Origin of the sequence: Mycobacterium sp. MS1601, from assembly GCF_001984215.1 — a bacterium.
Taxonomy (GTDB): Bacteria; Actinomycetota; Actinomycetes; order Mycobacteriales; family Mycobacteriaceae; genus Mycobacterium.
In genome coordinates, this window is the sequence record NZ_CP019420.1 from 2,384,374 (window position 1) to 2,442,044 (window position 57,671).

The 57,671-nt window shown below is 64.6% G+C and carries 47 protein-coding genes, 1 tRNA gene and 6 pseudogenes (2 of these 54 only partly in view); 35 read left to right on the forward strand and 19 right to left on the reverse strand.

The genetic code is table 11. The annotated features are described in order from the left end of the window. Positions 1–957, reverse strand: partial view of an NADPH:quinone oxidoreductase family protein gene (locus tag BVC93_RS11665; RefSeq protein WP_083737333.1) — the 5' portion only. 12 nt of this gene lie to the left of the window's left edge; 957 of the gene's 969 nt are visible here — the first part of the coding sequence; its start codon is at positions 955–957; its stop codon lies beyond the left edge, outside the window. 95 nt (positions 958–1,052) lie between these two features. On the opposite strand from BVC93_RS11665, the gene BVC93_RS11670 reads away from it, so the two are divergent. Together BVC93_RS11670 and BVC93_RS11675 are read left to right on the forward strand one after the other, a co-directional pair. Continuing rightward, on the forward strand, positions 1,053–1,805 hold the full coding sequence (locus BVC93_RS11670; protein ID WP_083737335.1) for a TetR/AcrR family transcriptional regulator: 753 nt from the start codon (positions 1,053–1,055) through the stop codon (positions 1,803–1,805). 102 nt (positions 1,806–1,907) lie between these two features. Further along, positions 1,908–2,654, forward strand: a complete 747-nt coding sequence (locus BVC93_RS11675) for an SDR family oxidoreductase (RefSeq protein WP_083737337.1) — start codon at positions 1,908–1,910, stop codon at positions 2,652–2,654. Positions 2,655–2,658: 4 nt separating this feature from the next. Here BVC93_RS11675 and BVC93_RS11680 read toward each other — a convergent pair whose 3' ends face one another. The 4 genes from BVC93_RS11680 to BVC93_RS11695 are packed head-to-tail and all read right to left on the reverse strand — an operon-like array spanning position 2,659 to position 6,081. Beyond that, positions 2,659–3,264 carry an IMPACT family protein gene (locus BVC93_RS11680; RefSeq protein ID WP_083737339.1) on the reverse strand — a complete coding sequence of 202 codons (606 nt, stop codon included), beginning with the start codon at positions 3,262–3,264 and terminating at the stop codon, positions 2,659–2,661. A 27-nt stretch (positions 3,265–3,291) separates the two neighbouring features. Next, positions 3,292–4,104, reverse strand: a complete 813-nt coding sequence (locus tag BVC93_RS11685) for an ABC transporter ATP-binding protein (RefSeq protein ID WP_083737341.1) — start codon at positions 4,102–4,104, stop codon at positions 3,292–3,294. Positions 4,105–4,118: 14 nt separating this feature from the next. After that, on the reverse strand, positions 4,119–5,171 hold the full coding sequence (locus tag BVC93_RS11690) for an ABC transporter substrate-binding protein (RefSeq protein ID WP_083737343.1): 1,053 nt from the start codon (positions 5,169–5,171) through the stop codon (positions 4,119–4,121). A 37-nt stretch (positions 5,172–5,208) separates the two neighbouring features. Beyond that, positions 5,209–6,081, reverse strand: coding sequence for an ABC transporter permease (locus BVC93_RS11695; protein WP_083737345.1), 873 nt, complete (start codon positions 6,079–6,081; stop codon positions 5,209–5,211). 192 nt (positions 6,082–6,273) lie between these two features. On the opposite strand from BVC93_RS11695, the gene BVC93_RS11700 reads away from it, so the two are divergent. From BVC93_RS11700 to BVC93_RS11720, 5 genes are all read left to right on the forward strand, one after another. Further along, positions 6,274–7,311: a LacI family DNA-binding transcriptional regulator gene (locus tag BVC93_RS11700; RefSeq protein ID WP_083737347.1), complete on the forward strand. Its 1,038-nt coding sequence runs from the start codon at positions 6,274–6,276 to the stop codon at positions 7,309–7,311. Between the two features lie 60 nt (positions 7,312–7,371). Next, on the forward strand, positions 7,372–8,520 hold the full coding sequence (locus BVC93_RS11705; protein ID WP_192860269.1) for a Gfo/Idh/MocA family protein: 1,149 nt from the start codon (positions 7,372–7,374) through the stop codon (positions 8,518–8,520). Continuing rightward, complete coding sequence (locus BVC93_RS11710; protein ID WP_083737349.1) at positions 8,517–9,692, forward strand: dihydrodipicolinate synthase family protein; 1,176 nt, start codon at positions 8,517–8,519, stop codon at positions 9,690–9,692. Before BVC93_RS11705 ends, BVC93_RS11710 begins: the two co-directional genes overlap by 4 nt. Continuing rightward, a complete protein-coding gene (locus tag BVC93_RS11715) occupies positions 9,662–10,597 on the forward strand; it encodes a sugar phosphate isomerase/epimerase family protein (protein WP_236950329.1) in 936 nt (311 codons plus the stop codon). The genes BVC93_RS11710 and BVC93_RS11715 overlap by 31 nt, the downstream gene beginning before the upstream one ends. 151 nt (positions 10,598–10,748) lie before the next feature. Next, the gene (locus BVC93_RS11720) at positions 10,749–11,861 is read left to right on the forward strand and encodes a GGDEF domain-containing protein (protein ID WP_083737353.1); all 1,113 of its coding nucleotides are present in this window, start codon (positions 10,749–10,751) and stop codon (positions 11,859–11,861) included. A 45-nt stretch (positions 11,862–11,906) separates the two neighbouring features. Here BVC93_RS11720 and BVC93_RS11725 read toward each other — a convergent pair whose 3' ends face one another. Continuing rightward, entirely contained in the window at positions 11,907–12,992 is a 1,086-nt protein-coding gene (locus BVC93_RS11725; protein WP_083737355.1) for a GGDEF domain-containing protein, read from the reverse strand. Positions 12,993–14,300: 1,308 nt separating this feature from the next. Between BVC93_RS11725 and BVC93_RS11730 the strand changes: the two genes are divergently transcribed. The 3 genes from BVC93_RS11730 (at position 14,301) to BVC93_RS11740 (ending at position 17,108) form a co-directional block, all read left to right on the forward strand. After that, positions 14,301–14,708: a MarR family winged helix-turn-helix transcriptional regulator gene (locus BVC93_RS11730; protein WP_236950330.1), complete on the forward strand. Its 408-nt coding sequence runs from the start codon at positions 14,301–14,303 to the stop codon at positions 14,706–14,708. Positions 14,709–15,069: 361 nt separating this feature from the next. Next, the gene (locus BVC93_RS33060) at positions 15,070–16,461 is read left to right on the forward strand and encodes a hypothetical protein (protein WP_157516871.1); all 1,392 of its coding nucleotides are present in this window, start codon (positions 15,070–15,072) and stop codon (positions 16,459–16,461) included. A 290-nt stretch (positions 16,462–16,751) separates the two neighbouring features. Further along, positions 16,752–17,108: a hypothetical protein gene (locus BVC93_RS11740; RefSeq protein WP_157516872.1), complete on the forward strand. Its 357-nt coding sequence runs from the start codon at positions 16,752–16,754 to the stop codon at positions 17,106–17,108. Between the two features lie 550 nt (positions 17,109–17,658). Here the strand turns inward: BVC93_RS11740 and BVC93_RS11745 are convergent. Beyond that, positions 17,659–18,294 (reverse strand): TetR/AcrR family transcriptional regulator, encoded by a 636-nt coding sequence (locus tag BVC93_RS11745; RefSeq protein ID WP_083737361.1) that lies wholly within the window; start codon positions 18,292–18,294, stop codon positions 17,659–17,661. 76 nt (positions 18,295–18,370) lie between these two features. Between BVC93_RS11745 and BVC93_RS11750 the strand changes: the two genes are divergently transcribed. Further along, entirely contained in the window at positions 18,371–19,597 is a 1,227-nt protein-coding gene (locus BVC93_RS11750; RefSeq protein WP_083737363.1) for an FAD-dependent monooxygenase, read from the forward strand. A gap of 276 nt (positions 19,598–19,873) precedes the next feature. After that, positions 19,874–20,398 (forward strand): glyoxalase superfamily protein, encoded by a 525-nt coding sequence (locus tag BVC93_RS11755; protein WP_083737365.1) that lies wholly within the window; start codon positions 19,874–19,876, stop codon positions 20,396–20,398. Positions 20,399–20,460: 62 nt separating this feature from the next. Here the strand turns inward: BVC93_RS11755 and BVC93_RS11760 are convergent, their stop codons facing one another. Next, entirely contained in the window at positions 20,461–20,952 is a 492-nt protein-coding gene (locus BVC93_RS11760; RefSeq protein ID WP_192860270.1) for a Clp protease N-terminal domain-containing protein, read from the reverse strand. A gap of 183 nt (positions 20,953–21,135) precedes the next feature. Beyond that, entirely contained in the window at positions 21,136–21,795 is a 660-nt protein-coding gene (locus BVC93_RS11765) for a TetR/AcrR family transcriptional regulator (protein ID WP_236950331.1), read from the reverse strand. A gap of 179 nt (positions 21,796–21,974) precedes the next feature. Between BVC93_RS11765 and BVC93_RS11770 the strand changes: the two genes are divergently transcribed. Further along, positions 21,975–23,066, forward strand: coding sequence for an IS110 family transposase (locus BVC93_RS11770; RefSeq protein WP_083737369.1), 1,092 nt, complete (start codon positions 21,975–21,977; stop codon positions 23,064–23,066). Between the two features lie 299 nt (positions 23,067–23,365). Here BVC93_RS11770 and BVC93_RS11775 read toward each other — a convergent pair whose 3' ends face one another. Next, positions 23,366–24,340, reverse strand: a complete 975-nt coding sequence (locus BVC93_RS11775) for an IS481 family transposase (protein ID WP_083737371.1) — start codon at positions 24,338–24,340, stop codon at positions 23,366–23,368. 411 nt (positions 24,341–24,751) lie between these two features. Beyond that, positions 24,752–25,600: pseudogene (locus BVC93_RS11780) on the reverse strand (IS110 family transposase); the annotation flags it as partial. Between the two features lie 72 nt (positions 25,601–25,672). Between BVC93_RS11780 and istA (BVC93_RS11785) the strand changes: the two are divergent. The 5 genes and pseudogenes from istA (BVC93_RS11785) to BVC93_RS11805 all read left to right on the forward strand — a co-directional run bounded on the left by istA (BVC93_RS11785) (position 25,673) and on the right by BVC93_RS11805 (position 29,486). Continuing rightward, the gene (istA, locus tag BVC93_RS11785; protein WP_192860271.1) at positions 25,673–26,938 is read left to right on the forward strand and encodes an IS21 family transposase; all 1,266 of its coding nucleotides are present in this window, start codon (positions 25,673–25,675) and stop codon (positions 26,936–26,938) included. A 47-nt stretch (positions 26,939–26,985) separates the two neighbouring features. Next, positions 26,986–27,782, forward strand: a pseudogene (istB, locus tag BVC93_RS11790) (IS21-like element helper ATPase IstB). 51 nt (positions 27,783–27,833) lie between these two features. Further along, entirely contained in the window at positions 27,834–28,592 is a 759-nt protein-coding gene (locus BVC93_RS11795; protein ID WP_192860272.1) for a class I SAM-dependent methyltransferase, read from the forward strand. Between the two features lie 28 nt (positions 28,593–28,620). Further along, complete coding sequence (locus tag BVC93_RS11800) at positions 28,621–28,914, forward strand: transposase (protein WP_192860273.1); 294 nt, start codon at positions 28,621–28,623, stop codon at positions 28,912–28,914. Positions 28,915–28,952: 38 nt separating this feature from the next. Continuing rightward, positions 28,953–29,486 carry a hypothetical protein gene (locus BVC93_RS11805; protein ID WP_157516876.1) on the forward strand — a complete coding sequence of 178 codons (534 nt, stop codon included), beginning with the start codon at positions 28,953–28,955 and terminating at the stop codon, positions 29,484–29,486. 52 nt (positions 29,487–29,538) lie between these two features. Here BVC93_RS11805 and BVC93_RS33950 read toward each other — a convergent pair. Beyond that, positions 29,539–29,790, reverse strand: a pseudogene (locus tag BVC93_RS33950) (hypothetical protein); the annotation flags it as partial. 137 nt (positions 29,791–29,927) lie between these two features. Here BVC93_RS33950 and istA (BVC93_RS11810) point away from each other — a divergent pair. From istA (BVC93_RS11810) to BVC93_RS11825, 3 genes and pseudogenes are all read left to right on the forward strand, one after another. Continuing rightward, a pseudogene (gene istA / locus BVC93_RS11810) lies at positions 29,928–31,447 on the forward strand (IS21 family transposase). Further along, positions 31,444–32,256 (forward strand): IS21-like element helper ATPase IstB, encoded by an 813-nt coding sequence (gene istB / locus BVC93_RS11815; RefSeq protein ID WP_083737378.1) that lies wholly within the window; start codon positions 31,444–31,446, stop codon positions 32,254–32,256. The pseudogene istA (BVC93_RS11810) and the gene istB (BVC93_RS11815) overlap by 4 nt, the downstream one beginning before the upstream one ends. Positions 32,257–33,157: 901 nt before the next feature. Continuing rightward, positions 33,158–33,604 carry a hypothetical protein gene (locus BVC93_RS11825; RefSeq protein ID WP_083737382.1) on the forward strand — a complete coding sequence of 149 codons (447 nt, stop codon included), beginning with the start codon at positions 33,158–33,160 and terminating at the stop codon, positions 33,602–33,604. Between the two features lie 126 nt (positions 33,605–33,730). Here BVC93_RS11825 and BVC93_RS11830 read toward each other — a convergent pair whose 3' ends face one another. After that, entirely contained in the window at positions 33,731–34,684 is a 954-nt protein-coding gene (locus BVC93_RS11830; protein ID WP_236950332.1) for an AraC family transcriptional regulator, read from the reverse strand. Positions 34,685–34,726: 42 nt separating this feature from the next. Further along, the gene (locus tag BVC93_RS11835) at positions 34,727–35,485 is read right to left on the reverse strand and encodes an SDR family oxidoreductase (RefSeq protein WP_083737384.1); all 759 of its coding nucleotides are present in this window, start codon (positions 35,483–35,485) and stop codon (positions 34,727–34,729) included. A gap of 919 nt (positions 35,486–36,404) precedes the next feature. Here BVC93_RS11835 and istA (BVC93_RS11840) point away from each other — a divergent pair. From istA (BVC93_RS11840) to BVC93_RS11865, 6 genes and pseudogenes are all read left to right on the forward strand, one after another. After that, positions 36,405–37,622: an IS21 family transposase gene (gene istA, locus BVC93_RS11840; RefSeq protein ID WP_083740980.1), complete on the forward strand. Its 1,218-nt coding sequence runs from the start codon at positions 36,405–36,407 to the stop codon at positions 37,620–37,622. Next, positions 37,622–38,434 (forward strand): IS21-like element ISMyma9 family helper ATPase IstB, encoded by an 813-nt coding sequence (istB, locus tag BVC93_RS11845; RefSeq protein WP_083737386.1) that lies wholly within the window; start codon positions 37,622–37,624, stop codon positions 38,432–38,434. The genes istA (BVC93_RS11840) and istB (BVC93_RS11845) overlap by 1 nt, the downstream gene beginning before the upstream one ends. A 771-nt stretch (positions 38,435–39,205) precedes the next feature. Next, the gene (locus tag BVC93_RS11850) at positions 39,206–41,344 is read left to right on the forward strand and encodes a NucA/NucB deoxyribonuclease domain-containing protein (protein ID WP_083737388.1); all 2,139 of its coding nucleotides are present in this window, start codon (positions 39,206–39,208) and stop codon (positions 41,342–41,344) included. 55 nt (positions 41,345–41,399) lie between these two features. After that, complete coding sequence (locus tag BVC93_RS11855; RefSeq protein WP_083737390.1) at positions 41,400–41,837, forward strand: hypothetical protein; 438 nt, start codon at positions 41,400–41,402, stop codon at positions 41,835–41,837. Between the two features lie 393 nt (positions 41,838–42,230). Further along, positions 42,231–42,635 (forward strand): ankyrin repeat domain-containing protein, encoded by a 405-nt coding sequence (locus tag BVC93_RS11860; RefSeq protein WP_236950333.1) that lies wholly within the window; start codon positions 42,231–42,233, stop codon positions 42,633–42,635. 32 nt (positions 42,636–42,667) lie between these two features. Continuing rightward, a pseudogene (locus BVC93_RS11865) lies at positions 42,668–42,877 on the forward strand (ATP-binding protein); the annotation flags it as partial. Between the two features lie 333 nt (positions 42,878–43,210). Here the strand turns inward: BVC93_RS11865 and BVC93_RS11870 are convergent. Then, positions 43,211–43,879, reverse strand: coding sequence for a TetR/AcrR family transcriptional regulator (locus BVC93_RS11870; RefSeq protein ID WP_192860274.1), 669 nt, complete (start codon positions 43,877–43,879; stop codon positions 43,211–43,213). Between the two features lie 134 nt (positions 43,880–44,013). Between BVC93_RS11870 and BVC93_RS11875 the strand changes: the two genes are divergently transcribed. Beyond that, positions 44,014–45,348: a flavin monoamine oxidase family protein gene (locus BVC93_RS11875; RefSeq protein ID WP_192860275.1), complete on the forward strand. Its 1,335-nt coding sequence runs from the start codon at positions 44,014–44,016 to the stop codon at positions 45,346–45,348. A 286-nt stretch (positions 45,349–45,634) separates the two neighbouring features. Here BVC93_RS11875 and BVC93_RS11880 read toward each other — a convergent pair. Together BVC93_RS11880 and BVC93_RS11885 are read right to left on the reverse strand one after the other, a co-directional pair. Next, a pseudogene (locus BVC93_RS11880) lies at positions 45,635–46,107 on the reverse strand (transposase); the annotation flags it as partial. Between the two features lie 188 nt (positions 46,108–46,295). After that, positions 46,296–46,378, reverse strand: a tRNA-Leu gene (locus tag BVC93_RS11885). A gap of 220 nt (positions 46,379–46,598) precedes the next feature. Between BVC93_RS11885 and BVC93_RS11890 the strand changes: the two genes are divergently transcribed. From BVC93_RS11890 to pknB, 7 genes are all read left to right on the forward strand, one after another. Beyond that, on the forward strand, positions 46,599–48,032 hold the full coding sequence (locus BVC93_RS11890) for an FhaA domain-containing protein (protein WP_083737400.1): 1,434 nt from the start codon (positions 46,599–46,601) through the stop codon (positions 48,030–48,032). Positions 48,033–48,151: 119 nt separating this feature from the next. Then, the gene (locus BVC93_RS11895; RefSeq protein WP_083737402.1) at positions 48,152–48,619 is read left to right on the forward strand and encodes an FHA domain-containing protein FhaB/FipA; all 468 of its coding nucleotides are present in this window, start codon (positions 48,152–48,154) and stop codon (positions 48,617–48,619) included. Next, entirely contained in the window at positions 48,616–50,196 is a 1,581-nt protein-coding gene (locus BVC93_RS11900; protein WP_083737404.1) for a PP2C family protein-serine/threonine phosphatase, read from the forward strand. The genes BVC93_RS11895 and BVC93_RS11900 overlap by 4 nt, the downstream gene beginning before the upstream one ends. Continuing rightward, positions 50,193–51,599, forward strand: coding sequence for an FtsW/RodA/SpoVE family cell cycle protein (locus BVC93_RS11905; protein ID WP_083737406.1), 1,407 nt, complete (start codon positions 50,193–50,195; stop codon positions 51,597–51,599). Before BVC93_RS11900 ends, BVC93_RS11905 begins: the two co-directional genes overlap by 4 nt. Then, positions 51,596–53,074 (forward strand): D,D-transpeptidase PbpA, encoded by a 1,479-nt coding sequence (pbpA, locus tag BVC93_RS11910; protein WP_083737408.1) that lies wholly within the window; start codon positions 51,596–51,598, stop codon positions 53,072–53,074. Before BVC93_RS11905 ends, pbpA begins: the two co-directional genes overlap by 4 nt. Then, entirely contained in the window at positions 53,075–54,382 is a 1,308-nt protein-coding gene (locus tag BVC93_RS11915) for a protein kinase domain-containing protein (RefSeq protein ID WP_083737410.1), read from the forward strand. Then, positions 54,379–56,262, forward strand: a complete 1,884-nt coding sequence (pknB, locus tag BVC93_RS11920; protein ID WP_083737412.1) for a Stk1 family PASTA domain-containing Ser/Thr kinase — start codon at positions 54,379–54,381, stop codon at positions 56,260–56,262. The genes BVC93_RS11915 and pknB overlap by 4 nt, the downstream gene beginning before the upstream one ends. Here the strand turns inward: pknB and BVC93_RS11925 are convergent. Further along, positions 56,240–56,914 carry an aminodeoxychorismate/anthranilate synthase component II gene (locus BVC93_RS11925; RefSeq protein ID WP_083737414.1) on the reverse strand — a complete coding sequence of 225 codons (675 nt, stop codon included), beginning with the start codon at positions 56,912–56,914 and terminating at the stop codon, positions 56,240–56,242. The genes pknB and BVC93_RS11925 overlap by 23 nt on opposite strands. Before the next feature lie 168 nt (positions 56,915–57,082). Beyond that, on the reverse strand, positions 57,083–57,671 hold the 3' portion of the coding sequence (locus BVC93_RS11930; protein WP_083740981.1) for a DUF881 domain-containing protein. The gene runs 167 nt beyond the window's last position; only the last 589 of its 756 coding nucleotides appear in the window; its start codon lies beyond the right edge, outside the window; it ends in the stop codon at positions 57,083–57,085.

Here is a 57,671-nt window from a genome sequence, read left to right on the forward strand (position 1 = left end):
GACCACCACTTTGCCCTTGGCCGTGCGGTTCTCGAGTGCGGCGATGGCCTGGGCCGCTTGCTCCAGCGGGTACACCTCGGGCTCTGGCGCCGTCAGCGCGCCGGATGCCAGCAGCGGCATCAGCTCGGCCCACTGCTTCTCCAGGTAACCGGGATGGGTCATGGTCCAGGCGCCCCAACCCACACCAACGGCGTCGACATTGTTGAGCAGCAACCGATTTGCCTTGATGGTGGGGATGTCTCCGCCGGTGAAGCCGACGACGAGAAGGCGGCCTCCTGGTGCCAGCGAGCGCAGTGAGTCGGTCACCCGGTCTCCGCCCACCGGGTCCAGCACGATGTCCACACCCCGGCCGCCGGTGAGCTCTTTCACCGCGTCTTTGAACCCGTCGGCCAGCACGACGTCCGTTGCGCCTGCTGCGCGGGCGATCTCGCCTTTGGCCTCGGTGCTGACGACGGCGATGGTGCGCCCGGCGCCCAGCGCGGGTGCCAGACGCACCGTCGAGGTGCCGATACCGCCGGCCGCGCCGTGCACCAGCACGGTCTCACCCTGGGCCAGCCGGCCACGCTCCCGGAGCGCGAAGAGCACCGTCAGATCGTTGAACAACAGCCCGGCGCCGGCCTCGAAGGACACCGAGTCCGGCAGTCTGAAGACCCGTTCCGGGGGCAGCGTGACCACTTCGGCCATCCCGCCGCACAGCATGGTCAGCCCGGCCACCCGGTCCCCCGCGGACACATGTGCGTCTGCCGGGGCACTGCGCACCACCCCGGCGATCTCTCCGCCGGGGATATAGGGCAGCTCGGGCTTGTACTGGTAGAGGCCGCGTGATTGCAGGGCGTCGGGGAAGGCCACCCCCGCGGCGTGAACGTCGACCACCACACCGTCGGCAGAAGGTTCCGCGATCTCGACCACCTCAGCGGCCTCGGGTCCGTCCAGTCGGGCAATCTGAATCGCACGCATGGATCCAGTGAACCAAACCCCTTCGTCTACTCTGCGACCACCGCACTGTTAGCTTTGGTTACGTTGAGACATTATCTGCGATAACGGGAACGGCAATGGTCACGGTTGCACGTACGAGCGAGGCGGATCCACCGGAGCGCATTCTGCGCGCCGCGGCCGCCATTCTGGCCGCCGACGGCCGAGAGGCGGTCTCCACCAGAGCTGTCAGCGCGATGGCGAATGTCCAACCGCCCACCATCTACCGGCACTTCGGCGACATGCGCAGGCTGCTGGATGCAGCGGCCAGCCGGGGACTGGCGGACTACCTCGCCCTCAAACGCAGTCAGCCGTCCACCTCGGATCCCGTGGAGGACCTTCGTCACGGGTGGAACATCCACGTGGAGTTCGGCGTCAGCAATCCACATGTCTATGCCGTGTTGTACGGCGACCCGCGCCCGGACTCCAAGCCGCAGGGCGTGGCCGAAGGCGACGCCATCCTGCGGGGCCTTGTCCATCGCATTGCCGAAGTGGGCCTACTGCGCGTCGGCATCGAGCGGGCCGCCGACATGCTGCACTCCGCTTGCCGAGGCGTCACACTCACTCTCATCGCGACCCCGCCCGAGCAGCGCGATCCTGACCTGTCACCGGCCACGCGGGAGGCCATCCTCACCGCGATCACCACCGGTGCGACGAAGCCGCGCACAGACGCCGGTGTGGCGCCCCGCGCCCTCGCACTCAAATCCGTCCTCGAACCCCGCCCACAGAACCTCAGCGCCGCCGAGACGGCACTGCTGGGCGAGTGGCTGGATCGGCTGAGCACGGCCACCGACCAAGCACCGCGCACGCGCACCTCGAAAAGCTCAGGCTGACAAGAGCTCCCGAGCCGGTCCGGTTTCACATCCTCATATTACCGTTGATACCAGCACCGTGCTATCGTCGATAAAATCGAAGATAGCAGGGAAGTGATAACGATGGAAACAACCCGGTCAACGGCACCTCGGGTGGCAATGGTCCTCGGCGGCTCCGGCGGTATCGGCGCCGCAGTCAGCCGCCGCCTGGCGAACAGCGGCATGTCCGTGGTGGTGCACTATGCCGGCGGAGCCGGTCGCGCCCAGCAGGTAGTTCGCGAACTGCGCGACAACGGCGCAACGGCAACCGCTTTCGGCGGCGACGTAGCCGATCCGGACGACATGGCGGCACTGTTCAAGCACGCCGACGAGGAATTCGGGGGCGTGGACGTGGTGGTCAACACCGCCGGCATCATGACGCTGGGGCCACTGGCCCAGTTCGATCTCGACGAGTTCGACCGCATGGTCCGCGTCAACGTCCGCGGAACATTTGTGGTCACCCAGCAAGCCGTGCGCCACCTGCGCGACGGCGGCTCCCTGATCAACTTCTCCACGTCGATCACGCGCCTGCAGACACCCACCTACGCGGCCTATGCCGCGACCAAAGGTGCCGTCGAGGCGATGACCCTGATCGCTGCCAGGGAGCTTCGCGGACGCAACATCACCGTCAACACCGTGGCACCCGGTCCCACCGCTACCCCGCTGTTCCTGGATGACAAGCCGACCGATCTGATCGAACGGATCTCGGCGCTGTCGCCCATGGAACGGATCGCGCAGCCTGACGACATCGCCGCCGTGGTCGCCGATCTGGCCCGGCCCTATGGATGGGTCAGCGGCCAGACGGTGTTCGTGAACGGGGGTGCGGCCTGAGGACCTACCGCCAGATATGGCCGATATGCACGAGTTCCCCACGGCCCGAAGTCAATTCGGCCACCACAGCCTGCAGCCGCTCGTCACCGACAATGGTCAGGATTGCCCGCTCGGCGTAGGCCACTTCGGCGACTTCGAATCCCCGGCCCCGCAGTTCGGCTTCCACCCACCCCGCCTCGGCGTGTTCAACGGCGAGCTGATATCGCTGCGACCGCACCCGCGGCCGGAGCTCGATACCCTCCAGAGCGGCGGTGACGGCCCCCGCGTATGCCCGCGCCAGTCCACCGGTACCGAGCTTGACGCCGCCGAAGTGGCGTGACACCACCGCGGCGATATTGACCAGATCCTTGGACTTCAGGACGCTCAACATGGGCGCGCCCGCTGTTCCGCCGGGTTCACCGTCATCGCTGTGCCGCTCGATGCGCGACTCACCCTCGACGATGTAGGCGTAACAATGGTGGCCCGCTCCTCGCTCTGCCGCCCGCGCCACGGCGAGGAGCTCCTCGAACTCGGATTCTTCCTCCACCTGGCGTAGCCGTGCGATGAACCGCGACTTCTTGATCAGCTCCTCGGCGTACGGCCTGGCATCCGGGTCAAGCGTGAACGGCATGCCCAGATTCTAGGAACTACCGCGTGATCAATCCGCGGCACTCGAGCTGCCGAGAAGATCACGGACGCGGTTGGCAACCTTGGTGAACTCGGGACGCTCCATGGTCGCCGCGTAATCACGGTCCGCCGGCAGATCGACCTCCAGCGTCTCGACGATGCGACCTGGCCTGGGGCTCATCACGACCACCCGGTTGGCGAGATACACAGCTTCTGCCACCGAATGGGTGACCAAGACAACGGTGGTCCCGGTCTCCCGCCAGATCCGGTGCAACTCGATGTTCATCTTTTCTCGGGTCAAAGCGTCCAGCGCGCCGAATGGCTCATCCATCAACAGCACCTCGGGTTCGTGCAACAGCGCACGGCACAAGGACACTCGCTGCTGCATACCGCCAGAGAGCTCGTGCGGCAGCGCGTTTTCGAATCCGGAGAGCCCCGTCATCTCGATCAGCTGATCACAGCGGCTCTGAGCTGCCTGCCGCCCCATGCCGCGCATCTCGGCCTGCAGCAGGATGTTCTTGCGGACCGATCGCCATTCCAGAAGCGCCGCTCGTTGGAAGACGTAGCCAATCTCCCGCTGCGGACCGCGGACCTGCTTGCCCCGCAACCGGACCTCGCCACGCGTCGGATCCGTCAGACCGGCGACCACCTTCAGCAGGGTGGACTTGCCGCAGCCGGAAGGACCTGCGATGGAGACGAACTCGCCTTCGGCGACCTTGAGGTCGATGTCGCAGAGCGCGTTGGTGGTCCCTCGCTTGGACTTGAAGGTCACGTCCAGGTTTGTGATCGTGATGGTGTCAGCGATCACGCCGGTCCCCGGCCTCTCCATGGTCGCACTGGTCATCTTTGCCACCGTCCCTACTGTTCAGCCTTGGGCGCGAAAGACGAATCCCAGTATTCTGCAGAGTCTTTCGCGCTCTCGAGCAGTCCGGCGTCAGCCAGGGTATTCACGGTGGTGGTCCAGTCTTCGGCGGCATTGAACCCTGGCACCTGGTTGGCCGTCGCCGGGGTGGTCAGCAGCGGGATGGTCTGCTCCCACTGCTGCAGCAGCACTTCACGCGGGGGCATCTGCGGGTCTTTGCCTGCCATCGCGTCCACCGCGGCCTCGGGGTCTGCAGCGGCGGAGGCGAACGCCTCGCTGGTGGCATCCACCATGGCCTGGACCAACTCCGGGTCCTCAGCGATGGTCGCCGTGTTGGCAATCAGTCCGTTACTGAAGAAGTTCAGACCCGCGTCGGAGTACTTCAGGTACCGCACCTCTTTGCCGCTCTTGTTGGCGATGGTGGGCCCTTGGTCGTGCGCGAATCCGATCAGGCCGTCGACTCGTCCGGACAGCATGGCGGCCATCTTGCCCGCAGCATCGAGGCTCTGCTGCGTCACCTGGTCAGCAGGCACACCCACCTTGTCGAGGTAAATGGGGAACGTGGTCGTGGGGGCGTCGCCCGCCGATACCGCAATGGTGCGCCCGGCCAGGTCCTGAGGCGACTCGATACCCGAGTCCGCGAACACCTGCACCGCTGACGGAGTGGTCTGCAGGAATACCCCGACGCTCTTCACCTCGACGCCCTTGTCGATGTTGCTCAGCACTGCCGGGGTGTCGGCCCAACCGAAGTCGACCTGCCCGGAGCCGACGGCCTGAACGGTCTTGGTCGAGCCCTGGCCGGCGTCGATGGTCAGGTCGATACCGTGTTCGGCGAAGATGCCCTCTTGGACTCCGTAATAGAAGGGCGCGTGCTCGCCGTAGGGGTACCAGTTCAGCATCAGGGAGGCCGAGGTTGTGCCGGCCGGCGCCGCGGGCGACTCGTCGCCGTTGTCTTGGCTGGCACCGCCACTGCATGCGGCAAGCACCAGCGCCGCCGCTGCGGCCAACGTGACGGTGCGACCGCGACGAGTTGTGAGAGTCGAGCTCATGATTGCCTCCGGAGTTGGATCAAGGGTTTGGGCGGGATCAGGCGGTGGTGGCCGAGGAACCAGCGCGGCGGGACGAGTGCCACGGAATGAGCATCTTCTCGGCTATCTCGATAACGGCGAACAAGACGATCCCCAGCCCGGACATGATGATCAGTGCAGCGAAAAGCATTGCAGTGTCGACATTTCCGTTGGCCTGCAAGATCACGTACCCCAGCCCCGCGTTGGCGCCCACGAACTCGCCCACCACGGCACCGGTGACCGCGAGCGTGGCGGCGACCTTCAGACCCGACATCAACTGCGGTAGTGAGGCGGGAAAGCGGATCTTCATGAAGGTCTTGAGGCGGCTGGCACCCATGGTGGAGGTCAACTCGAGAATCTCGGGGTCCACCGAACGCAGTCCGGCCAGCCCGGAAATCACGATGGGGAAGAACGCCATCAACACGGCGACAAGGATCTTGGGCGAAGTGCCGAACCCCAGCCACACGATGAACAGCGGTGCGATGGCGATCTTCGGAATGACCTGCGCAAACAGGATCAACGGGTACACCGTCTTCTCGAGGTTCGACGAATACACCATGATGACCGCTACGAACACACCGACCAGCGCCGCGATGACGAATCCGACGATGGTTTCCCAAGCGGTGACCCAGGTGTTGGAAGCGAGATAGCCGGCGTTGTCCTGCATGGTTCGCCAGGTGTCGATCGGCGACGGCAGGATGTAGGGCGCCACCATGCCGGCTTCGGTGACCGCCCACCAGGCGAGCATCAGAGCGACGACAAGAGCGACGGGCCGCCACAATGCGGACAGCGTCTTCTGCGGCGAGAACCCGATGAATCGGCGACGAGGGGAACCCGGCGTGGGTGATGGGGAGCCCTGGGGTCGGACCCCGGCCGATGCGGCTACTGCCATGAACTGTCCTAAGGTCGCAGTGTTCCGGGCCTGGTGTTGCGGTTCCCGGCGTGGAATGCGCTTTCCGTAGATCTCGACACTAACGTGACCCACTGCACACTGTCAACGGACTCGTGCCGCACGTCGCCTGTCATGTCGGTGCCGCCACTACCCCGCGGTGGTTTCATTGGAGCAATTTCGAAAGGGTTCGACATGAAAGCTGACCGACGTGGGCTGGTCACCCTCGAGGATGTGGCGCGGCACGCTGGTGTTTCGCTGGCCACCGCCTCGCGCGCCCTCAACGGCAGCGAACGCAAAGTGCGCAAGGAGCTACAGGAGCGGGTTCTGGCCTCGGCGGCGGTGCTCAACTACACGCCAAATGCCCAGGCCCAGGCCATGGCTCGGGGGCGCACGAACGTGATCGGCCTGATCGTCCACGACATCGCCGATCCGTACTTCGCCAGCATCGCCGCCGGCGTCATCGATGCCGCCGACCAAGAGGGCCTGTTGGTCACCTTGGCCAGCACCGGTCGCTCGATGGAGCGAGAAGTGGCCCATGTGGCGAACTTTCGAGCCCAACGCGCGCAGGGTGTCATCATCGTGGGCAGCCGCGATGCGAACACCGACCGTCGCGGTCCGCTGGGCCAGGAAGTGGCCGCCTTCGAGGGTGGGGGTGGCCGGGCGGTGCTGGTGAGTCAGCACCGCCTCGACACCGACACCATTGTGGTGGAAAACCAGTCCGGCGCCCGCGATCTGGCCACTGAGCTCATCCGCCTCGGATATCGCCGGCATGCGATTCTTGCAGGTCCGCCCCATTTTCTGACTGCGGTCGACCGAGCTGGTGGCTACCGCAGAGGCCTCACCGCAGCCAAGCTGTCCCCAGCACCGAATCTGGTGGTCCATGGCGACTTCACCAGGGACGGCGGCTACCGCGCGGCGGAGACGCTGATCGAGCACCTCGATCAGATCGATTGTGTGTTCGCCGTCAACGACATCATGGCCGTAGGCGCCATGGCGGCCTTCCGTGACCACGGCATCTCGGTTCCCGGCGACGTCGCACTGGCCGGGTTCGACGACATCGTCACCCTGCGCGACGTGACTCCGCGCTTGACCACAGTGCAGATCCCGCTCACCGAGATCGGCGCGCAAGCCCTGCGACTGGTGCTCCAGGAGCCCGGCCCGCAGTCACGGATCCGACGCGTCAAGAGCACGGTGGTACTACGCGAGAGCACGCCGGCACTGCATCACTGAGTCAGCACATCACCCGAGCCGACTCTTGCCGATCAATTGGAAAGCGCTTACCTTAAGCGCATGACAGCTGACACCATCCGCATCATCATGAACGGCGTCACCGGACGCATGGGCTATCGCCAGCACCTCGTTCGGTCGATTCTGGCCATCCGTGATGAAGACGGCTTGGAGCTGCCCGACGGCCGGCGCATCCAGGTCGAGCCGGTGCTCGTCGGGCGCAACGCCGCCAAGCTCGCCGAACTGGCTGCCCACCACGGCATCGCCGAATACACCACCTCACTCGATGACGCCCTGGCCGACGAGACCACCCAGATCTACTTCGACGCCCAGGTGACCTCCGAGCGCAAGAAGGCCATCCTCAAGGCCCTGGCTGCAGGCAAGCACGTCTACACCGAGAAGCCGCTGGCCGAGACCGTCGAGGAAGGACTGGAGCTGGCCGAGGCGGGCGCCGCAGCGGGCACCGTCAATGGCGTGGTGCACGACAAGATCTACCTGCCTGGCCTGGTGAAGCTGAAACGGCTCATCGATTCCGGCTTCTTCGGCCGGATCCTCTCGGTCCGAGGCGAATTCGGCTACTGGGTGTTCGAGGGTGACCTGCAGCCGGCACAGCGCCCCAGCTGGAACTACCGCGCGGCCGACGGCGGCGGCATGGTGCTGGACATGTTCTGCCACTGGAACTACGTGATCGAGCACCTGTTCGGCCGGGTGGATTCAGTGATAGCCAAGGCCGTCACCCACATTCCCCAGCGCTGGGATGAGCAGGGCCGGCCATATGAGGCCACCGCCGACGACGCCGCCTACGCCATCTTCGAGGTCGGCGACGCCATCGTCCAGATGAACTCATCCTGGGCAGTTCGGGTGGAGCGCAAGGAACTCGTCGAGTTCCAGGTCGACGGCACGCACGGCTCCGCCGTCGCAGGACTGTTCGGCTGTCGCATCCAGCCCCGAGTGCGCACGCCGAAACCCGTGTGGAATCCGGATCTTCCGACCGATCACGACTTCCGCTCAGACTGGGATGAGATCCCGGACAACCAGACCTTCACCAACGGTTTCCGCGCCCAGTGGGAGCAGTATCTGACCGACGTTCTCGACGGCCGCCCCCACCCCTATGACTTCATGTCCGCGGTGCGTGGACTGCAGTTGGTCGAAGCCGGTCTGACGTCCTCGGCCGAAGGCCGCCGCGTCGAGCTGAAGAAGCTGGGCAAATGACGGTCACCTTGGGCGCCGACACCGTCACACTGCCCACCGCCGACGGAGGCTGGGAAACCGTCACCGTGACGGCCCCGCCAGACTGGACCGAACACCCGGACGGATTTGCCGTCCGGGTGGCCTTCGCCGCCGCGCACGTCGCCGCAGATCCGCGGGGAGACAACGTTCCCGGCGCTCCCGCTGCGGTCGACTGGGACTCGACCCTGGCGTTCCGGCGCGACCTGTTCCGCTACGGCTTCGGCGTCGCCGAGGCCATGGACACCGCCCAGCGCAACATGGGCTTGAACTGGTCGGCCACCCAGGAGTTGATCCGGCGCAGCGCCGCACAGGCTCTCGGCTGCGGCGCCCGCATCGCCTCCGGCGCGGGCACCGACCACTGCGCCACCCTTACTTCCGTGCAAAGCGTTATCGACGCCTACACCGAGCAGGTCGAGTTCGTGGAGAGCACCGGCTCCGAGGTGATACTGATGGCGTCGCGGCACCTGGCCGGCATTGCCCGCGGTGCCGAGGATTACCTCCAGGTGTACGGCCACCTGCTCGAACAGGCCTCCCGGCCGGTGATCCTGCACTGGCTCGGTGAGGCTTTCGACCCGCAGCTGCGCGGCTACTGGGGTTCCTGCGACATCGACTCGGCCACAGCCACATTCGTCGGCCTGGTGCACGAACACCGCGACAAGGTGGACGGGGTGAAGGTCTCTTTGCTGTCCGCCGATCACGAGATCGGTCTGCGCGCAGCGCTGCCCGAGGGCGTGCGCCTCTACACCGGCGACGACTTCAACTACCCGGAACTGATCCGCGGGGACGGCACCCATCACTCCGACGCCCTGCTGGGTGCGTTCGCCGCGGTGGCGCCTGCCGCCTCGGCCGCGCTGGCCGCGCTGGACCGCGGCGATGTCGCGGGGTACGACGCCGCCATGAACCCCACCCTGGCACTGTCTCGGCACATCTTCACCGCGCCCACCTACCACTACAAAACCGGAATCGCGTTCCTGGCGTGGCTCAACGGCCTGCAGCCCGGTTTCACCATGATCGCCGGCCTGCAGAGCGCACGCAGCGCCGTGCACCTGTCGGGGGTGTTCTGCTTGGCCAATGACGCTGGGCTGCTTCGTGATCCGGAACTGGCGAGTAGGCGGATGACGGCATGGCTGGACGTACAGGGCATCTCCCGATGACCGAGGTTCTCGATGTGCCGTCCGGCCTGTCGGCCCGGGTCACCACGGCCGGTCCCGGCGACCCGCGACTGGCGCGCCTGTCGCTCAACCAGCGGACCACCGCATCCTGGGATCTACGCGGCGCCATCGACGGCTGTCTCGACGCCGGTCTGCCCTCCATCGGCGTCTGGCGTGAACCCGTCGCCGAGGTGGGCCTGGCCACCGCCGTCCGCTGGATCGAGCAGTCCGGACTGCGGGTGTCTTCGGTGTGCCGCGGCGGGTTCTTCACCGTCGCCGACGCCTCCGAACGTCGCGTGGCGCACGAGGAGAACCTGCGTGCGCTCGACGAGACCGCCGCGCTGGGGGCCCCCACGCTGGTGCTGGTCCCCGGTGGCCTGCCCGCCGGTGACCGCGATCTGAGCGCCGCCCGGCAGCGCGCCACCGACGCGATCGCCGCGTTGGCGGCCGAGGCAGCCCAGCGCGGTGTGCGACTGGGCATCGAACCGATGCACCCCATCTTCGCCGCGGACCGCGGCGTCGTCTCTACGCTGCGCCAGGCGCTCGACATCGCCGAACTGTTCCCCGCCGACCAGGTGGGCGTGGTGGTCGACACCTTTCATCTGTGGTGGGAGCCGAACATCTCCGAGCAGATCACCCGTGCGGGTCAGCGGATCACCAGCTACCAGATCGGTGACTGGATCACTCCCCTGCCGGCCGACGCGCTGCTGTCGCGCGGCATGGTGGGTGACGGTCACATCGACTTCGCCGCGTTCACCGCGGCCGTCGCCGCCACCGGCTACTCCGGTGACGTCGAAGTCGAGATCTTCAACGCCGACATCTGGGCGGCCCCGGGCGCCGACGTGGTGGCGACCATGATCCGGCGTTACTGCGAACTCGTCGAGCCGCATCTGACACGCGTGTCCTGATCGCATCCGACAAGTTCTCCGGCTGCCTGCCGCGCGTCTTCGGCAGGCGTTCGCAGCGATCTAGACGACGTTTGCCCCCAAAATGACACTTCCCGCCACATGCCAGGTAGCCTCGCCTTGATTTGGCGCGCATCCAGGTGAGAGGCAGTCGATGCCACAAGGGCTTCAGCGGTGGTGGCACCACCCTGACCACTACTACTGGGTAACGGCCTATCTGGCCGCCCAGGGGTTGCAGCCTGTGGTGTGCCGTGTGGTGGCGCTGACGACGACCGTCATGGGGTTGCTCCCCGTGGTGATGCTGACCAGTCCCGTCGGCCCGCAAGATGCCTTCGGTCGCGGCACCTCGGTGTTCATCTGCGTTGCCTGCCTGGTGATGGCCGCTTTCTGGCTCCGTCCCACCTGGCCCAGCCGGGGTGCCTCCACCGCTTTCGTGGTGTGCTCCAGCCTGCTCATCTCGCTGACCTGCCTCACCGGCGGAGACATCCTGGCCAACACCACCGCAGGCGCCGCCTTCGCGATCCTCAGCGCCTACGTCGGGCTGCTACACGCTTCCCGGCTGGTGGTGTTCAACCTGACTGTCGCGTTCCTGACCCTGATGGTGACAACCACGCAGCTGGCCATGGATCGCGACATCGTCTTCGCATTGACAACCGCAGTCTTCGTCATCCTCGTCAACGCCGCGGTGCCGGTGGCCTGCCAGACGCTGGTCCAGATGCTCGAGGTCGATGTGCTCACCGACGACATCGACACCACCACCGGACTGCTCAACAAAGAAGCCTTCTACGTTCAGGCCAGTGAAATGATCGGCGCCCGCAACCGCGGTGACGACCGTTACCTGGTCATCGTGGTCACCACCCTGGACCAGTTCCGGGCACTCGGCGAGACCAAGGGCAAGGTCGCGACCGACCGGGCCAGGGTGGCCATCGCCCAGACTCTGCGCGACGTCACCCGCCGTGGCTCGGTGGTGGCACACGTGGGCGAGGAGGAGTTCCTGATCGCCGACGCCTTCCAGACCACCGACGTCAGCCCCCTCACCGACCGGCTCAGCGGTGCCATCGCCGCAAGCCCGCCCAAGCTGACCGCCAGCATCGGTGTGGTCAGCACACCGCTGCGCGCCCTGACCAACACACCCTCCTACGACGTCCTCGACGAGCTGGTGACCATCGCGACCGTCGCCATGTTCGACGCCCGGCTGGCTGGTGGCAACCAGGTGCGCTACGTCGAATGTCCGCCGCTGCGCGTGATCAACCGTCCCGACGACTGACCTCGACTCCTCTTTCCGGGCTCGCCCCTCATCCCGCGGCGACTGTCAGACATGGCGGACCTGGTTACCGCCGGAGCGCTTGGCGATGTACATGGCGGCGTCGGCCTTGGCACACAGATCGTCGACGAACTCCTGCCGAACCCGCTCATCGAGAGCGTCGACCCGGCCCACCGCCGCGCCGACGCTGGCGGTGATGGGAAACGGCAACGCCGCCACCGCATCACAGATCTTCTGCGCCAGGGGTGTGCGCTCCTCGGTGGATACGAAATCAGCGATCATGAACTCCTCGCCGCCCACCCGGCCGGTGACCACCCGACCACAGGCGATGGCCGACAACTCGCGGCCCACCGCGATCAGCGCCTGATCGCCGACGGCGTGGCCATTGGTGTCATTGAGCAGTTTGAAGCGGTCCAGATCCACCATCACCATCACCAGATAGCGCGGCGACGTCGTTCCTGAGTGCAACCATTCCTCGATACGGTCGAAGAACGCGCGCCGGTTCAGCAGTCCGGTCAGCGGGTCGTGACGGGCCTGCAACAGATCGATACCCAGGACGTGCACCACCGCCTGCAACCCGAAGGGCACGCCGGTGTTCATCAGCAGCACAAGCAGCAACGCAGCCACCACCTCGGCGGGGTCAACCCCGAACCCGTGCCGAAGTATCTGCAGCACACACACATACACCGCGACGGCGAAGTTGTAGGCCATGTAACCGGCGCTGTGGAAACAGGCGATGTACCCGCCGGTGATGGCAAATGCCACGCAGCCGACCAGGCCCACCATCGGATCCGACTGTGCCTGGCACACCGCCGCGATGCACAGATTGATCACCAAGAGGAAAGCGATGGACTGCCGCTTGGTCGGCCAGCGGGTCACCCACAGCGCCGTGCAGCCCAGCATGCCCGCGATCGCGATCCAGGTCAGCAGCCTCAGGCCGCTGCCCTGCACCGCCGTCGGGCTCAACATCAGCACCGTGGACACGAGGGCCAGCATCGAGGTGATGGACGCGATCAGGGCGCGGCTGACAGTGAGCATGCCGCGGGTGCGCAAGTAGCTGCTGATCCAGCCGTACGAGTCCGGTTGCCGCCACCATCGCTTGATGGAGGTGACTATCGGAACTTCCGCGACCATGTGGTGTGACCCTGCCCCCGCGCTCGGTGTTTGGGCTGCAGAATACTCACTCGATCACAGGACCCTTACAAGTGCGCGCCCTGCGGCGTCGGCACACGAGGGCGGCCACTGCCCGCCTTGTCCAGGGCGAGGATGTGCGCGTTCGGGGCAATGTGGATGGCTCGCAACAAGTCTGGCGAGGTGTTTTCAGATGACTTCTCACCCACCCGTAGGTCATCACGATCGATCCGGTGGCCGGGTTCACTCGCCAGACCGTCGACGGCCAGGTCGTGTACCTGTTGGAGCGCTGCCGTGCAGTTTGCCTCATCGACGAATACCGACCTGTCTCCTAATCGGCGAAGCGGAGAGTGATCAGCGCTGTGGGCTCGATAGCTCGACCTGGGGATGGGCTCTGCGAAACGATCTGATTGCTTCGGTACCCCGAGTCGGCAACATCGGGCTCTCTGCTCAGTACGCCCGCCCACCCTGCCGCACGACCGGTGATGTCCGGCATGGTGATCCTCGCAGGTGGTGGCGCTGAGATACTTGCCGATGTCGAAGCTTGTGCAGAGGTTGTCAGAGTTTCTTCGTTTGCCGGCTCTGCAGAGCAAGCTCCCGCCATCACGGCAATGACCGCCATCGCCACCAGGGAAGTTCGCATCAACCTACGTGGTCGTGCTGGTGGCGCCAGTGTCGACGTCGCGGGTCGGACATCGTTGATCAACTCAATCTCGCTGACTTGTAACGGGTTGGGAGTTTTGAGCCGGATAACGCCCGCCCTGAGATGAGTGAGCTCGACCATGCAGATCAGCATCACATCCCCTTCGATTGGTTGGTGCGTTATCAGAGATGGAGAATCCTGGGCCCACATGCGTTAGTTCTGTGCGTGATTCAGACGGTGTGGAGCTGTGTCGCTTCCACAGAACGGGATCGATCAGACCTTGTCCGGACTATCCTCGAACCTCGTCGGTGTACCAGACCAATCAGTTCCTGTCTCAAATCCGAAGTCAAAACCGGCTGAATGCGCTCGCCTGCAACGCATCACTGGCCCGTCCGCCCTGCCGCCGCGCCCAACTGATGGGGCGGCAAGCACAACCGTCGAGTTTCGAGCGGAATCTTTGATAATTGCTGCGGCAGTCTGTCGTCCGTCGGTAGAGTCAGGTTAGCCAGCGAGGAGGACCGATTCGACAGTCGGCCCAGCCGGCTGCCACCACACGGAGCCACCACCACATGGCGGGAGGATCTTTTTGTCCGATGCCAGCCGAACTTGCTCGACTCGTTGTAGTACTGAGAAGAACACTGGAATCTCTCCACGGGTCCGTTGACGACTTGGCCCGCGAGTTGATGAGGGTGCTCGGCGTCAACGAGACAGATCGGCGTGCACTCGAACTCATTCTCCTCGCGCGCGAAAATGTCACAACGCCGGGGCTTCTGGCCCACCGGCTCGGCCTCACCCCCGCCGGCACCACGATCGTGCTGAACCGCTTGGAGAAGCTCGGCTACGTCAGTCGATCGCTACATCCAACAGATCGCCGCCGCGTGATCGTCGTGGCCACAGATCTCGCGTATCGCCGGATCTCAGAACTCCTCTCCCCCATGCTCGACCAGGGTGCAAAGGTGTTGTTGAGCTACAACGCGGCTGAGATTTCCCTGATCGCCGGTTTCCTCAGCCATACCGTTGAACTGCAACAAGCTCACGTGGCTCGGTTGCGCGAATTGAGCCCTTACCCGCACTAGCCATGGGCGGGGTCGACGTCCCTACCCACGTATTAGGCAGGCGATGATGGGCGTCCTACCGCTCGGGCCGACCGCTCTCCGGGCTTCAGTGCCGCCAAAACTCGGCTAGCGTTGGAAATGAACATCTTTGCGCAATTCGTTAAACCGACATGATTATCTCTCATTTAATTATCCGAATTTAATTAACTGCATTTAATGACCAGTTTGCCATCATGGACTTCCATCTTGTCTACCTGCATGGACTGTCGTTGCTTTATTTGCGAGTGACCATGGCATGGTTGCGACATTTCCATTCATGCCCCGCCACTGTTTTCCTCAGGTAATTTGCGGATATCCAGTCCGCCAATTACCAGGAGATTGCATGAGTGCTACCGTCCGCTCACGTCTGAACATCGGCATTGCGGTAGCGGGTGCAGGCGTGATAGCGCTTGCCCCGATCAATCCACCGATGCCCACCATCGCCGCGCCGTTGGAGCAGTCGATATCCACGGCTGCGGTAGCGCTCAGCGCAACAACCAACCCCATCGAGCAATGGCTGGAGATCATCAGCACCACGTTCACAAATGGCAGCGCGTTGCTCGAGACGTATCTGGATGATCCCGCGCCGATACTGCGCCAACTGATTCTCAACGGAATCGGCTACGGCGAGCTGACGGTCACGACATTGCAGACCGCGATCACAGGCATCGTGAACATCCTGAGCCTGGACAACCCCGAAGGGCTTGCGGCACAGCTCAAGACGGCGACGCAGCAGATCCTGGACGGGGACATCTATAACGGCCTGACCACGTGGCTGACGGTACCGCTAGGACTTGTGATCGCCGGGGGCCTCCCGCTGATCGGTCTGTTTGACATCCCGACGAAGATGGCACAGAACTTCGCGAATGTGGTCGCGGTACTTCCGCAGGTCATCGGAGGGCTGGGCTTCGGAGCCATCACCACTTTCCTGGGCACCGTCCAGGCGACCACGTATCAGCTCCAGGGCGTCTACGACGCGGTACAGGCTGGTGACTGGCTGGGCGCAATCAACGAGATCATCGCCCTTCCCGGCGCGACCGTCGACGGCCTGCTCAACGGGTTCCCCCTCACAGGGGCCCCCGGGCTGCTGAGCCAGTACGGTCTCTTTAGCGAGTTGATCAGGGGTTTCAACACCATCGCACAGGCGATTACTCCGGACACGACGTTGATGTCCCAACCTTTTGCCGCGAAGGTGGCTGATCCCGGACCGTCCGCGCTCCCTTCGGACGCCTCGACGGTTGAGACGATCACCCTGGACACCGATTCTGGTGTCACAGGCGTTGCGGCCGCGGCCGCCGAGACCACCCCGGCCGAGACCACCGTCACCGAACCCGTTGTTACAGAACCCGTTGGGGATCCCATCGCGACAGAGCCTGCCGCCGAACTCGTCGTGACCGAGCCGACCGTCACCGAACCTGTCGCCGTCGAACCCGTTGAGACGGAACCGATCGTGACCGAGCCCGTCGCGACAGAGCCTGCCGCAGAAGCCGATACCGACACCAAGCCCGCCTCGAAGCGGGCATGGAGGACACCCTCGGTACGGACATCCGATGGCGACACCAGCAAGACCAGCGGCATCCGGCCCGACCGCAGCACGAAGGGTGAGTCCACGAAGCCCAGTCGGTCGTCCCGCTCCGAAAACCGCTCAGAAAGCGCCGGTTCCAGCAAGGACAGCACCGCTTCCGAAAAGGGTAGCGGTGTGTCCGGAAGTGATTCTTCCGGCGCCGCAGCGTAAACAACCCGGATACGACCGGTGGGCCCCGCTCCTGAGCGGGGCCCACCGGCGTCTCACATCACGGCATCGGCGGCAGTTTGTCCAAGTGCCCCGAAAACACTGGGGCCCAAGCGGATCACAGCCGTACTCCGCGCTACCTGGTCGCTCACGTGACGTTGGTCGTGGTGAGCGTCGGGGACGGATTCGGGTAGCACGAGGTCGCGACATTGGTACCCCCGATTATGGGCACGGTCACCCGGGTGGTCATGGTCATGCCGGGACTGGAGTAGCTTGTCCCGGCATACTTGCTGGTGACCGTACCGGGAGCGTCAGCAGTCACGTTGATAGTGACCGCCGGCGGTGTGAAAGAGGAACCCCCGTTGATGGGGCCAGGAATGGTGAGCACAACGTCGGACCCCACGAGGGCCACCGAGGGCGCCCCGCCCGGGACACTTCCGCCGGAAATACTGGTGGACACAAATGTCGAATTCGCCGGGACCGGAATGAGCATCTTCAGATTGCTGATGTTCTGGACCGTGAATCCGGATGCTGAAGACGGGACCGACGAGGCCCCCGGAGTGAGAGTAATGGCGAGTGGAGAACCTGCAGTCACTGAACCCGACGGCGCGGTAGTGCCATCGACCGACGTTGTCATACTCGATGTCTGAGCGACACCGGCAACTGTGCCCTGACAACTCCAATTGACGCTGGTGGCCGCATTCGCTACTCCAGCGAAGCACACAGCGGCGGCGAGCACCATCGGTGTCACAGCGCCAGTGCGAAGTAGCGTGGATGTATTGGATCGCATAGTTTCTCCCGGGAGATTAGCGGTTACGACATGGCCAAAGCGCCACGCCGCGGTAAAGCAAACAAAAGGTAACTCGCATTCACGAAAATTCCGCGCACATATTGGACATGTTTTGATTACGATATTCGTTTATCTCATTTAGTTAATTACAATTAGTATTCGACGGAGAAAATCTATTTGGATGGGTTAACAAATATTGATGTCGGCATCGCGAGTAATTCCGCTGACGTCTGCGAAGCACAGAAGGGGCGCCATTTCCGCCTGACAGCGGCCCGACCCCGAACGGCTGTAACGCGGTGCAGTTAGATCGCTGGATTCAACACGGCGGCAACTACTTTCATTTCAGACGCCGACGTTGACGGTCACCAGGGCGAGCCGATTCGAGAGAAACCTGGTCGGCCGTCGAAGAGTCAACCGGGTAGCCCGTTGGCGTCGTGTTCACTCGCGTCGGGGACATTGGACGCGAGGATCGTGGCCAATGGCAGAAAAACACCGTCGACGATCTCGGCGATCGTCTGCGGGGACGCTGGACGCATCGACATGAAAAGGTCGTGGCGGAGCAGATCACTGGGCAGTGCCTTGACGCGGTCCGGCAGTGGGTTTGGCCCGAGTTCGCCGCGGGCAACCGCACGTTCGACAATCACGTCCATCAGCGAGCGACCCCCGGACAGGAACAGCTCGCGAAATTGAGCGGGACTGCCGCCCTCTTGATCGAAGTACGCACCGAGTCGAACGGTGAGCAGCCCAATGAGCCCGGACCTCCGGTTGTTCAGCTCGTGCAGGACAGCGAATACGTCGCCGCGGAGACTGCCGGTGTCCGGGGCCTTGATCTCGTCAATCTGACCGCGCCGTTGAATCGTCGCCTCCAATAGATCAGTTCGCGACGGCCAGCGTCGGTACAGCACCGAACGCGCGGTTTCCGACCGGCTCGCGACCGCGTCGATCGTGAATCTCTCGTAGCCGGCCTCAAGCAACTGATCCCATGCCGCATCGAGGATCGCGGACTCCAGTGCAGCGCCGCGTCGGCGCGACGGTTTAGAGGACACTTGCGTAGCTTATCGCGTGGTGCTACCTTCGGCCAGATAAGCAACAGCTCTGTATCTAAACTGAAGGAGTCCGTCGGTGCCACGTCGTCGCGCCCTCATTTCCGGTGCAAGCATCGCCGGCCCAGTCCTGGCGTTTTGGCTCGCGGAGGCCGGCTGGGAGGTGACCGTCGTCGAGCGCGCCGAGCGCCTCAGGACAAGTGGATATCCCGTTGACGTCCGCGGCACAGCGGTCGACGTCATCCGACGGATGGGCCTGCAGGACGAGCTCGCAGCGGCGAGGTACACCCACGCTCCGATCGAATTGCTCACGCCCGGAGGACATCGACTGACCACGTTGGATTTCGGCAACCTACTCAACGACACGTCCGCCGGCGACGTGGAGATCACCCGGGGAGAACTCGGAAAGATCCTGTACGACGTCGGCGCCGACCGAGTCACCTACGCCTTCGGGGACTCGATCACCGGCATCGAGCAGACCGAGACCGGGGTCAACGTCACCTTCGCGGTCGGCGCGCCACAGTCGTTCGATGTCGTGATCGGAGCCGACGGCATCCACTCCAATGTGCGCCGCCTGGCCTTCGGCGCCGAGCAGACGTTCATCCGACACCTCGGGCCGCTCGCCGCCATCTGGGATCTTCCAGCCGACAACTTCAAACCAGGTGACGGGTTCATGTACTCGCACGCCGGACGGACCGTCGTCGTCGAACGACCCACCGCTGACACACCAGCGCGTGCATTCCTGGCTTTCCGTCACGACGAACCGGGATCGGTGGACACGCGGGACCGGGCCACCGCCGTCGCAGCAATACGGGCGGCGTTCGCCGACGACCGCTGGCGCACAGCCGATGTCATCAACACGGTGGCTGGTACCGAGGACCTCTACTTCGATACCGTCAGCCAGATCCGGATGGATCGGTGGAGCACCGACCGTGTCGCGTTGGTCGGTGATGCCGCTTACGCACCGTCGTTCCTGTCCGGCCAGGGCACCAGCATCGCGATCGCAGGTGCCTACGTGCTCGCAAGCGAACTGGTCCGGCATGAGAGCCCGCGAGCCGCGTTCGAGGCCTACGAACTCCGGCTGCGCAGCTACGTCGAGAAGAACCAGGACCTGGCTCTACGGTCCGACTCGTCGATAATCGCTCGCAGCCGAATAGACCTGTGGCAACGCAATATCCGCCTGTCGCTCGTGCCACTTCTGCAGCGGCTCGGACTTACGGCAGCATCCAGGGCCCCGCTCCGCGAGGCAGCGACCGATCTGGCGCTGGGAGCCGACGATCTGCGGCGGAGTGTCCGCAAACGCTGAGATGCCGGGGCACCACCACCTCCGACGCCGCGTTACCCCTCGCGACAATCGCCCGGCCCGCATCGGGAGATTCGCAGTCGATCAGATCCTGTCCGGGTTACTGACGGTCCTGTAGCGTCATACGCCTGGGTAGATGCGACCCGCCGTCCGCGCCGAGACATCGGTGAGGTGAACGCATCGGGATCCGGCTGCCACACTCGTCTACGAGCCACGGTGCCAGAGGGATTCAGTAACGCGGACACTGAATTACATCGGCACCGGAAGCGTAGGTGAGTGATGGACCTGACCCTCGACGACGCCAAACGTGCCGCGCGCGTGCTTCGCAACCAACTACCCGGCGCCAACCTCACGCGATCCGAAGCCTTGGAGATCGTGGCCCGACAACTCGGATTTCGGAACTGGAACACCGCAGCGGCCGGCCTCCCCAGCCATCGGGGCATGAGCGCACCTGTACCCGTCCTCCGTAGCCTCGACGAAACCCGCGCACGCGAGTTCTACATCGATTACCTGCACTTCACCATCGAGTGGGAACACCGGTTCGACTACGCCCAGTCAATCCTCTACATGCGACTGCGCCGCGACCGGTTTGTACTCGACCTCTCTGAACACCACGGCGACGGCACCCCCGGCTCCACCGTATGGGTACCGATCAGCGACGTCGCAGCACTGCACAAAGAACTCCACGCCACCGGATACAGCCGCATGAACCCCGGCATCGACGCCGACTCGCCAGGCGGACCAACCCTGGAAGTCATCGACCCGTTCTCCAACACGATCCGGTTCTGCCAAACCAGCTCATAAACACACCGTCGACCACCATCCTGTCCCCCCTTGCACAGAACTGAGTCGTTTCCGTTTCTGTCTCAGAACGGCTTCTGTGTCAGTCGTTCCACGTAGTCGAGTTGATCGAAGTGGAACAGGAGTGCCCCGGCCCGGGAGTGGGGGTGGCGGCTAAGTGCCCACCACATGTGCGCTGGGGTGGTGTCGGTGCTGCCTACCGCTTTGGATCGGCGGGCGGCGTGAAAAACAATGGACTTGGCGTTGGGGGCGTATACGAGGTGTATGAAGCGCGGAGTGCGCTGCGGCCCTTGGGCTTCCTCGACTGCTGCGGTGAGCGCCGACAGCCCGTTGGTGCGGGATTGCAGCGCTCGCACCACGGGGTCGCTTCTTTCGGCCATCAAGGCGAGCAGCAGATGCAGGCTGCTGATGTGGTCGTTCTGGCGGTGGTAGGCCTCGTCGTGGGCGCGGCGCAGCGCACGCTTTGCTGCAGATCCCAGCTGTGTCAGCGCCCAGGCTAGGTCTCTACTGGTGATGCCGTCCGATGACAGCAACGGCCTGTTCAATGCACTTTGCACTCGGCACCCCTTCCCACCCCGCCACAGCAAACTGCACGCATAACTATGCATGGATCTAATCAGCAACAATACAAGTGTATTGCCACTTCCAGCACGCGCAGCGGAACACGTCGGGTGCACGCTCAACGTGTGGCGTCACAAGTAGCGGCGGTGAGCGGACTTTGTTATTCAGGCTCCGCAGTCTCAGTCACGGAGCTGACCCCGGCTGAGCAGGATGTTGACCGAAGTCTCCCAGCGAGTCAGCTGGGTTTCGGTGGTGAACGGTTCGGGAAGCTGGCGATCGATGTGCCGGCGCAAGATGATGGGACCCAACGCCAGCATCAGCGGATTGAGTGCGGCCCAGGTGAGATCCAGATCGGCAAAGCTCTCGTTGGAGTCAGCCATCTGTTGCCAGTGAACCTTGATGATGTCAACCATCGCACTGAAGAACGCCGCCCCGGCGGCAGTATCGGTGACAATCATCTGGGCGAAGTAGTCCACCTCCTTCAGATGTCCGGCGATCAGCAGGTGCACCCGACGGCCGAGTTCGACAACCGCTTCAGGTGCTGACACGGGTAGAGGCGCCGCCATCACGCTGCCAATCACCGTCACCACGTGGCTGTCTATGGCCTGGATGAGTCGGTCCTTTGAGCCAAAGTGGTGCTGCACCAAACCCACCGAGACATCGGCAGCCTGAGCAACGTCGCGCATCGTCGTTGCCGAAACCCCCTGGCCTGAGAACAACTCAAGAGCTGCATCCCTGATGCGCTCCCGACGCGAAGCGTGTTCGCCACCGTTGCTGTCAGCCATTGCGGCCCATATATAGCATCCCGGCGCCACGGCTGCCTGGAGTTTGAAGGTCACCTGTGCCAGCGGGGGTCGGTCATCGTGATGCGGTCGTTTGCGGCCACAGCCGCTAGACGGTATGGGTGACCGTCGGCGTTGAGCTGGGGGTTGCGGGCCGGGGCCCCACGCACCCATGTTCGTGGGTTACCGAGTAGGAGTCGCCTGCCCGGTCTATCCGACAGTGGTGGGAGGCCCCGGTGTTTACAGAGCGTACGAGTGTTGGCCTGGACGTGCACGCACGTTCAGTGGCGGCGGCGGCAATCGACAGTGACTCCGGGGAGGTGCGCCAGGCCCGGTTGACCCCTTCTTATGAGGACATTCGGTCGTGGATATCGGAGTTGCCGGGGCCGGTGGCGGTGGCCTATGAGGCGGGTCCGACCGGGTTTGGGTTGCAGCGAGCGTTGACCGACGCGGGGATCCGCTGTGAGGTCGTCGCGCCGTCGAAGCTGCAGAAGCCGGCCGGTGATCGAGTCAAGACCGATGCCCGCGACGCCCTGCATCTGTGCCGGTTGTTGCGTCTGGACGAGATCACCTCGGTGTCGATCCCGAGCGTGGCTCAGGAAGCGGCGCGTGACCTGGTGCGTGCCCGCGAGGACTGCCGTGGCGATCTGATGAGGGCCCGGCATCGGCTCTCGAAGCTGCTGTTGCGCCACGGCATCGTGTACTACGGCGGGGCGGCGTGGACCGGTGCCCATGATCAGTGGCTACGCACCGTCGCCGCGCCGCAGCTCAGTGCGCCGGCGACGCGGATGGCCTTCGACGCCGACTATGACCACGTGTTGACGATGCAGGCCCGGCGGCGGCGGCTGGACGCAGCGATCGAGGAGATGGCCGCCGATGGGGAATTCACCGCGATTGTGCGGCGGGTGTCATGTCTGCGGGGAGTGAACACCTTGACCGGGTTTGCGTTGGCAGTCGAGATTGGTGATTGGAACAGGTTCACCGGCAACACTATCGGCTCTTTCGTTGGGTTGGTGCCTTCGGAGTTTTCGTCGGGTTCCTCGCGGGTTCAGGGCCCGATCACCAAGACCGGCAACACTCATGTCCGGCGGCTGTTGGTCGAGGCGGCGTGGCATCACAAGCCGCGATATCACGTGGGTGCGGTGATGCGGTCGCGGTGGGATCGGGCTTCTGCGGCGGCCCGCGCTCGTGGGGACGAGGGCAACCGCCGCCTGCATGGCAGGTGGGTGAGCTTCCTGGAACGACGCAAGCGACCTGTGACAGCCAATGTCGCGGTCGCGCGTGAACTGGCCGGCTGGTGCTGGTCGCTGGCTGTCATGGACGACTGACCGCCACCTAATCTGCTTCCTCACGAGGTCGGTGGTGGCAAGCGCGTGGATCGACCCGCGACACACCTATGAGCAGCCCTCTGCGGCGACGCTCGATGCTAGACACGCGGATGCGATCCAGCCGAAACACCGTCCTGCGGTAGCCAATCCGCGTATATCAGTCTGACCGCGCGTCGCCAACGACACGCTCACCACACAGACTCGCTAAGGAAGCAACGAGGCGCCGTCGGGGTAGCTCCCCGGCGGCGCCTCACCCTGCCCCTTGACAAAATCCTCTACATATCAGGTGTATCCGGCAGTCAGGTTGGTGACAGTCGGCTGCGCGGAGGTTGGTTTCCGATGGCTGAGTGGCGTCGTTGATTGTTGTAGTGCTCGAGCCACGGGGCAAGGGCAGCGCAACGGTCGGCGTTTGAGATGAAGACTTGTCGGTAGGCCCACTCGGTCTGCAAGGTGCGGTTGTAGCGCTCCACCTTTCCGTTCTGCCAGGGGCAGTGCGGTTTGATGAAGAGATGTTTTGCGTCCATCGCAGCGATGACCGCAGCGACGTCGCGGGAGTGTCGGTAGCTGAAGTGGTTGTCGGTGATGACGGCCTCAATGGTGGCGACGCCGTGACGTGCGAAGTACTCGGCGGCACGGGCGAGGAACTGTGCGCAGGTCTGCCCCTTCTCATCGTCGAGGATTTCTGAGTACGCCAAACGTGAGTGGTCATCGACGGCGGAATGGACGTAGTCGAATCCGATTCGGGCCTTCTTCTGTGCAGATGTCCTACTCATGTTTCGGCCATGCGCTTTCCAGCCGCCACCGTCAGGAATGCGGCCAATCTTCTTGACGTCCATGTGAATCAGCTCGCCTGGTCGGCACCGTTCGTAGCGCCGGGTAGTGGCTTTGGAGGCCCGAATGACCTCACCGGTGAGCGGATCGCAGTCACGCAGGTAGGGCAGCTGATGGCGCCGAAGAACCGCCGAGACAGTTCGAGGGCACAGCCCGAGCTCATCGCCGATCCACTGTTGGCCGCGCCGTTCGCTGAGCCGAAGTGCCACGATCGCAGCCTCGACATGAGCCGGTGTTCGGGTCGGGCTGCGGCGAGGCCGAGAAGACCGATCCACCAGGCCGGCGGGGCCCTCTTCGCGGTATCGGCGCACCCATCGATAGGCGCACTGGCGGGAGACGCCGAGTTCGGCAGCTACGTGTGCGGGCTTGCGGCCATCGATGAGGACTCGATCAACGAGCAGTTGTCGGCCATGAACGGTCAACCGGGCATTAGCGTGGGGCACGAGGACCTCCGTGTGTGAGTAGAGACGTCAGACATCTCCACTAAGCCCGGAGGTCCTCCCTTCTCACAGCAGAATCGTCAACAACGTCCCTGCCGAATACAACTGATATGTAGGCATCGTTTGTCAATAGGCAGGTGAAAGCCGCCCCGGTTTTGATGCCGGGGCGGCTTTCGTTTGATCGGGGTCAGTCAGTGCCGCGGCGGTCGTTGATCAACGACGGTGGTGTCAGACTGATATACGCGGGTTGGATACCGCAAGACGATGGTTCGGCGCGAACGGTGGCTGCTCTCTAGGGACGGGCGTCACATCAACATTCATCGAATGCTGTTGTTGCTCATAGCTGTAACGCAGATCCAGCTCGCCTACCTCGCCGTCGACCAACCGACTCCGATCAAGTTTGGATGGCTACGCTTAGGTCAGCGTGGCCAGCGACCAGCACCAACCGGCCAGTTGGCGGGCGACCGCAACGTTGGCCACGACGTGAGGCTTTTTGCGTTCGTTGAACCGGCACCACTGCTGATGAAGCCGCCGATTGCCGGCATGACCGCGGTCCTTGAGCGCCGGGTCGACCTTGGCCCACCGCGCTCGCATCGCAGGACCGGGATTGCGGTAGGCCGCCCGGTGATGCCAGGCCGACTCGATCAACAATCGACGGACGTGAGCGTTGCCGGCCTTGGTGATCGACCCCTGCACCCGCGACGCCCCCGAGGAGTACTCGGTGGGCACCAATCCGACGTAAGCCCCAATCGAGGCACCGTTGAACCGGGTCCAGTCACCGATCTCCACCGACAACGCTAAGCCTGTTAAAGCGGATATCCCGCGCAAGCACCCCAGCCGGTCGACCGGATCAGACCACCGCGGCGAGGCAGCGACCGCGACGATCTGCTCGTCAAGACGATCCCTGGCCGCAGTCGCTGACAGGACCGCGTCGAAGTGATGATCGAAGGCCGCCCTGGTATGGGAATCGTCGAATCGTTGCCGCCGCAGCCAGGTTTCGTGGACTCCGGTCCAAGCGTTCCCGCCCGAATACACCCGGCCCTGGCGCAGCAGCAGCTTCGAGAGCCGGTGCCGCACCCTCATCAGATCGGCGCGGGCGTCCTCGCGGGCCCGCACCAGATCGCGCACCGCCTCCACCTCTGCCTCGGGAACCGTGACCGCTGTGATCTCGCCCAACCGCAGCAGCCGGGTCAGATGCGCGGCATCACGAGCGTCGGTTTTGACCCGATCCCCAGCCGGGCGGATCAGTTTCGACGGTGCCGCTGTTGACGATCCCTGAAAAGTAGACCGCTGCGGGTCCCGTAAATCTGACCCACTTGGTGGTCTTTTGATGGGGTGATGTCGATGGAAGATTGGGCTCAGATCAGGCGGTTGCACCGGGCCGAGGGGGTGCCGATCCGGGAGGTGGCTCGCCGGTTGGGCGTTTCGCGGAACACCGTGCGGGCGGCATTGGCTTCGGATCGGCCACCCCATTACGAGCGTGCGCCGCGCGGCTCGGTGGCCGATGCCCATGAGCAGCGGATTAGGGCGCTATTGGTGGAGTGGCCGAAGATGCCCGCGCCGGTGATCGCTGAGCGGATCGGTTGGCCGTATTCGATGTCGCCGTTGAAGAAGAAGCTGCAACGGATCCGTCCGGAGTACGTGGGCATTGATCCGGTGGACCGGTTCGTCTACCAGCCAGGTGCTATTGCCCAGTGCGATTTGTGGTTTCCCGCGCCTCGGATCCCTGTCGGCGATGGGCAACAACGTATCCTGCCGGTGTTGGTGATGGTGTTGGGCTTCTCCCGCATGATCAACGCGGTGATGCTGCCCTCGCGCCAAGGTGGCGACATCTTGTCGGGGATGTGGGCGTTGATCTGCGCCTGGGGGCGGGTGCCCAAGACGTTGGTGTGGGATCGCGAGGCTGCGATCGGTGGCACTGGCCGGGTGTCACCGTTGGCGTCGGCGTTCGCGGGCACGTTGGCCACCCGCATCCAGCTGGCGCCCCCTCGGGACCCGGAATACAAGGGTCTGGTCGAACGGGCCAACGGTTATCTGGAGACGTCGTTTCTTCCCGGAAGGCGGTTCACCTCGCCGTCGGACTTCAACGATCAACTCTCGGAGTGGTTGTCACGGGCCAATACTCGCACCGTGCGGGCGATCGGTGCCCGTCCGGTCGACCTGTTCGAGACCGATACTCAGGCGATGCTGACGTTGCCTCCAGTGAGCCCGCCGATTGGGTTGTGCCATCGGGTCCGGTTGTCGCGGGACTACTACGTGCGCATCGATGCGTGTGATTACTCGGTCGATCCGAGGGTGATCGGCCGGTTCGTCGACGTCACCGCCTCCCCAGCGGAGGTCACGGTGCGCTGCGACGGCCAGGTCGTTGCCCGCCACTCGCGGTGCTGGGCCACCCACGCAGTCGTCACCGATCCCAGCCACGTCGCCATTGCTTCTGGGTTGCGCTCCGCGCTGGCCGATCAGCGCACCCGCCGGGCCGCCGCCGGCCGCCGTCATCACGGCGACGGTCATCCGGTGGCGCTACGCGCCCTACCGGACTACGACGCTCTGTTCGGCGTCGACTTCGATTCCGCCCCAACCATAGTAAGGACCAGTTCATGACCACCGCCACCAAAGCCAAGCGCACGCCCGCCGATGTTGCGACACCCATGCCCGCTGACACCCCTCCGCTGGCGGCGATACCCGCCGACGGGTTGCCCGCCCAGCTGGCCTATCTGACGCGGGCGTTGAAGATCCCGACGATCAGCCGGTGCTGGGAGGATCTGGCCGATCAGGCACGTGACGAGAACTGGTCCCATGAGGAGTACCTCGCTGCGCTCCTGGGACCGACCGTGAGTCCGCCGGCACGACAATGCGGATTCGCACCGCGCACTTTCCGTCGGTCAAGACGTTGGAGGACTTCAACCTCGACCATCTTCCGTCGCTGAGGCGAGACGTGCTGGCGCATTTGGCGACTGGCATGTTCGTGCCCAAGGCGGAGAACGTGATCCTGTTGGGCCCGCCCGGCATTGGCAAGACCCACATCGCGATCGGGCTCGGGGTCAAGGCCGCCCACGCCGGCTACTCGGTGCTCTTTGATACCGCTAGCAATTGGATCGCCCGCCTGGCCGCTGCTCACCACGCCGGGCAGCTCGAGGCCGAGCTGAAGAAGATCCGGCGCTACAAGCTGATTATCATCGACGAGGTCGGGTACATCCCGTTCGATCAGGATGCGGCCAACCTGTTCTTTCAGTTGATTGCCTCCCGCTACGAGCAGGGGTCGATCATGGTCACCTCCAACCTCCCGTTCGGGCGCTGGGGAGAGACGTTCTCCGACGACGTCGTCGCCGCAGCCATGATCGACCGCCTCGTCCACCACGCCGAAGTGCTCACCCTCACCGGCGACTCCTACCGCACCCGAACCCGCCGCGAATTGCTCGGCAAGAACCGCTCCGCCAGCAGCTAGTAGAGCTACCGGCTTCCACCCACCGCGGCCAGTCGCTATGGTGGATCCCTGGTGGAGGAGACCTGGGACGACATCGCCAACTGGTACGCAGCGCTTGTGCGCGCCGGTTCGCCAATGCACCGGTTCGCGCGCGACACCCTGCTGGCGGTACTCCCACCATCCCTGACAGGGTTGAGCGTCCTGGACCTCGGATGCGGGGAAGGCCTCATCACCCGCGCCCTTGCAGCACGTGGTGCCGCGGCGCTGGGAGTGGACCCCACCGCTGCGCTGCTCGACCACGCGCGAGCCGTCGAATCCAGCCAGGCTGCCGGACCTGAGTATCGCCTCGACGACGGCACAACGCTGAGCACGGTACGAGATTCGACGATGGACTGGGTCACCGCGGGACTGTCGCTCAACAACGTCCCCGATCTGAACGCTGCGATCGCTTCGATCAGGCGCGTTCTCAAAGATCAGGGCCAACTGGTGTTTACCGTTCCGCATCCGTGTTTCGATGCCCCTCGCAGCGAGGCCGTCAGCATCCACGGAACCTCCCGCCGAGTGATCGGCGACTACCTCACCGAGGGGCTGTGGCGAACGACTTCCCCCGAGAGCGTTCGACGAGCCGGAAACTACCACCGCACACTGAGCACCTACCTCAACGCGCTACTCGCCCACGGGCTAATGCCCGATGCGTTGGCCGAGCCAGCTCCAACCCCCGAAATTCGCGACGCCAACCCGCACCGCGCTGGGCTGCCGCCCTTTCTGCTCGTCAGTGCCACCGCCGCGCAACCGCGATCACCGCAACTAGGGCGTGTTGCTAAAGGTTGATTCGTGGTGTGCGGGTGACGCTTGGAGCGTGTCGCGTACTGAGATCTCCGATGAGGCCTGGGCTGTGATCGGGCCGCTGTTTCCTGCCGTGAAGGCGACGGGGCGTCCGCCGGTGGATCGCCGCGCTGTCGTTGAGGCGACCGCGTGGCGATACCGGACCGGCGCGCCATGGCGGGATGTCCCTGAGCGATTCGGGAACTGGAACACGATCTACAAGAACTTCAACCGGTGGTCCGCACAGGGCGTCTGGGCACGGGTGCTCGAGAAGATCGAGGCGAAGTTGTCGACACTGGAATGGGCCAATACCGGCGCGACCTGGTGACCGCCTGCCTATGCCAGGCGGATCGGTAGCCTGGGAGCATGCCGGAACTCTTCCCAAGTGCCGCCGGAAGCTTGCAGGAAGCCGGGTGGACGTTTGAGCCGCCGACGTCGATGGAGAACGGCGTTCCCTCCCCGCTGCGCGCGGCACCCGAAACGGTGATCCGCTGGGTGTCCTCGTTCTCACTCCTGTCGAGCTCAGACGAGACGGTGTGGTTCTTGTCCCGCGACGACTACTCGACCGGCGCGGAGGGGGCGTTCGCGTGGAACGAGTGTGAACTGCTGAGCATCCAGGCTGCGACGACGGATGATGAGGCGGTCGCGGTCTCCCGTTTCTGGAGGCGCCACGCACCCATCCTGCTTTCCGTTCGCAACGGATACGAGTACCTGGCGGTGCGAGACGACGGAGCAGTCGTCCACGGTTCCGAGCCAGAGTTCGAAGAAGCGGTCGTCGTGTTCTCTCACTTCGAAGATCTGCTGAGGTACACCACCGCGCGCCCGGCCCGGCGCGACCAGGTCGTCGACAGCTTGCTGTTCGGTGCCGCCGACGTCACTGACCCGACGCCAGGCGACTAGGTGGGTCAACTTTACGAGACCCGTAGAGGGTCAATTTTGAGAAACCGTTGACAGCCGCGACCACGCAGTCAATCTGAGCTTGAGTCAAGGCCCGGGCCAGCCCAAAGCCGGTCGGCCCAGCCTCATAGGCCACCCGCACCGGACCCCGCAACCGGTGCAACCAGTCCAGAATCTCGCCGTGATCGGGACACAATCGCGCCCGCTCAACGTGACCCGTTTCTTCATCGAATGCATGCGCAACCACCGAAAGCGCATGCACATCCAACCCGACACTCGTTGTCCGTGGCCATGAAAAAGTACCCACTGGTGGCCAGGTCGAGGTATCCGTTTTTGGCCAAGTAAAAGTATCCACCCCGTGTTCGTCGTGTCGATCAGGAACTGCGGGCCCCGATGGTGACGGTGAAGGCGCCAACCAATCGCCATCACCACCGGGGAGTTCCATTGAAGTCTGCGAGGGACCGTATGGACATTATTTCTGCCTATCACCAGCTCGGCTCTTACCGAGCCGCCGCCGCAGAGTGCGGAACCACCCACCGCACCGTCAAGAAGGTCGTCGAGAAGTTCGAGGCCGACCAGGCCGGCATGCCGCCGCCACCGCGGGCCGAACGGGCGCACAACTACGATGCCGTGGCCGGTCTGGTCGCCGAACGGGTGGACAAATCGAATGGTCGGATCTCGGCCAAGCGGCTACTGCCGAGGCCCGCGCGGCCGGATACACCGGTTCTGACCGCAACTTTCGCCGCCTCGTCGCGGAGGAGAAAGCGTTGTGGCGCAGCAGCAATCACCGTGGACGACGTCCGGCGGTGTGGGAGCCGGGTGAGTACCTGGTCATCGACTGGGCCCAGGCCGCACCGGGGCTGTATCTGTTCTGCGCGGTCCTGGCGTTCTCGAGGTGGCGCTTCGTGCGCTTCGCCACCAACGAGCGGGCGACCACGACGCTGGGGTTGATCGCCGAGGCCTTGGCCGCCGCCGGCGGCGTGCCGGCAAAGGTGCTGGCCGATCGGATGGCCTGCCTCAAAGGCGGCGTGGTGGCCAACGTTGTCGTACCGACTCCGGATTACGTCCGCCTGGCGTCCCATTATGGGTTCGCGCCCGATTTCTGTCACGCCAGCGACCCGCAGTCCAAGGGCATCGTGGAGAACCTGTGCGGCTACGCCCAGGACGACCTGGCCGTGCCCCTGTTGACCGAGGCTGCCATGACTGGAACACCGATCACGCTGCGTGATGCGAACGTCGCCGCGATCGCGTGGTGCGCCGAAGTCAACGCCGCGGCCCACTCGGAGATCTGCGCAGTTCCCGATGAGCGGCTGATCGATGAACGTGAACTGCTGCAACCACTCCCATCTCTGAGAATGCAGATCGAGACACCGTCAGTGTTACGCAAGGTCGACCGCCTGTCCTGCATCCGATACGGGTCGGCCCGCTACTCGGTGCCGACTCGACTGATCGGGTCCACGGTGGCCGTGGTCGTCGACCACGGTGCGATCGTCCTGCTGGAGCCCGCGACGGGGGTGGTCGTGGCCGAACACCAACTCACCGCCCCCGGCGGGACTTCGATCCTCGACGAGCACTACGACGGACCGCGCCCGGCACCGAGTCGCGGGCCGCGCCCGAAGACCACCGTCGAGAAGCAGTTCTGCGACCTCGGTGCCGATGCGCAGGCGTTCCTGGTCGGTGCTGCGGCGATCGGCAACACCCGACTCGGGTCGGAGTTGGAGATTCTGCTCGCCCTGGGCGCGGCCCATGGGACTGACGCGCTGATTGCGGCGTTGCACCGGGCAGTGGCGTTCCGCCGGTTCAGAGCCGCTGACGTGCGTTCCATCCTGGCTGCCGGCACCGGCACACCGCAGCCCCGCCCGGCCGGGGACGCCCTGATCCTGGACCTACCGGTCGCACCGACCCGATCCCTGGACGCCTACCGGATCACCCCGGCCGTGGCCGACGGTGAGGTGATCCCGTGACCAAGACCCCACCTATCATCGACACGGAACCTGTTGCACCACCGTCAGTTCCACCGCTGGCCGCCGACCTGGACGCCGGATTGCGGCGGCTGAAACTCGCCGCGGTGCGACGCACCGCACCGGAGGTGTTGATCACCGCCAAGACCCAACGCTGGACCCCCGAGGAAGTCCTGCGCACGCTGGTCGAGACGGAGTTGGCGGCACGGGACGCCTCCAACATCGTCAACCGGCTCAAGGCCGCCGCGTTCCCCGTGCCCAAGAATCTGGAGTCCTTCGATGTGGCCGCGTCCTCGATCCAGGCGAAGACCTTCGATTACCTGTCGAGTCTGGAATGGATCCGGGCGCAACAGAATCTGGCCATCATCGGACCCGCCGGGACCGGCAAGTCCCACACCCTGATCGGGTTGGGGACCGCGGCGATCCACGCTGGCCACAAGGTCCGCTACTTCACCGCCGCCGACCTGGTGGACACTCTCTACCGAGGCCTGGCCGACAACACCGTCGGCAAGATCATTGAATCCCTGCTGCGGGTCGATCTGATCATCCTCGACGAACTCGGCTTTGCCCCCTTGGACGACACCGGCACCCAGTTGTTGTTTCGGCTTGTCGCCGGCGCCTACGAACGCCGATCGTTGGCCATCGGATCGCACTGGCCTTTCGAACAGTGGGGCCGATTCTTGCCCGAGCAGACCACCGCGGTCAGCATCCTCGACCGGCTCCTGCACCACGCCACCGTCGTCATCACCGACGGCGACTCCTACCGCATGAAAGACGCCCGACACCGGAAGGAGCAGCCCACACCAACCTAGGAACTACCGCACGGGTTGGATACTTTCATCTGGCCACCAGCGGATACTTCAACTTGGCCATTGACACTCGTACCGTTGAAACTCACCGGAGGCCTCCTGATCTGCAACTGTGGCTCTACCAGTGCGAGTGTTCACTCGCCACCGGCAACCCACGTCCGATTGCAGCCCGAGGCCTTCGGCCTCGAGTCAGCCCCCATACCGTCTAGGTGGCGAGAGCCGGTTATGGGCAGCGGTGGGGACTCTCCCCCGCCTTGCAATAGCGGAAGCTGCGGTGCGGTGCTGGGCGCCCGCGGGGCCACACGGTGATGGCGACAAAAGAATATCCGTCTTGGCTGCCGGGATCGACAGGTTGCCAGTCGAAATCCACTGTCTCACCCTCGAAAGCCTCACGGAACCCACCGGAAATGTAGGCGACCTCACCGGGCGGCGGCGGGGGGATGTCTTCGTGAAAAAGGTGGCTGAAGTGGCAGAAGCAGCCCCCGGGGGTGTCGGGACAGTCGATGACGCCCCACCCTTCATCGGTGTGCCACTCCCGGATTGTTCCTACCGACTGCACGCTTTGAACCCTAGCTTCACGGGAGTGTTTCTTCTTGTAAAGAACCGAGAGCGATCTATTCCAACGCCAACGCGTCGGCTATGGCGACATGTACACCACCGCTTATCGTGGTAACGATGCGCTGACGCGGTGCGCCAACTGTGCGATCGACCGACGCAATGCCGCGAACGAACCTCCGACAGCTGCTGATCGCAACGCTGCAGCCGCCAAAAGGACCAGCAAAAAAGAAGACGGAGAAAGAAGAAGCGCGAGACTCAGGTCCCGAAGAAGTGCAGAAAGAAAGACGGCCGATAGCATGGAAACCTTTGCCGCCCCGAAGAAGTCCGACTAAGAGAACAGTAGCCAATGACCAACCGGCTGCTTCTCGATGTCGAAGTATTTCCCTACTACAGCATGGTCGAGATCTCCGATGTCGGAGGCCGTGAGATACCAGAGCAAGGTGGGCGTGATGAATACGGGGTGTATTTCGGCGACTCCACTGTCGCCGTCTGCACCATGGACGCCGACTTCGCGACACAGAGCGGTCGTAGAGTCCGAGTACGGGTGTATAGCGGCGGCGACCAAGCTGGTCTGGGCGCGTTGGTCTTTGACCGCAACCTGATCTTCACCGACCCTCCCCGACTCGGGATCTACGAGCCGTTGACGGACGAGCCCGACGAGGGTGGTGGCTCGGTATTGATCGAGCGTTCTGGGCCGGTGCGTATTCAGATCTTCGTCGACCCACCAAAGGAAGCTGAAGCCGTGAACGTACTGATCCGCTACGACCTCCCCTTCCAGCATGACCTGGACTGAAGAAGGTTTCGGCCTGTAACTGGAGGTGTCCGAGCAGCGTGCTGCCCGAGAACTCTGCTGTTCATCAAGGGTAGATAACTGGGGAAGGCCCAGCTCGGACACAATCCGACAGCGCAGCCGAAGCGGTTAGGTCAACGTCTGGGGTGGACCCGCACCGTCCGTCGCGCTGTGCGCCAGGCGTGCGTATTCAGACGGGGTGCATCCCGCCACCCGTCCGAATGCGGTCGTGAATGCGGTCGCGGATTGGTAGCCGACTACCTGAGCCACGTGGGCCACGGCTGACCGCTCGGTTCTGAGTAGGTCTTTGGCCAAAGCGACCCGCCATTCCAGGAGATACTGCATGGGCGTCAACCCCACTGTCCTGGTGAATCGTTGCGCGAACACCGCGCGCGACACGGCGGCCACGGCAGCGAGCTTCTCGACGGTCCAGCCGCGGGCGACGTCGGAGTGCAACGCACGCAGCGCAGGGGCCAGCACCGGGTCCGCGAGCCCGGCGATCAATCCTCTGCCACGACTGCCCAATTCCGGCCCGGCGGGGACTCGGGCGGCTTCGATGACCAGCACCTCGACGAGGCGTTTGAGGATCACGTCGCGACTGGGGCCGTCGGTGTCCGCCTCCTCGGCGATGAGTTCCACCAGCCGGGTCAATCTCGCCGCACCCGATTGTCCGCCCCGCACGAGGATCACCGGCGGGAGAAGGGCGACCAGCAGGGCCGCGCTGGCAGGGTCGAAGCGGAAATACCCGCCGAGCATCCGCATGGTCACCGGCTCGGATCCGTCGCCGTGGTGCGTGTCACGTGAGTGATCGAGGGGTGTGTAGACCGGGGTGGCCCCCGGGTGGCTGCGCATGGTGAAGCCCGGTGTCTGCGGGAAGAACACGAAGTCACCGCGGCGAAGGTCGATATCGTCGAGACCCTCAGGCCCAAGTAGGCACGCACCGTCGAGCACCAGGCAGAACGCGGGGTCGCCGTAACGGGGCTTCTGGACACCCCACTGGCCTGCGCCGGTGATGATCTTGGCCAGCACCGCCTCGGGACGCAGCAGCGACATCAGTTCCTCCAGCGGTTCTGTGCCGCCCATGCAGCAGACGCTAGCGTGGAGGTCAGTGCACGTCCGGCATACCTATCCCGATGTGGCGAGTCCAATTGTCTGGGCCAACGCCACCGCATCGGGACCGGCAGGGAACCTCAGCTGGTCCGATGTGTCGGTGGCAGCCTTGAACACCACGTCGGCCACGTCACCGGGGGTGGTCACCTCACCGGGTTGACCGAACGCCTCCATGATGGGGGCCGCGAACGGAACGTAGGCCTCGGGGGTTTGGCTCATGCGGTCGGCGCCGTTGCTGGTGAACGCCGTCGACGGTCCGTAACCCGGTTCGACGAGCTTGACCCGCACGCCGAAGAACCCCAACTCCAAGGCCAATGACCCGGAGAAGCCCTCGATGGCGGCCTTGCTCGCGGTATAGACAGCGGCCAACGGCATGGCCGCCAGCGTAGTGCTCGAGGTGACGTTGACGATCACTCCGGAGCGACGCTCTCGCATCTGCGGTATCACCGCCTGGATTAACGCCATGACTCCAAAGGTGTTGGTGTTGAACAACTCGCGCGTGGTCTCCATGGAGGTCGCCTCGAAGGGGCCGATACCGCCGATCCCCGCGTTGTTGACCAGGACGTCGATTGGTCCGGCGGCCTGGATTGCGTTCGCGATGCTATCCGGGCTGGTGACGTCGAGGGCGACGATCTCCAACCGGTCCGAGCTCGGCAACACGTCCTCGCGTGGTGTTCGCATCGTGGCGACGACGTTCCATCCCTCATCAAGAAACTTTCGCGCAGTAGCGAGACCGTAGCCCGAAGAACAACCGGTGATGAGCACTGATGTCATGGCTCAAAAGCTAACGGGCACACGCGGTCCCGAACAACATCGTCCCGTCTCGAATACCTTCGAGATCGTCTTTCGACGGTCCGGTAACTAGGGGGTCTGAGGTGAGCAGTTCGTTGCCGGAAGCATCCCGACCATGGCACCGAGATCGCACGTATTGGCGTGCCGGGTCAAATCCCGACGACAGCGCGCCTGTAGCGCGTCACGGCTGATGTGTTCGGCCTCGGCGCAACTGTCTTCTGGATGCTCGCGGGCGTTCAGCCGATTACAGGAGCTTCATCGTACGGCGGTGACTGGGCGGCGCGGCCGAGCCCGACGTCTGAGACGTAGCTCCACACGTGCAGCAGAGACTGCGCGGGATAGCCCATAAGCCCATCGCGAGAACCTGTCGATCGCTACGCCTCGGCTGCAAGGTTCGAGTTCGCACTCGTGTGCTTTCACGGAGTCAAAGGCACGTCACTCCTCGAGGTCTGCGCGTTTCCGACAGGCGCTACGAACACCGTTCAACATCCCGGCGTGCCACATGGCATCGCGGCGAGTCGTGCGGAAGGCCCATCAGTGAGTGCCGAGGTCCGAGGTGTCTGCAGGCTTGCGTGCGCCTCTCGCGCTGCAAGTGAAGGCGTTCGTGCCAGTAACATCCGTGGCGACAGACCACTTGGGGGGGAACTGCACAGCCGGATCCCCAACCATGCGTTGCGAAGCCTCGTTGTCGCTGCCTCCATGACGGCCCGGTAGACGCCGCCTGAAAACCTAGAAACATCCCGCGATCAACGTGCATTGAGGCCATCCGAATAAGTCTTTGTTTCAGGATGATTGACGGCTTTTGTTTGGCTGTCGTGAGGTGTCAGCTCCGGTCGAAAAGTGAGCAGGTAGTTCCGGTCGAAAAGTGAGCACTTCACCTTTCGATTGGAGAGTGATCACTGTGGAGGATTGGGCGGAGATTCGCCGGCTGTATCGGTCGGAGAAGCTGTCGAAGGCGGCGATCGCGCGGCGGCTGGACTTGTCCCGCAACACCGTGGCCAAGGCAGTACAGGCGGATGCACCACCTCGGTATGAACGGGCGCCGGTGGTGGGCTCGGCCTGGGCGCAGGTCGAGTTGGCCGTGCGTGCTCTGCTCACGGAGTTCCCGTTGATGCCGGCGACGGTGATCGCTGAGCGAGTCGGGTGGTCTGGCGGACATTCTTGGTTCGCCGAGAACGTCGCTCGGATTCGTCCGGAGTACGCCCCGGTCGATCCCAGTGACCGGTTGGTGCATCTGCCTGGCGAACAGGTGCAGTGCGATCTGTGGTTTCCTGGGCACCTCGTTCCTGATCACGCTGGGGTGTTGCGGTCGTTTCCGGTGTTGGTGATGGTGGCCGCCTATTCACGGTTCATCGCTGCGGTGATGGTCCCGTCGCGGGTCACCGGGGATTTGTTGGCGGGGATGTGGCAGTTGATCGCCACTCAGCTCGGCGGTGTGCCTCGGAGCTTGTTGTGGGACAACGAGTCCGGTATCGGTCAACGCCGCCGCCTGGCCCAGGGCGTGGCCGGGTTCTGCGGTGTGCTGGGCACCCGGCTGATCCAGGCCCGGCCTTATGACCCGGAGACCAAAGGGGTGGTCGAGCGAGCCAACGGCTACCTCGATACGTCCTTTCTGCCGGGACGTACCTTCGCCTCGCCGGCAGATTTCAACGCCCAACTGCTGGGCTGGCTGACCACCTACGCCAACCGGCGCACCCACGCGATCACTCGGATGGTTCCCGCGGATGCGCTCGTCGCCGACCGAGCGTCGATGGCGGTGTTGCCGCCGATGGCTCCGGTCACCGGCACGACGGTGACCACCCGGCTGGGCCGCGACTACTACGTCAGCCTCGGCGGCAACGCCTACTCCATGCATCCGGAGGTGATCGGCCGGATGATCACCGTGCGGGCCAGCTTGGATCGCATCGTCGCCCACTGCGGGGATCGCTGTGTGGCTGATCATGAACGCCTGTGGGGCACCGCTGGACTGCTGACTGACCCTGAGCATGTGGCCGCAGCGGCGGTGCTGCGCGAACAGTTCCGCACCAGACCCGCCGCCGGCGCTCACCTCGAGGTCGACGTCGAAGTCGCTGACTTGAGCGCCTACGACACGCTGTTCGGGACCGGGGAGGTCGCCTGATGGCCACCAAACGCACCCCGGCACCCGGTGAGGCCGACAAACTGATCGCCCACCAATCCCGTCTGCTCAAAGCCCCGCGCATCGCCGCGCACTATCACCGCCTCGCTGAGCAGGGCCGGGCGGCGAATTGGTCGCTGGAAGATTACCTGGGTGCTGTGTTGGCAGTGGAGTCCAACGCTCGTGCAGAATCCGGTGCTCGACAACGGATTCGGTACGCCGGGTTTCCGGCGATCAAGACGATCACTGATTTCGACTTCACCGCTCAACCCGCCGTCGACCGCGCCCAGATCGCTCGACTCGAGGCTGGGGGCTGGCTGGCTGAAGCCCGCAACATCGTCCTGCTCGGCCCGCCCGGCACCGGCAAAACCCATCTGGCGACCGCGCTGGCGATCGCGGCCGCCCATGCCGGGCACCGGGTCGCATTCGCCCCGGCCACCGGCTGGATCACCCGCTTGGCCGAAGCGCACCGCATCGACCGCCTCGACGCCGAACTGCGCAAAATCTCGCGCTACGGGTTGATCGTCATCGACGAGGTCGGCTACATCCCGTTCGACACCGAAGCGGCCAACCTGTTCTTCCAACTGGTCTCGACCCGATACGAGAAGTCGTCGATCATCCTGACTTCTAACCTGCCGTTCTCCCGCTGGGGACAGGTCTTCGGCGAAGCCACCATCGCCTCAGCGATGATCGACCGCATCGTCCACCACGCCGACGTCATCGCCCTCAAAGGCGCCAGTTACCGCATCAAACACACCGCGATCGAGTCACTGCCCTCCGTAGAAGCCGATCGTCAGGCAGACTCAACCCCGTAAACCTGCTCACTTTTCGACCGGAGCAGGCTGCTCAGAATTCAACCGGAGCCGACAGTGAGGACCGCCGCCGCGTGTCTGAGTGGGGTTAAAGATCCTCGTCATATCTACAGGGCTCAGGTAGATCGTGCGGCACAACCGCCCTAGTCCACGCCACCCTGGGTACCCATGGACGACGTCGCTGACCTCCGGTTGTCAACGAAAACCAGATGGCGGTGAGTCCGGGTAAACACGTCGCAGCCGGTACCGCGATTACCTAGCTCACGCGCTGAGGGGCCAGGAAACCGACGCTGCCACCAAGGTTGACGACGTTGGTGGGGTTGACCGGCAGCGCTGTTACCGCCGCGTGCGGGCTTTGGGCAGGTGTGGTTTGCGCCGGCCAACCTAGGTCACCGAGTCGTGGATTGTTGGAGCCCAGGTTGCTGAGGATCAGATAGCGCAATGCCGCGGCGTTTCGTGCAAATCATGGGGCAACCATCGAGATCCCCTTCGGCAGACCCGCGAAACGCGGCGCGGCGACGGGTGAAAGGCCCGTCATCGGGCTGGTATCACTGAGTTCACTGAAACTTGGTACGGACAGATACCAGCAACATGGTTCAGTTCCCAAGTGGGCACATCTACTTCTCATGACACGTTAGCTGCACGTTGCTGTTAGCTGCATCACAATGCGTTCGGATTGCTCCGACAATCTCGACTACCTCTGCATAAGTTCTCGCAATCTCGCCGACTATCCGGTTGATGGGGATTCGAGAGTGATAGCCACAGGGGTGGGTCATGGGCCGTCATGCACGCAAACAGTTCGATTCAGATAACTTTCTGACCACCGAACATCAGTCCATATGGGTTCGCTGGCCAGGACAGGTGCTGGCCATCGTCGCCACCGTGGTGCTGGTGGTGACCGGGGTGCAGTACGCCGAACGCTGGACCTCCGCCCGCCCGCAGAGCAGCGATGCCACGGTGGTGGCCTCAGCGCCGGAGTTGACCAGTGCCGATGTCGTCGCCCGCCACGCCGTCGCCGCGTTCGGCGACTCCGCAGTCGGCACGGATGCGTCGTTGACGCCCGTCCAGCGGGCGGTGGGCATGCCCAACGACCCGGTGGCCGGCCTGACCCGCGACACCGCCGCCGGACCGGTGCAGATCGTATTACCCGGTGGCCTGGGCCCCGCCCAAGCGACCGTCGACGGCCACGTGGTCTACCCGAACCGGGGTGCCGGATTCGACTTCCTGGCTGAGAACACCGGCTCGGGCACCCGCACCATCGCCCGCATCCCCGACCCGTCCGGCCCCCGAGCCGTCACCACGTTCGTGCGGACACCGGCTGACACGGTGATGCTTGCTCACACCAACGGCTACCTGACGATCAACCGCGCCACCCCCACCGCCGACACCGTGGCACTGTTCTCCCCCGCCGAAACCCGCGATGCCACCGGAACCCTGGTCCCCTCCTCCTACGTGGTGCGGCAGTTGCGACCCGGGCTCTATCAGATGACCGAAGTCATCGACCCCACACCCGAGACGGTCTTCCCCGTCTTCGTCGACCCACCCCTGCACACCGGCAGCCCCGGTGGCCCACCGCTGCCGGCCGGATTCCTCGACACCCTCTCCGGTGCTGTCGACGCCGTCGGCGGGGCGATCACCACCGCCGCCAACGCGACCGTCAGCGGCGTCACCGCGGTCGGCACATTCGTCAAAGAAAACCCGCTGGAATCAGCCATCCTCGTCGGGGGTGTCGCCCTGGCCATCACCGGCGTCGGCGGACCCGCCGGCGCCGCCGCCATCGCCTCAGTGACAGTCAACCTGGCCTCCGCCGGAGTCGACATCGCCGCCGCAGCCATGCCCGACAACCAAGCCCTCGGCTTCGCCTCCGACGCGCTCGGGATGGCAAGCATGGTCACCCCCCAAGGAGCCGCCAAAAAGGTCGCCACTGAAGGTCTCGAAACCCTCGCTGGTCAAGCACTACACAACGCCGACAAGGTGATCGATGTCGCCAAGACCACCCCCACCCCACCGGCACAGCTCGCCGACCAGATAACGGGCGCAGCAGGCAAGGGCATGCTTCCGGGCGCTGGAACCCCCAAAGCCCCCAACGCACCCCCCACCGCCGGCGGAACACCACCAGGTGGCACCATCCCACCCGCGCTGCCACCCGCCGGCGGCAAACTACCACCAGGGCACGGCCCCGACGGCCCACGCTCCCTGCCAACCGGCTGCACCCTCGACTGCGGACACCAAACCCCCGCCCCCGCAGGCGTCTACAGCGAAACCGAAATCCCCGGCCACTACAACGCCAACCTCGACAGCATCCAAGGCGGCAAACCCAACCTGCTCGACCGCGTTCTATCCAAGAAAGACATACAGAGGAACCGACGAGAAGCTCAGCGTGGCCTACCGAGGGGGGTGGAGCGTATAGGCCGCGCCTGGCACGAATTCCCGCACGCCTCAGCACAACAGGGCGGCAGAGGCGCCGACACCTACGATCTCCCCTTGAGTGAATCAAATATCGAGGGCCAGATCCTCAGCGATTTATATGCGCGTCAGGGCGTGAAACCGGGGGACCAATATACGACTGTTTACCGTGGCGATGACGCCTTGACGCGATGCTCAAGCTGTGCGATCGACCGACGCAACACCAGTAGTGAACCTCCGACAGCCGCCGAGCGCAACCGCGCAGCCACGACCGCCTTAAAAGAGGCTCAGAACACCTGGAACGACCCCGAAACACAAACCACCGACAGTCAGCAGAACAAAAACAGCGGTGGCCTCAACTCAAGCTCCAACGAGAACTCCGGTAGCCGCAAGTCCAGCAACGATGGCGGCAACAAGTCCGGTAAAAAAGATCAGAAGAAGAGCGAGAAAAAGAAGAAACGCGAAACCCAAGCCCAAAAGAAACGCAAGAAGAAGGATGGCCGGTGACATCAAACTCGTGCTCTAGCAAAGAGAATTCGTCCCCTGAAGATCGATCGAGGTCATGAACAACGAGCTATTGCTGGATGTCGAAGTCTTTCCCGACCATGGGCAGATCGTGATCTCCGACGTTGGTGGTCACGGGGCGACGAGCGACGGAGGCCTGGAGTACGGGTTGTGGTTCTCCGAGCACACGGTCAGCGTCATCACCATGTCAGCAGATGAGGCGGACTATAGGGATAAGGGCGTGCAGGTGCGGGTCTATCGCGGCAGCGACGCTACCGAGCTTGGAACGTTGGTGTTTGACCGCAATCTGATCTTCACGGATCCACCCCAGCTTGGGGTCTACGAGCTTTTGTGGGACGAACCGGAAGAGGGCGGCGCTATCCCAATCGAGCGTACCGGACCGGTGCGCATCCAGATCTTCGTTGACCCACCACAAGAAGCCGATCACGTGAACGTACTGATCCGCTACGACATCCCAACTCCCGAGATGAACTGAGCGAATCCACTTCTCGGCCGAATCTGTCTGGATCTTCTTCACCCATGCGTGACACACCGGGCAGACATGCATTTACATCGCGGCGAACCCTGAGCCCAACCACCCATCGAGAGGTCTGTACGTGTGACGCCTGCCAGTCGAGTGCAGAGTACCCCACACGAATACTGTTGCTAAGCAGGCGTTTCGTCGACAGCAAGAAGAAAGACAATAAGAAGAAAAGCGAACCGAAGAAGAAAAGACGAAGACCCAGATGCAAAGAAACGCGCACGCCAAAACCAGTGACAGCAAGCATGATTCACCGCTACCAGATGCTCCACGTGGAGGACCTACAGTGATCAGAAAGATCCAGGCACCGTCAGAAGGGAGGTTGTGATGGCGCGGACACCGCTACACATGTTCGGCATCAAGAATCGGATAGGTCAGTATCTGGCGTTGGTGGCCAGTGGTGAGCATGACGTCAACGCTCAAGACGCCGATGGTAAAACGCCCCTGCACTACGCCGCCGAACAAGAGCAATCAGAAATCGTTTCTGCCTTGCTCGATGCTGGCGCTGACCCCAACATTCAAGACCGACGGTTCGGCAACACCGCCTTCTCTTGGATCGTGAAGAGGTGCGACGTGCCGACCGTCAAGAAAGCCATCGCCTGCGGGGGCAACCCGACCATCGCCAACCACTACGGTAACGCTGCCACGAATCTCGCCGGCCGCGAACCAGCGGTCATCATCCCGCTCATGCGCGAGACCGCCCGCGAGTTCGGATTCAACACCGAGAACACGGCGCCTGACACTCAGCGATGATTTCCTGGTCGGGCACACCGACCGTTACACCCTACGGGGGTGAGGGTCGCATCCGAGTCGCCCGATTGCCCTCTCGGAAAGCGTTGGAGGATTTCGACTTCGACTATCAACCCTGCCTCAAACGCGAACACATCGCACACCTGGGCACCCTGGATTTCATCGCCACCAAACAGAATGTCGTCTTCCTCGGACCACCAGGTGCAGGGAAGACCCACCTATCGACCGGACTGGGCATCCGAGCGCCGGCGTAGTTGTTGTCGTGTTGCTCGGCTGGAGTAGGGCCTTGTCGCCGCGGACGCGATCGGGACGGGCGCGTGGTCATCCACCATGGCGATCGACCTTCAGGTGCGCGAGCAAATGTTCCAGCACGGGGCCGTCGTGGGCTTAGTCAGCGCCCACGAGCACCACTGGGGCGTGTCTGATAGATGGGCTAGCCAGACGCCGCCGGGCGGCTGGTGGTTCCACCAAATCGAGGTACGTGCCCGCATCTGCGCAAATTGTTCTGCTGGCAGCCGATCTGTGCGAAGGTCGGGATTGGTGAATCAGACCCGACTGGAAGATCAGGGTCCGTCACGTCAGCTCCTCTGCTGCGCATGAGGGGTATAGGACCTCGCCGCGGTGGAGTCAGCTGCGGGTGGCTGTGCTTTGGCGGCCCGAAGTACATGATCCACAAGCAGCTCAATCTGGGTGTCCGTAGGCGGCTGGCGCAGGATCGAGCACGAAACGACGATCGGCGAAATCAACATGCCCATGATGGTTGCCATGTCGATGCCTGAGGCAACCTGTGACTTCTCGGCGGCGCATACCAAGGTCTCCAGCATCGGAGCGGCGGCTTGCTCGAACGCAGCGCGGCTGAGCTGAGCGAAATCTTGGTCAGGGGAGAGCGCGGCAAGCCCATCAATCATCACGCTCGTGGGTGTCATGGCGAAATCGCGGAACCTATAAGCGAATTCGCGGACATCATCGTCGAGCCTGCCGGATAACGTGACTTCGAAGCCGTCATAGCTCGCGCGTAGCGCGTCGGCAATCAAGTCTTTGCGTTCCGGCCATCTGCGGTGCAGTGTCCGACGGCTAACACCAGACCGGTCGGCAACGTCCTGATAGGTGAATTCCAGGCCCTGGTCATTCATTGCCTGGATGACCGCGGCGTACACGGCCTTACCGTTGCGTTCAGTGCGCCCTCCTGGCCTTGGCCTAGAGGTGCTCGGGCCGAGCCTGGCCGGCTTTTCGTCGTCCGCCTTCACAACACTCTCTTCGTTGCCTCGTTGGGGCATCTCTGCTGACACGCTAATCGCTGGCTCACGACACCCGTGCGGTCCAGCTTTTGATGCTAATGTCACTTTGTGCGCCATTAGTGTCTATCGGGAGTGCTCAAGTTATGGGAAATTGGGACGTCATAGTCGTTGGAGCGGGTTTTGCCGGCGCCACAGCTGCTCGAGAATGCGCCTCGCGGGGGCTCCGCGTACTTGTGCTCGAAGCCCGCGACCGGATTGGGGGCCGCTCAGGAAGCCGTCCTTTGTCAGACGGGTCCCCCGGTGATGTCGGCGGCACTTTTGTGCACTGGACTCAGCCACACGTCTGGGCTGAGATCACCCGGTACGGTCTGGAAGCCTCCCTGGTGCGGGGCCGCGAATACGAGTGGATGGTGACGCACGCCGAAGGAGCGACTCACTGGGCGCCCGCCGCAGAAATCACTGCACTGACTCGGCGCGCGATGAACAAGGCCCTGGGCGGCTCGGTTCGCGTCTTTCCCAATCCAGCGCGGCCGCTTCAGGAACGCGAGCAAGTCGAGCAGATCGATGACCTAACCATCGCGGACGCGTTGTCGGCAGCGGACATCGATGACACCGAGCGCCTGATCCTGGAAATGTATCTGGCCGAGTTCGCAGGACGTCCCATCGACCAAGCGAGCTGGTCGGCAATGCTGCGTTGGTTCGCTCTCGGGTCGGACAACTACGACGACTTTGTCGACATGGAAATGAGCTGGAGGTTGGAGTGCGGCACCGGTGGCTTGCTCTCCCGCATCATCGAGGATGGCGGCGCCGACGTCCTGCTGAATAGTCAAGTGAAATCGATCGTATCCAATGCCGGCGAGGTCACGGTTACCCTCGTCGACGGGCGGCGATACGTTGGCTCCTCGGTGATCGTGGCGGTTCCTGCCAACGTGTGGTCGTACCTCGAACTCTCGCCGGCGCTGAGCCCGCAGCAAGCAGAAGCGTCTCGAGCGGGCATGACGGCTTTGTCGACCGGCAAGGCAGTTGCGATCATCAAAGGCGAGTCGCGCTCGATGCTCTTCTCTGGAGATGCGGCGGCTCCAATCGGCTTCTTCACCGTGAGCTTTCGGGAATTCGATGAACAAGTCATCGCCATCTACCCGCGGGACGAAAACTTCGACATCACCGATACCGCGGTGCTGCGTGCGGCGATCACCAGGGCACTGCCCCACGTGAGTGTTATCGACAGTGTGGGCGACCGCTACCTGACGGACGACCCTCTCTTCCGGGGCGGGTACGGCTTCTTGCAGCCAGGCCAACTCACCAAACTCGAGCCCCATGTCAACTTTGCCCACCTTGACGACCGAGTGATCTTCGCCAGCGCTGACATCGCCGAATTCTTCCACGGCTTCATCGACGGTGCCATCGAGTCGGGAATGCACGCAGCCCGCCTGATCCGCACCAAACTGGCTGATGACGCCCTAGCCCGAAGGACATGACCAGAAGACGGCACGCTCGGCACTTTCCAGCAGCGGGCGCCACTGCGCTCGGGCACCGAGGTCTCGATCTTGAACAACCTTGCCGGCACCCAATGGGTCTGCTGCACGAATAGGTGAAGCCGTCTGGGTTTCATGCACACCGGTTATTGGTGTGCAGCCTCTGATGGGTTTGTAGCGTAGTGGACGGTCTCGTACTCGAGGGATGGGATGCGGCCCAGGCGGCGCATGAGTCGGTTGGTGTTGTACCAGTGCACCCAGTCGGCGGTGGGTAGTTCCACGTCGGTCAGACGGTACAGCGGGTCCCGGCGATACCTTGTCGCTGCAGGTGGGCCCACATCTTGGTGGCGCCGTACAGCGATTCGGGTTTGCGCCGGCCGTGCTCGGTGAGCGCTCGGCAGATCGGAGCGACCCCGAACCGAGCGCGATGCTCGGCGCTGAAAGCACAATTCAACGGTGTCGCAGGTCGCCATCCCGCGCGAAGAAACTTGCTGCGGCCTTGAGGATTTCGATGGTTTCCTCAGGCTCACGGTTCTTGCGCTTGAGTTCACGCAACGCCCGCGCGGTCATCGGTCGGCACTCCGTCTCGCTGGCCGGTATCAACCTCGGTCTGGTTGACCCAGCGACGCAGCGATTCGTAGGACACGCCCACCGCTTGGCCACCGCGATGATGCACGCCGTGCGGGTGGTGTACTCCTTGGCATGGTCGGTGACCAACCGCACCGCCCGCGCCTTGAACTCGTCGTCGTACTTGCTCGGCATGATGCAAACAACCTTCCCTTGGAGAAGGTGTGCATCAAACCCGGGGCGACTGACTCCCCGGCGACTTGCGCCTCTAACTCCCGCATCTGTCAGCCGCACCCCTCCGAGGCTGCCCACACAAACACAAAGGTCACGAACCATTTCTGATTCGTGACCTAGGTGCTGCGGTTCCGTAGAACCGCTCACTGTGGGCGAAGGGGGACTTGAACCCCCACGTCCCGAAGGACACTGGCACCTGAAGCCAGCGCGTCTGCCATTCCGCCACTCGCCCAAAACAACCGGGTGAGATTAGCACGCACCGGCCCTCAGATCCCAAACGCGAAGATCAGAGGCGGTCCGGCACAGCGCGCTGACCTGCTCCGTTCGGATTCACCGGCTGCAGATGGTGCCATTGTCCCAGCGAGGACCGATACCATGCAGGAGGAAACCACGGGGACCCGACACTCCCTGTGCACGGCTGTGGGTCACGACGAGAACAGGTGGGCGGTGACATGGGACTGGTGCAACGACTCGACCGCAAGCTCGAGTCCACGGTCGGCGATGCCTTCGCCCGGGTGTTCGGCGGATCGATCGTGCCGCAGGAGGTCGAAGGCATGTTGCGCCGGGAGGCCGCCGACGGCGTGCGCTCGCTGCAGGGCGGGCGGCTTTTGGCGCCCAACGAATACGTCATTACCCTCAGTGCCACCGATTACCAGAAGGTGCTCGCCGATCATGAGCTGACGGCGGACGCTTTCGCCAAGCATCTGGGCGGCTACATCGGCGAACAAGGGTGGCAAACGTATGGAGACGTGGTTGTGCGATTCGCGGAGTCGTCGCAGCTGCGTACCGGACAGGTACGAGCGCGCGGGGTGGTCAACCCCGATGCCAGTCGTGATGTGCCCGCCGGCCCCGCACCCCGATCCACCACCGCTGAGCCCGCCCCATCACAATCAGACCAGGCGTCTACCGCAGAACCAGGAGTACCACCGATGACCGACAATCCCAGTTACCGCGGCAGCCAGGGGCAGGGGCAGTCAGGCGACGAGTACTACGACGACCGCTACGGTCGCCCGCAAGAAGGCCGCCCGCAAGAAGGCCGTCCCCAGGACGCTCGTCCGCAGGAAGACCCCCGCGCCCAGGAGCCGGGTGGTTACCCGCCGCGCGAGCCCGGTTACCCGCCTCGGCAGGGCTACCCCGAGCAGGGCGGTTACGGCGACCAGGGCGGCTATGCCCCGTCCTACGACCAGCGCCCGCCCGCCGGTTACGGCCCGCCCTCGGGTGGTTACGACCCCGGCTACGGCCGCGGCGGCTACGGAGCCCCCGGCCCCCAGGGCAACCCTTACGGCCCGCCGAGTGGCGATTACGGCCGCCAGCAGCCTCCCGGCCGCGGTTACGACGACTACGGGCGCGGTGGCTACCCCGATCACGGCGGCTACGGCCAGGGCTACCCGGAACAGGGCTACGGTCGTCCCGGACCCGGCCAGGGGCCCGACTACGGCCGCGGCTACCCCGATCAGGGCGGCTACGGCGAGCCGCCTCGTGGTGACTACGACTACGGCCAGCAGGGTTACGACCAGGGCTATGGTCAGCAGGGTTACGACCAGCCCGGCCAAGGCGCTTACGACTACGGCCAGGCCGCACCCTCGGGTTACGCGGGCGGCGCCAACGTCACGCTGCAGCTCGACGACGGCAGCGGCCGCACCTACCAGCTGCGTGAGGGAGCCAACGTCGTCGGTCGCGGCCAGGACGCGCAGTTCCGTCTCCCCGACACCGGGGTGTCGCGCCGGCACCTGGAGATCCGCTGGGACGGCCAGGTGGCGCTGTTGTCGGACCTGAACTCCACCAACGGCACCACGGTGAACAACGCTCCGGTCCAGGAATGGCAGCTTGCTGACGGTGACGTCATCCGGCTCGGACACTCCGAGATCGTCGTTCGCGTCCACTGATTCCGTAATCGACACCCGGGCACACGCGGTGCGGTTGCCCCTCTTGTGGGTGGCTGCCCAAGTATCGTGACGGTGCCAGGCGGGCGCAGGCTTGATACGGGTCATGGGAAGGACGTCAGATGCAGGGACTAGTGCTGCAGCTGACGCGCGCCGGTTTCCTGCTGTTGCTGTGGCTGTTCATCTGGTCGGTGCTGCGGATTCTGCGCAATGACATTTACGCCCCCACCGGAGCGGTGATGGTGCGCCGCGGGCTGGCGTTCCGCGGCGCGCTACTGCCCTCGCGGCAGAAACGCGCCGGAGTGCGCTACCTGGTGGTCACCGAAGGCGCCCTGACCGGCACCAGGATCACGCTGGGGACCCAACCGGTGTTGATCGGCCGTGCCGACGACTCCACGCTGGTCCTGACCGACGACTATGCATCGACGCGCCATGCTCGGCTGTCCCAGCGGGGCTCCGAATGGTACGTCGAGGACTTAGGATCGACCAACGGTACATACCTCGACAGGGCAAAGGTGACCACGGCGGTACGAGTTCCGATAGGGACGCCGGTGCGAATCGGCAAGACGACGATCGAGCTGCGCCCGTGACGTTGGTTCTACGCTACGCCGCCCGCAGTGACCGCGGCCTCGTCCGCGCCAACAACGAGGACTCCGTGTACGCCGGTGCCCGGCTGCTGGCACTGGCCGATGGCATGGGCGGGCACGCCGCCGGTGAAGTGGCCTCCCAGTTGGTGATCGCCGCGCTGGCCCATCTCGACGACGACGAGCCCGGCGGGGACCTGCTCAGCAAGCTCGAATCCGCGGTGCACGACGGCAACGCCGCCATTGCCGCGCACGTCGAGATGGAACCCGAGCTGGAAGGCATGGGCACCACGCTCACGGCAATCCTGTTCGCCGGCAACAGACTTGGCCTGGTCCACATCGGCGACTCCCGCGGCTATCTGCTGCGTGACGGCGAGCTCACCCAGATCACCAAGGACGACACCTTCGTCCAGACCCTGGTGGACGAGGGCCGCATCACCGCCGAAGAGGCGCACAGCCACCCGCAGCGGTCGCTGATCATGCGCGCGCTGACCGGCCACGAGGTCGAGCCCACCCTGATCATGCGCGAAGCCCGCACCGGCGACCGCTACCTGCTGTGCTCCGACGGGCTCTCCGATCCGGTGAGCTTCGAGACCATCGCCGAGGCCCTGCAGATCGAGGACGTCACCGCCAGCGCCGACCGCCTGATCGAACTCGCACTGCGCGGCGGCGGCCCCGACAACGTCACCGTGGTGGTGGCCGACGTCGTCGACTACGACTACGGCCAAACCCAGCCCATCCTGGCCGGCGCGGTCTCAGGACAGGACGACGACAGCCCGGCGCCCAACACCGCGGCCGGGCGCGCCTCGGCATTCAACCCGAAGCGGGTAGCGGCCGCCAAACGTGTTGTCCCGCAACCGGAGCCGCCTTCCAAAAGACCGCGCTCCAGGCGCAAACTGATCCTCGCCATCACGGTGATCGTGCTGCTGGTACTGGCCGGACTGGTGGTCACCCGGCAGATCATCCGCAGCAACTACTACGTCGCCGAGTACGACGGCACCGTGTCGGTGATGCGGGGTATCCAGAGTTCATTTCTGGGCATCCCCCTGCAGGAGCCCCATCTCCTCGGCTGCCTCAACGACCGAAACGAGCTGTCCCAAATCGGGTACGGCCAGGCCAGTGACAACCTGAACTGCCGGCTGATGCAGCTGCAGGATCTGCGACCGTCCGAGCGCACCCAGGTGGCCGCGGGTCTGCCCGGCGGGTCGCTCGATGAGGCCATCGAGCAGCTGCGTGAACTGGCGCGCAGCTCCGTGCTGCCGCCGTGTGTCACCCCGGCACCGCCCGCGCCCACCACCACCAGCCGTCCGTCACCCACTCCGGCGCCCCCCGGAAATCCTTCTGCCACACCGGGTATCGGCCCCTCCCCCAGCCCCTCCCCCAGCGCGTCGCCAACCGCGCGGCCATCGGCCCCGCCGCCGTCACCCACCGCGACCTCACGCCCGCCCGCACCGTCGGGTGACACCGAAGCCTCGCCGAGCGCGCCTGCCCCACCCCCACCGCCGGCGACACCGACACCCACCGCGACCGCGCTGCCTCCGGCGCCGCCTGAGCCGGGCACCGATTGCCGGGCGGCGACGTGACCACCGCGCCCCAGTCGCCGGTAGCCGTCACTCCCCCACTTCCCAACCGGCGCAACGCTGAATTGTTGCTGCTGTGCTTCGCCACCGTGATCACCGCGGTGGCGCTGCTGATCGTGGAGGCCAATCAGGAGCAGGGCCTGAGCCTGGACCTGATCAGCTACACCGTGGCCTATCTGGCCCTGTTCGCCGGCGCGCACCTGGCCATCCGCCGCTTCGCCCCCTACGCCGACCCGCTGCTGCTGCCGGTGGTGGCGCTGCTCAACGGGCTTGGCCTGGTGATGATCCATCGCCTGGACCTGGCCATCGGCGCCGCCGAGGTGTCCCAGGGCCCCAGCGCCAACCAGCAGGTGCTCTGGACGCTGGTGGGCGTGCTGGGCTTCTCCCTGGTGGTCATCCTGCTCAAGGACCACCGCCAGCTCTCGCGCTACGGCTACGTGTGCGGACTGGCCGGGGTGATCTTGCTGATGATTCCCGCGGTGCTGCCTGCGAGATTCTCCGAGCAGAACGGCGCCAAGATCTGGATTCGGTTCCCGGGCTTCTCGATTCAACCCGCCGAGTTCTCCAAGATCCTGCTGCTGGTGTTCTTCGCCGCCGTGCTGGTGGCCAAACGGGACCTGTTCACCAGCGCCGGCAAGCACGTCCTGGGACTGGACGTGCCGCGGCCCCGTGACCTGGCGCCGCTGCTGGCCGCCTGGATCGTGTCGATCGGCGTGATGGTCTTCGAAAAGGACCTGGGCACGTCGCTACTGCTGTACGCGTCGTTCCTGGTGATGGTCTACATCGCCACCGACCGGCTGTCCTGGGTGATCATCGGCTTGTCGCTGTTCGCCGCGGGAAGTGTTGCGGCGTACTACCTCTTCGATCACGTCAAGGTGCGCGTGCAGAACTGGCTGGACCCGTTCGCCGACCCCGACGGCGCCGGCTACCAGATGGTGCAGTCGCTGTTCAGTTTCGCCACCGGCGGCATCTTCGGCACCGGGCTGGGCAATGGCCAGCCCGGCACCGTGCCCGCCGCGTCCACCGACTTCATCATCGCCGCGGTGGGGGAGGAGCTGGGCCTGGTGGGCCTGGCCGGCGTGCTGATGCTCTACACCATCGTGATCATCCGCGGGCTGCGCACCGCGATCGCCGTGCGCGACAGCTTCGGCAAGCTGCTGGCCGCCGGGCTGGCCTGCACGCTGGGCATCCAGCTGTTCATCGTGGTCGGGGGAGTGACCAAGCTGATCCCGCTGACCGGCCTGACCACACCGTGGATGTCCTACGGCGGGTCCTCCCTGGTGGCCAACTACCTGCTGCTGGCCCTGCTGGTGCGCATCTCCCACGCCGCGCGCCGCCCCATCATGGGCCCGGCGAATCAGCAGCCCATCGCGTCGGCGGGCACCGAGGTGATCTCGAAGGTATGAACACCTCACTGCGCCGCATCTCGGTGACCGTCATGGCGTTGATCGTCGTGCTGCTGGCCAACGCCACCCTGACACAGGTGTTCACCGCCGACGGCCTGCGCGCCGACCCCCGCAACCAGCGCGTGCTGCTGGACGAATACTCCCGCCAGCGCGGGCAGATCTCTGCCGGTGGGCAGCTGATGGCCTACTCGATGTCCACCGACGGCCGCTACCGCTTCCTGCGGACGTACCCCAATCCCTTTGTGTACGCGCCCGTCACGGGCTTCTACTCGCTGAGCTTCTCCAGCACCGGCCTGGAACGCGCCGAAGACACCGTGCTCAACGGCTCCGACCAGCGACTGTTCGGACGGCGACTGGCCGACTTCTTCACCGGCCGCGACCCCAGAGGCGGCAACGTCGACACCACCATCGTTCCGCGGGTGCAGCAGGCTGCCTGGGACGCGATGGAGAAGGGCTGCAACTCCGGCCCGTGCATCGGCGCCGTCGCCGCCATCGAGCCGTCCACCGGCAAGATCCTGGCCCTGGTGTCAGCCCCCTCGTACGACCCGAACCTGCTGGCCACCCACGACGTCGCCAAGCAGAACGCCGCCTGGGAGCAGCTGCGTGACGACCCCGCCTCACCGCTGACCAACCGCGCCATCTCCGAGCGGTACCCACCGGGATCCACCTTCAAGGTGGTGACCACCGCCGCCGCGCTGGAAAACGGCATCGACGTCGGCGACCAGTTCACCTCCGCGCCGTCGATCCCCCTGCCGGACAGCACCGCCACCCTGGAGAACTACGGCGGCAATCCGTGCGGATCAGGGCCCACCGCCTCGCTGCAGGAGGCGTTCGCCCGGTCCTGCAACACCGCGTTCGTTCAACTGGGGCTGCGTCTGGGCTCCGAAGCTCTGCGCAACACCGCGGAGTCCTTCGGCCTCGACGACCCCCCACCGACGATCCCGCTGCAAGTGGCGGAATCCACCGTCGGCCCGATCACCGACAGCGCAGCGCTGGGCATGTCGAGCATCGGTCAGAAGGACGTGGCGATGACGCCGCTGCAGAACGCTCTCATCGCCGCCACCGTTGCCAATGGCGGCGTGACCATGACCCCGTATCTGGTGGACAGCCTCAAGGCGCCCGACCTGTCCAACATCAGCACCACCGCACCCACTCAGCAGCGGCGTGCGGTGTCACCGCAGGTCGCGGCTAAACTGACGGATTTGATGGTCGCCGCCGAGCAGAACACACAGCAGAGAGGGGCGATTTCCGGCGTGCAGATCGCATCCAAGACCGGTACCGCGGAGCACGGTACCGACCCCCGCAACACCCCGCCGCATGCGTGGTACATCGCATTCGCGCCGGCGAAGGACCCCAAGGTGGCCGTTGCCGTGCTGGTGGAAAATGGTGGCGACCGCCTCGATGCCACAGGTGGGGCCGTTGCGGCACCCATCGGTCGCGCGGTGATCGCGGCGGCCTTGCAAGGAGGGTCCTGAATGAGCCCCCGCGTAGGAGTGACGCTCTCCGGCCGTTACCGCCTCCAGCGCCTCATCGCCACCGGCGGCATGGGTCAGGTGTGGGAAGCCGTCGACAGCCGCCTCGGCCGTCGAGTCGCCGTCAAGGTCCTCAAGGCGGAATACTCCTCGGACCCCGAATTCGTCGAACGTTTCCGCGCCGAGGCGCGCACCGTCGCCATGCTCAACCACCCCGGCATCGCCAGCGTCCATGACTACGGCGAAACCGAGATGGACGGCGAGGGCCGCACCGCCTACCTGGTGATGGAACTGGTCAACGGTGAACCGTTGAACTCGGTGATCAAACGCACGGGCAGGCTGTCACTGCGGCACGCCCTGGACATGCTGGAGCAGACCGGACGCGCACTGCAGGTCGCCCACACCGCGGGCCTGGTGCACCGCGACGTCAAGCCCGGCAACATCCTCATCACCCCCACCGGACAGGTGAAGCTCACCGACTTCGGCATCGCCAAGGCCGTCGACGCCGCACCCGTCACCCAGACCGGCATGGTGATGGGCACCGCCCAGTACATCGCGCCCGAACAGGCGCTGGGCCACGACGCCACCGCGGCCTCCGACGTCTACTCCCTGGGAGTGGTCGGGTACGAGGCGGTTTCCGGCAAACGGCCGTTCACCGGTGACGGCGCCCTGACCGTCGCGATGAAGCACATCAAGGAGACACCCGCTCCGCTGCCCGCGGACCTGCCACCCAACGTCCGTGAACTCATCGAGATCACGCTGGTCAAGAACCCCGGCATGCGTTATCGCAGCGGTGGACCCTTCGCCGACGCCGTCGCCGCCGTCCGCGCGGGCCGGCGCCCGCCGCGGCCCAACCAGGCACCGACCATCGGCCGGGCCGCCCCGGCCGCCATCCCCGGTTCGTCGCCCAGGATCCCTGCGGGTCCGCCGACCAACGCCCGCGCCACCGGTGGCAGGCAGAAGCCCGCGTCCGGTAGCCATCGCCCGCCACCGGCCCGGCGCACGTTCTCCAGTGGCCAGCGGGCGCTGCTGTGGGCCGCCGGTGTGCTGGGCGCGCTGGCCATCGTGATCGCGGTGCTGATCGTCGTCAACGCCCGCGAAAACAACCTGGATCAGAACCAGACGCCACCGACGGTCACCGACACCGTGACACCGCCGCCCGCCGAGGAGCCCGGCGGCACCGAACCGGCCCCCGCCGAGCCGTCGAACTGGACTCCGGACGCGCCGATCGGTAATCCTGGTGAAAAGCCGGGGCAGCTGTTCCTGGCTACTGACCTGCTCTATGAGCCATCCCACGAGATAGTGCAATGACCACCCCTGAGCTGTTGTCCGGGCGTTATGAGCTCGGCGAGATCCTCGGCTTCGGCGGAATGTCCGAGGTCCACATGGCCCGCGACACCCGTCTGCACCGCGACGTCGCGGTCAAGGTGCTGCGCGCGGATCTGGCCCGTGACCCCAGCTTCTACCTGCGGTTCCGTCGCGAAGCGCAGAACGCCGCCGCCCTGAATCACCCGGCGATCGTAGCCGTGTACGACACCGGTGAGGCCGAAACCACCTCCGGTCCACTGCCGTACATCGTGATGGAGTACGTCGACGGTGTGACGCTGCGCGACATCGTGCACAACGACGGCCCGATGCCGGCCAAACGTGCCATCGAGGTCATCGCCGACGCCTGCCAGGCCCTGAACTTCAGCCACCAGCACGGCATCATCCACCGCGATGTGAAACCGGCGAACATCATGATCTCCAAGTCCGGCGCCGTGAAGGTGATGGACTTCGGCATCGCTCGTGCGCTGGCCGACTCCCACAGCGTCACGCAGACCGCGGCCGTCATCGGGACGGCGCAGTATCTGTCGCCCGAGCAGGCCAAGGGCGAGTCCGTGGATGCCCGCTCGGATGTCTACGCGCTGGGGTGTGTGCTCTACGAGGTGCTCACCGGCGAGCCGCCGTTTGCGGGCGACTCCCCGGTGGCCGTGGCCTACCAGCACGTCCGCGAGGATCCGGTGCCGCCGTCGGCGCGTCGTTCCTCGGTTCCGCCGGAACTGGACGCCGTGGTGCTCAAGGCGCTGGCGAAGAATCCCGACAACCGCTACCAGAGCGCCGCCGAGATGCGCGCCGACCTGGTCCGCGTGCACTCCGGGGAGTCCCCGGAAGCGCCGAAGGTGTTCACCGATGCCGAGCGGACGTCGTTCCTGACGGCGCCGGTGGCCCCCCGCGAGCGCGACACAACCGACCAGCTGCCGCGCACCCAGGCGCATTACGTGGAGCCGCCTGATGAGCGCTCCGGCGGTTCCGTGGCCAAGTGGGTGGTGGCTGTCGCGGTGCTGGCCGTGCTGACCGTGGTGGTGACGCTGGCCATCAACTTCCTCGGGGGAGAAACGCGCGCCGTCCAGGTGCCCGACGTCACGGGGCAGTCCGCCGACGACGCGATCGTCGTGCTCCAGAACGCCGGCTTCCGTACCCGCACCCAGAACCAGCCGGATTCCGAAGTGCCGCCAGACCGGGTCATCAGCACCGATCCGGCGGCCACCACGTCCGTCAGCGCCGGTGACGAGATCACCGTCAACATCTCCACCGGGCCCGAACAACGCTCGATACCGGACGTGCAGGGGTTGTCCTTCGATGACGCCAGGGAACGGCTGAACGAAGCCGGCTTCGAGAAGGTCACCCGTTCCTCGTCGGTGTCCACACCCGAACTCAAGGACAAGGTGCTGGGCACCAACCCGACCGCCAACCAGACGTCGGCGATCACCAATCAGATCACCGTCATCATCGGCTCGGGACCGGGCAGCAGGGTGGTGCCCGACTGCTCGGGTCTGAGCGCGGACGACTGCCGTTTGGTGCTCACCCAGACCGGTTTCACCAACATCGCGCAGGTCGATGTGGACAGCACCAGGCCCATAGGCACGGTGCTCGGCACCAACCCGGCCGCCGGGCAGACTGTGCCGGTGGATCAGCTGGTCCAGATCCAGGTCTCGCGCGGCAATCAGTTCACCATGCCGAACCTGCGGGGGCAGTTCTGGGTTGACGCCGAGCCGCTGCTGCGCTCACTGGGTTGGACCGGTGAGTTGGTCAAATTGCCGAATGCTCAGAACAGCGGTGTGACGACCAACGGGGTGGTGACTCAGGACCCGTCAGCGGGAAGTGCGGTCAACTCCGACGCGAATGTCACGCTGAGCTTCGCGCAGTAGCCGCGGCCACTGCGTCGGCAACCTCGGTTTCGAGGCGCTTGACCAGTCCTTCGTCGGGGGCCTGGCCGCATGCTGCCAGCCAATTGGCCAGCATTCGGTGTCCGCCCTCGGTGAGGATGGACTCGGGATGGAACTGCACGCCGTGGATGGGCAGGCTGGTGTGCCGCACCCCCATCACGACGCCTCCGCGGGTGCGCGCGGTGACCTCGAGTTCGGCGGGCATGGTCTCGGGCAGGATGGTCAGCGAGTGATACCTGGTGGCCGTGAACGGGTCCGGAAGGCCTTGGAAAACACCGACATTGGTGTGGAAGACGGTGCTGGTCTTGCCGTGCAGCAGCTCGGGCGCGCGGTCCACGGTGCCACCGAATGCCACACCGATGGCCTGGTGACCGAGGCACACACCCAGCAGGGGAGTACCGGTACTCGCACAGGCCCGCACCAGCGGGATGGATGCCCCGGCGCGTTCCGGGGTACCGGGACCGGGGGAGAGCAGCACCCCGTCGAAGTCCTCGGCGCTCTGCTCGATCAGGGCCGCGGAACCCAGTCGGTCGTCATCGTTACGCCAGACCTCGGCGTTGACCCCGAGCTGGCCGAGGTACTGCACGAGGTTGAACACGAAGCTGTCGTAATTGTCGACGACGAGGACACGCACAGATGACAGGCTACCTGGCATTTTGGCCTGATCTCCATCACCTGGCTCGTCCCTCGCCAGCCTCAGCCTCAGGCCCGGCATTTTGGCCTGATCTCCATCACCTGACTCGTCCCTCGCCAGCCTCAGCCTCAGGCCCGGCATTTTGGCCTGATCTCCATCACCTGGCTTTCAGTAACTGATGGGCCCCGCCGGCTGGGCGTAACGCATCCGCAGCGGCGCGGTGTGTCCGACGATCTCGATGTCTTCGCTCACCTGCTGGGTGTAGCCGAGGCCGAAGCGCACCACGTACTGCTTGTAGAGGGTGACCAGTGGGGCATCGTCGAGGGCCTGTTGCATGGCCTGGACGTCTCCGATGGCCATGATCGTGTACGGCGGGCTGTAGGTGCGGCCGTTGAGCAGCAACGTGTTGCCGACACATCGTGGGGCCGACGTCCCGATGATCCGCTGATCCTGCATCTGGATGGCCTCGGCCCCCGCGATCCACAGTGCGTTGAGCACGGCCTGGATGTCCTGCTGGTGTACCACGAGGTCGTCGGGGGAGGCGTCCCGCGGGAAACGGCCGTTGGCGTCGCGCTGGGCGTCGGTGAGCGTGATGACGAGCCCCGGACCGTGTACCGGGTCCACCCCCGCGTCGTCGGCCAGTTCACTGGCGCGCTGCTGCATGGCGGCCAGCGCCCGGTCCGACGATCCACCGTGAGTGTTGTCGATGGTGGTGCCCAGCTCGTCACGCTGGGCACTGAGGCGGTCCACGGACTGC

Bases quoted from the DNA above. Each gene is read 5' to 3' on its own strand.
- BVC93_RS11670 (WP_083737335.1), top strand. From the start codon at position 1,053: ATGGTCACGGTTGCACGTACGAGCGAGGCGGATCCACCGGAGCGCATT.
- BVC93_RS11675 (WP_083737337.1), top strand. From the start codon at position 1,908: ATGGAAACAACCCGGTCAACGGCACCTCGGGTGGCAATGGTCCTCGGC.
- BVC93_RS11680 (WP_083737339.1), bottom strand. From the start codon at position 3,264: ATGCCGTTCACGCTTGACCCGGATGCCAGGCCGTACGCCGAGGAGCTG.
- BVC93_RS11685 (WP_083737341.1), bottom strand. From the start codon at position 4,104: ATGACCAGTGCGACCATGGAGAGGCCGGGGACCGGCGTGATCGCTGAC.
- BVC93_RS11690 (WP_083737343.1), bottom strand. From the start codon at position 5,171: ATGAGCTCGACTCTCACAACTCGTCGCGGTCGCACCGTCACGTTGGCC.
- BVC93_RS11695 (WP_083737345.1), bottom strand. From the start codon at position 6,081: ATGGCAGTAGCCGCATCGGCCGGGGTCCGACCCCAGGGCTCCCCATCA.
- BVC93_RS11700 (WP_083737347.1), top strand. From the start codon at position 6,274: ATGAAAGCTGACCGACGTGGGCTGGTCACCCTCGAGGATGTGGCGCGG.
- BVC93_RS11705 (WP_192860269.1), top strand. From the start codon at position 7,372: ATGACAGCTGACACCATCCGCATCATCATGAACGGCGTCACCGGACGC.
- BVC93_RS11710 (WP_083737349.1), top strand. From the start codon at position 8,517: ATGACGGTCACCTTGGGCGCCGACACCGTCACACTGCCCACCGCCGAC.
- BVC93_RS11715 (WP_236950329.1), top strand. From the start codon at position 9,662: ATGGCTGGACGTACAGGGCATCTCCCGATGACCGAGGTTCTCGATGTG.
- BVC93_RS11720 (WP_083737353.1), top strand. From the start codon at position 10,749: ATGCCACAAGGGCTTCAGCGGTGGTGGCACCACCCTGACCACTACTAC.
- BVC93_RS11725 (WP_083737355.1), bottom strand. From the start codon at position 12,992: ATGGTCGCGGAAGTTCCGATAGTCACCTCCATCAAGCGATGGTGGCGG.
- BVC93_RS33060 (WP_157516871.1), top strand. From the start codon at position 15,070: ATGAGTGCTACCGTCCGCTCACGTCTGAACATCGGCATTGCGGTAGCG.
- BVC93_RS11755 (WP_083737365.1), top strand. From the start codon at position 19,874: ATGGACCTGACCCTCGACGACGCCAAACGTGCCGCGCGCGTGCTTCGC.
- BVC93_RS11805 (WP_157516876.1), top strand. From the start codon at position 28,953: ATGCCGGAACTCTTCCCAAGTGCCGCCGGAAGCTTGCAGGAAGCCGGG.
- BVC93_RS11825 (WP_083737382.1), top strand. From the start codon at position 33,158: ATGACCAACCGGCTGCTTCTCGATGTCGAAGTATTTCCCTACTACAGC.
- BVC93_RS11830 (WP_236950332.1), bottom strand. From the start codon at position 34,684: ATGGGCGGCACAGAACCGCTGGAGGAACTGATGTCGCTGCTGCGTCCC.
- BVC93_RS11835 (WP_083737384.1), bottom strand. From the start codon at position 35,485: ATGACATCAGTGCTCATCACCGGTTGTTCTTCGGGCTACGGTCTCGCT.
- istB (WP_083737386.1), top strand. From the start codon at position 37,622: ATGGCCACCAAACGCACCCCGGCACCCGGTGAGGCCGACAAACTGATC.
- BVC93_RS11850 (WP_083737388.1), top strand. From the start codon at position 39,206: ATGGGCCGTCATGCACGCAAACAGTTCGATTCAGATAACTTTCTGACC.
- BVC93_RS11855 (WP_083737390.1), top strand. From the start codon at position 41,400: ATGAACAACGAGCTATTGCTGGATGTCGAAGTCTTTCCCGACCATGGG.
- BVC93_RS11860 (WP_236950333.1), top strand. From the start codon at position 42,231: ATGTTCGGCATCAAGAATCGGATAGGTCAGTATCTGGCGTTGGTGGCC.
- BVC93_RS11875 (WP_192860275.1), top strand. From the start codon at position 44,014: ATGGGAAATTGGGACGTCATAGTCGTTGGAGCGGGTTTTGCCGGCGCC.
- BVC93_RS11890 (WP_083737400.1), top strand. From the start codon at position 46,599: ATGGGACTGGTGCAACGACTCGACCGCAAGCTCGAGTCCACGGTCGGC.
- BVC93_RS11895 (WP_083737402.1), top strand. From the start codon at position 48,152: ATGCAGGGACTAGTGCTGCAGCTGACGCGCGCCGGTTTCCTGCTGTTG.
- pbpA (WP_083737408.1), top strand. From the start codon at position 51,596: ATGAACACCTCACTGCGCCGCATCTCGGTGACCGTCATGGCGTTGATC.
- BVC93_RS11915 (WP_083737410.1), top strand. From the start codon at position 53,075: ATGAGCCCCCGCGTAGGAGTGACGCTCTCCGGCCGTTACCGCCTCCAG.
- pknB (WP_083737412.1), top strand. From the start codon at position 54,379: ATGACCACCCCTGAGCTGTTGTCCGGGCGTTATGAGCTCGGCGAGATC.